The 57,671-nt window shown below is 42.8% G+C and carries 38 protein-coding genes (1 of these 38 running past the window's edge); 35 read left to right on the forward strand and 3 right to left on the reverse strand.

Features of this window, described 5'->3' with window-relative positions; all coding sequences use genetic code 11:
• From J2X69_RS08930 to J2X69_RS08940, 3 genes are all read left to right on the forward strand, one after another.
• Positions 1-3,360: gliding motility-associated C-terminal domain-containing protein (locus J2X69_RS08930; RefSeq protein WP_310101774.1), on the forward strand; the 3,360-nt coding region annotated here is incomplete at its 5' end.
• Positions 3,361-3,365: 5 nt separating this feature from the next.
• Positions 3,366-4,337 carry a type IX secretion system membrane protein PorP/SprF gene (locus J2X69_RS08935; protein WP_310101777.1) on the forward strand — a complete coding sequence of 324 codons (972 nt, stop codon included), beginning with the start codon at positions 3,366-3,368 and terminating at the stop codon, positions 4,335-4,337.
• A 14-nt stretch (positions 4,338-4,351) separates the two neighbouring features.
• Positions 4,352-6,307 (forward strand): OmpA family protein, encoded by a 1,956-nt coding sequence (locus J2X69_RS08940; RefSeq protein WP_310101780.1) that lies wholly within the window; start codon positions 4,352-4,354, stop codon positions 6,305-6,307.
• A 93-nt stretch (positions 6,308-6,400) separates the two neighbouring features.
• Here J2X69_RS08940 and J2X69_RS08945 read toward each other — a convergent pair whose 3' ends face one another.
• A complete protein-coding gene (locus tag J2X69_RS08945; protein ID WP_310101783.1) occupies positions 6,401-6,763 on the reverse strand; it encodes a hypothetical protein in 363 nt (120 codons plus the stop codon).
• A 701-nt stretch (positions 6,764-7,464) separates the two neighbouring features.
• Here J2X69_RS08945 and J2X69_RS08950 point away from each other — a divergent pair.
• Complete coding sequence (locus J2X69_RS08950) at positions 7,465-8,064, forward strand: Crp/Fnr family transcriptional regulator (RefSeq protein ID WP_310101787.1); 600 nt, start codon at positions 7,465-7,467, stop codon at positions 8,062-8,064.
• A 93-nt stretch (positions 8,065-8,157) separates the two neighbouring features.
• Positions 8,158-9,264 carry an NADH:flavin oxidoreductase gene (locus tag J2X69_RS08955; RefSeq protein WP_310101790.1) on the forward strand — a complete coding sequence of 369 codons (1,107 nt, stop codon included), beginning with the start codon at positions 8,158-8,160 and terminating at the stop codon, positions 9,262-9,264.
• 271 nt (positions 9,265-9,535) lie between these two features.
• On the opposite strand, the gene J2X69_RS08960 is transcribed toward J2X69_RS08955, so the two are convergent.
• A complete protein-coding gene (locus J2X69_RS08960; RefSeq protein WP_310101792.1) occupies positions 9,536-9,886 on the reverse strand; it encodes a helix-turn-helix domain-containing protein in 351 nt (116 codons plus the stop codon).
• Positions 9,887-9,983: 97 nt separating this feature from the next.
• Here J2X69_RS08960 and J2X69_RS08965 point away from each other — a divergent pair, with 97 nt between their 5' ends.
• The 19 genes from J2X69_RS08965 (at position 9,984) to J2X69_RS09055 (ending at position 44,004) form a co-directional block, all read left to right on the forward strand.
• The gene (locus J2X69_RS08965; RefSeq protein WP_310101795.1) at positions 9,984-10,382 is read left to right on the forward strand and encodes a DoxX family protein; all 399 of its coding nucleotides are present in this window, start codon (positions 9,984-9,986) and stop codon (positions 10,380-10,382) included.
• A 306-nt stretch (positions 10,383-10,688) separates the two neighbouring features.
• A complete protein-coding gene (locus J2X69_RS08970) occupies positions 10,689-11,021 on the forward strand; it encodes a helix-turn-helix transcriptional regulator (protein WP_310101797.1) in 333 nt (110 codons plus the stop codon).
• 1 nt (position 11,022) lies between these two features.
• Positions 11,023-13,689: an ABC transporter permease gene (locus J2X69_RS08975; RefSeq protein WP_310101800.1), complete on the forward strand. Its 2,667-nt coding sequence runs from the start codon at positions 11,023-11,025 to the stop codon at positions 13,687-13,689.
• Between the two features lie 487 nt (positions 13,690-14,176).
• Positions 14,177-14,728: an RNA polymerase sigma-70 factor gene (locus J2X69_RS08980; RefSeq protein ID WP_310101802.1), complete on the forward strand. Its 552-nt coding sequence runs from the start codon at positions 14,177-14,179 to the stop codon at positions 14,726-14,728.
• A gap of 277 nt (positions 14,729-15,005) precedes the next feature.
• Positions 15,006-15,938, forward strand: a complete 933-nt coding sequence (locus tag J2X69_RS08985; protein WP_310101805.1) for a FecR domain-containing protein — start codon at positions 15,006-15,008, stop codon at positions 15,936-15,938.
• A gap of 154 nt (positions 15,939-16,092) precedes the next feature.
• Positions 16,093-18,720, forward strand: a complete 2,628-nt coding sequence (locus J2X69_RS08990) for a TonB-dependent receptor (RefSeq protein WP_310101809.1) — start codon at positions 16,093-16,095, stop codon at positions 18,718-18,720.
• Positions 18,721-18,808: 88 nt separating this feature from the next.
• Positions 18,809-19,948 carry a PepSY-associated TM helix domain-containing protein gene (locus tag J2X69_RS08995; RefSeq protein WP_310101811.1) on the forward strand — a complete coding sequence of 380 codons (1,140 nt, stop codon included), beginning with the start codon at positions 18,809-18,811 and terminating at the stop codon, positions 19,946-19,948.
• A gap of 659 nt (positions 19,949-20,607) precedes the next feature.
• The gene (locus J2X69_RS09000; RefSeq protein ID WP_310101814.1) at positions 20,608-21,735 is read left to right on the forward strand and encodes a hypothetical protein; all 1,128 of its coding nucleotides are present in this window, start codon (positions 20,608-20,610) and stop codon (positions 21,733-21,735) included.
• Between the two features lie 156 nt (positions 21,736-21,891).
• Positions 21,892-24,612: a WG repeat-containing protein gene (locus J2X69_RS09005; RefSeq protein WP_310101817.1), complete on the forward strand. Its 2,721-nt coding sequence runs from the start codon at positions 21,892-21,894 to the stop codon at positions 24,610-24,612.
• Between the two features lie 13 nt (positions 24,613-24,625).
• Positions 24,626-25,324, forward strand: a complete 699-nt coding sequence (locus J2X69_RS09010) for a DUF3592 domain-containing protein (protein ID WP_310101820.1) — start codon at positions 24,626-24,628, stop codon at positions 25,322-25,324.
• A 346-nt stretch (positions 25,325-25,670) separates the two neighbouring features.
• Entirely contained in the window at positions 25,671-25,952 is a 282-nt protein-coding gene (locus tag J2X69_RS09015) for a nucleotidyltransferase domain-containing protein (RefSeq protein ID WP_310101823.1), read from the forward strand.
• Complete coding sequence (locus J2X69_RS09020; protein ID WP_310101826.1) at positions 25,949-26,323, forward strand: DUF86 domain-containing protein; 375 nt, start codon at positions 25,949-25,951, stop codon at positions 26,321-26,323. The genes J2X69_RS09015 and J2X69_RS09020 overlap by 4 nt, the downstream gene beginning before the upstream one ends.
• Before the next feature lie 1,614 nt (positions 26,324-27,937).
• Positions 27,938-31,945, forward strand: coding sequence for a two-component regulator propeller domain-containing protein (locus tag J2X69_RS09025; RefSeq protein ID WP_310101829.1), 4,008 nt, complete (start codon positions 27,938-27,940; stop codon positions 31,943-31,945).
• Between the two features lie 453 nt (positions 31,946-32,398).
• Positions 32,399-35,488, forward strand: coding sequence for a TonB-dependent receptor (locus J2X69_RS09030; protein WP_310101832.1), 3,090 nt, complete (start codon positions 32,399-32,401; stop codon positions 35,486-35,488).
• A gap of 19 nt (positions 35,489-35,507) precedes the next feature.
• The gene (locus J2X69_RS09035) at positions 35,508-37,238 is read left to right on the forward strand and encodes a RagB/SusD family nutrient uptake outer membrane protein (RefSeq protein ID WP_310101835.1); all 1,731 of its coding nucleotides are present in this window, start codon (positions 35,508-35,510) and stop codon (positions 37,236-37,238) included.
• A gap of 63 nt (positions 37,239-37,301) precedes the next feature.
• The gene (locus J2X69_RS09040) at positions 37,302-40,178 is read left to right on the forward strand and encodes a TonB-dependent receptor (protein ID WP_310101838.1); all 2,877 of its coding nucleotides are present in this window, start codon (positions 37,302-37,304) and stop codon (positions 40,176-40,178) included.
• An 11-nt stretch (positions 40,179-40,189) separates the two neighbouring features.
• Positions 40,190-41,863 (forward strand): RagB/SusD family nutrient uptake outer membrane protein, encoded by a 1,674-nt coding sequence (locus J2X69_RS09045; protein ID WP_310101841.1) that lies wholly within the window; start codon positions 40,190-40,192, stop codon positions 41,861-41,863.
• A 35-nt stretch (positions 41,864-41,898) separates the two neighbouring features.
• Complete coding sequence (locus J2X69_RS09050; RefSeq protein WP_310101844.1) at positions 41,899-43,059, forward strand: glycoside hydrolase family 43 protein; 1,161 nt, start codon at positions 41,899-41,901, stop codon at positions 43,057-43,059.
• A gap of 84 nt (positions 43,060-43,143) precedes the next feature.
• Positions 43,144-44,004, forward strand: a complete 861-nt coding sequence (locus tag J2X69_RS09055; protein WP_310101846.1) for a glycoside hydrolase family 16 protein — start codon at positions 43,144-43,146, stop codon at positions 44,002-44,004.
• Between the two features lie 50 nt (positions 44,005-44,054).
• Here J2X69_RS09055 and J2X69_RS09060 read toward each other — a convergent pair whose 3' ends face one another.
• Entirely contained in the window at positions 44,055-44,831 is a 777-nt protein-coding gene (locus J2X69_RS09060; protein ID WP_310101847.1) for a methyltransferase domain-containing protein, read from the reverse strand.
• 67 nt (positions 44,832-44,898) lie between these two features.
• On the opposite strand from J2X69_RS09060, the gene J2X69_RS09065 reads away from it, so the two are divergent.
• The 11 genes from J2X69_RS09065 to J2X69_RS09115 form a co-directional block, all read left to right on the forward strand.
• Entirely contained in the window at positions 44,899-45,687 is a 789-nt protein-coding gene (locus J2X69_RS09065; protein WP_310101850.1) for an AraC family transcriptional regulator, read from the forward strand.
• Positions 45,688-45,710: 23 nt separating this feature from the next.
• The gene (locus tag J2X69_RS09070) at positions 45,711-46,022 is read left to right on the forward strand and encodes a DoxX family protein (protein ID WP_310101853.1); all 312 of its coding nucleotides are present in this window, start codon (positions 45,711-45,713) and stop codon (positions 46,020-46,022) included.
• A 27-nt stretch (positions 46,023-46,049) separates the two neighbouring features.
• Positions 46,050-46,484 (forward strand): nuclear transport factor 2 family protein, encoded by a 435-nt coding sequence (locus J2X69_RS09075; protein WP_310101855.1) that lies wholly within the window; start codon positions 46,050-46,052, stop codon positions 46,482-46,484.
• Positions 46,485-46,658: 174 nt separating this feature from the next.
• Complete coding sequence (locus tag J2X69_RS09080) at positions 46,659-46,868, forward strand: hypothetical protein (RefSeq protein WP_310101857.1); 210 nt, start codon at positions 46,659-46,661, stop codon at positions 46,866-46,868.
• 403 nt (positions 46,869-47,271) lie between these two features.
• Positions 47,272-47,802 (forward strand): sigma-70 family RNA polymerase sigma factor, encoded by a 531-nt coding sequence (locus tag J2X69_RS09085; protein ID WP_310101859.1) that lies wholly within the window; start codon positions 47,272-47,274, stop codon positions 47,800-47,802.
• A 332-nt stretch (positions 47,803-48,134) separates the two neighbouring features.
• A complete protein-coding gene (locus J2X69_RS09090; protein ID WP_310101861.1) occupies positions 48,135-49,082 on the forward strand; it encodes a FecR domain-containing protein in 948 nt (315 codons plus the stop codon).
• A 215-nt stretch (positions 49,083-49,297) separates the two neighbouring features.
• The gene (locus J2X69_RS09095; RefSeq protein WP_310101864.1) at positions 49,298-51,913 is read left to right on the forward strand and encodes a TonB-dependent receptor; all 2,616 of its coding nucleotides are present in this window, start codon (positions 49,298-49,300) and stop codon (positions 51,911-51,913) included.
• A 132-nt stretch (positions 51,914-52,045) separates the two neighbouring features.
• Entirely contained in the window at positions 52,046-53,272 is a 1,227-nt protein-coding gene (locus J2X69_RS09100) for a DUF4374 domain-containing protein (protein ID WP_310101866.1), read from the forward strand.
• Positions 53,273-53,338: 66 nt separating this feature from the next.
• Positions 53,339-54,496: a PepSY-associated TM helix domain-containing protein gene (locus J2X69_RS09105; protein ID WP_310101869.1), complete on the forward strand. Its 1,158-nt coding sequence runs from the start codon at positions 53,339-53,341 to the stop codon at positions 54,494-54,496.
• 148 nt (positions 54,497-54,644) lie between these two features.
• A complete protein-coding gene (locus tag J2X69_RS09110) occupies positions 54,645-56,975 on the forward strand; it encodes an outer membrane beta-barrel protein (protein ID WP_310101872.1) in 2,331 nt (776 codons plus the stop codon).
• A gap of 241 nt (positions 56,976-57,216) precedes the next feature.
• On the forward strand, positions 57,217-57,671 hold the 5' end (the start) of the coding sequence (locus J2X69_RS09115; protein ID WP_409014406.1) for an aldo/keto reductase. Its footprint extends 550 nt past the window's final position; the window shows 455 of its 1,005 coding nt (coding positions 1-455); the start codon lies at positions 57,217-57,219; its stop codon lies off the right edge, out of view.

Raw genomic sequence — 57,671 nt, forward strand, 5'->3', positions numbered from 1 at the left:
GTGAGCCCTGCGGTTACCACTACTTACTACGTGACCGTAACAGGTGACAATGTATGTGAGAATGCATCCGGAGACGGGGCAGAACTGGTAGTGACCGTGGGTCCAAGAGCAACGGCATCCGATATAGACGCAATGGGTGGCACAATCTGCGAGGGCGAGAGCTTCACGCTGTCTGCCACAAGCGGAACTGTAACCAACCCTGTGTTCAGATTCTACAGCGATGCTGCACTGAACAACGAGATCACGGATCTAAACGTGAGCCCTGCGGTTACCACTACTTACTACGTGACCGTAACAGGTGAGGGAGTATGTGAGAACGCGGCAAATGACGGAGCTGAGCTGACTGTGACCGTGGCTCCGAGAGCAACGGCTGCTGATATAGACGCAATCGGCGGAACAATCTGTGAAGGCGACAGCTTTATGCTAAGCGCCACCGCCGCTGGCATCACGGACCCTGTGTTCAGATTCTACAGCGATGCTGCACTGAACAACGAGATCACCGATCTTAATGTGAGCCCGATGGTGACTACCACATATTACGTGACCGTAACAGGTGAGGGAGTATGTGAGAACGCGGCAAATGACGGAGCCGAGCTGACTGTGACCGTGGGTCCAAGAGCAACGGCTTCCGATATAGACGCAATCGGCGGAACAATCTGTGAAGGCGACAGCTTTATGCTAAGCGCCACCGCCGCGGGCATTACTGACCCTGTGTTCAGATTCTACAGCGATGCAGCATTGAGCAACGAGATCACCGATCTTAATGTGAGCCCGATGGTGACTACCACATATTATGTGACCGTAACAGGTGAGGGAGTATGTGAGAACGCGGCAAATGACGGAGCTGAGCTGACTGTGACTGTGGGTCCAAGAGCAACAGCTGCTGATATAGATGCAATCGGCGGAACAATCTGTGAAGGCGACAGCTTTATGCTAAGCGCCACCGCCGCGGGCATTACTGACCCTGTGTTCAGATTCTACAGCGATGCGGCATTGAGCAACGAGATCACCGATCTTAATGTGAGCCCGATGGTGACTACCACATATTATGTGACCGTAACAGGTGAGGGCGTATGTGAGAACGCAGCAAATGACGGAGCTGAGCTGACTGTGACTGTAGGAAGGGAAGCACTATCTTCTGATATCCAGGTAATGAATGTTGTGATTTGTGAAGGTGAAAGCACCGTACTCACAGCTACCAGCAACTCTGTTACCAACCCTGTATTCAGGTTCTACACTGATGAGGCTCTTACTGAGGAAGTAATTGACCTGAATGTGAGTCCGGCTGTTACCACTAGATACTATGTCACCGTAACGGGAGATGAAGTATGTGAAACTACGCCGGAAGAAGCAGCTCACTTGACCGTGACAGTTCGTTCCGCTCCAGCTCCGGTTGTGGCGAATCCTACTCAAACGTTCTGTAGTGATACTGATAATCCTACTGTAGGTTCACTGGAAGCTATGGGTGACAATATTCGCTGGTATGAGTCTGAAGTTGGTGGCTCGCCACTTGCTCCGGCTACATCCTTAGTGGACGGAATGACCTACTATGCATCGCAGGTTGATCCAATAACCTCATGTGAAAGCGTAGATAGAACTCAGGTTACTGTAGCCTTGATTACATGTGATTTGGGTGAAGGTCTTCAAATCACTAAGAATGCCGCGAGTCCGACAGTTCTGCCGGGTGGAGAAATAACTTACACCATCAGTGTGGTCAATACAAGTGCATTTGCAATGAGTAATGTGGTTGTTACCGATGTGTTGGCAAGTGAACTAACGTTCGTATCTGCTACCGGTAATGGTACGTTTGACAACGGCACTGTGACTTGGATGATTGGTAACATTGCAGCGAACGAGGTAATATCTCTGTCTCTCACTGTAAGTGTTCCTACGGATATAGCTGCAGGTACTCTCATTACAAACGTAGCAGTAGTGACCAGTCCTGATGATCCTGATTCTCCTAAGGAATCTGATCCTGAGGTCGTAGAAGTCACGGATCCTGAATCGTTCACTATAGAAAAAGTTTCGAATGTCTCAAAAGCCAAAATAGGAGATGTCATTACTTATACCATTAGAGTTAGCAATGTCTCCGGTATGGTGAAAGAGTCCATAGAAGTTACAGATGTCTTGCCTAGCGGATTGATGTATGTTGATTCAGATCAAGGAGGAATATTTGTAAATGGAGTGGTATCGTGGATTATTCCTTCTCTTGCTCCGGGTCAAAATATTGAACTGACTCTTCGGGCGCAAGTCACTGATGAAGTGGAAGTAGGTGATATTATCTATAACACTGCGGTAGTAGACGTCCCTGGAGATGGAGAGGATCCTAAAGAATCCGATCCGGGAGATGGAGTGGAAGTAATAGATAGCACTACGGATATCAATATTACCAAAACTCAAGATGTTACTTCTGTGACTCCTGGCGGAATGGTTACTTACACGATCCGACTTGATAATCTAGGGGAAAGCATAGCCCGAGGCATCGTAGTGACAGATACACTGCCACAGGGAACTATGTTGGTTGAGACTAACCCAGTGGCTACAGTGAACGGCGATGTTATTACTTGGAATATAGAAAGTCTGGGTATTGGTGAGTCGATTTCACTTGAACTTAAGGTGTTGGTAGTGGCTGAAGAAGGGGCCATCATCAATAAGGTAACTGTGGAAGGAGATAACTTCCCTGATGATAGCGATCAGACAGATCCGATTACCATTGATCCTGCCAACGAAGTCGATTTAATTCTGGATAAGGAAGTGTCTTCAAGTCTAGTTCAGGTAAACTCAATATTTGAGTACAAAATCACACTGACCAACAACTCGGAAAATACAAGCAATGAGGTAGTGGTAACTGACATACTTTCTACTGCAGTGGAATATATTGGTGCTGATGTGTCTTCCGGTTCAGTTTCCTACAGCTTGGAGACGAGAACATTGACCTGGAACATCGCCACCATAGATCCAATGGTAGTAGAGACGATGACTATAAGAGTGAGAGCTGTCTCTGAAGGAACTGTATCCAATACGGCAACCGCAGTTTCGGATGATGAAGAACTGGAACCTTCCGATAACACAGATACTGTCACCCATGAGCAGTTGGTATTTATGATACCGAATGTCTTTACACCAAACGGTGATGGAATCAATGATACGTGGGTGATCAGAGGTCTTCAGGAATTCTTCCCTCAAAATGAACTCTTGGTAGTGAACCGTTGGGGTGTAGAAGTCTATAGGTCAACAAACTATCAGAATGACTGGAATGGTGATAACCTGAATGGAGGTACCTATTTCTACCAATTCCAATTAATAGATAGTCAGGGTGTAAGTCATACTATGACAGGTTATGTAACTATAATTAAGTAAGCAAGATGAAACTATTTAAGATCATTACTTTGCTAACTGGATGCCTGCTTCTTTCCCTTAGCTACAGCTATGGGCAGCAGGTACCCCAGTACAGCCAATACATTTTTAATCCTGTTTTTATAAATCCTGCTTATGCAGGTTATAAACAGCAGCTTTATCTGCAATCTTATTATAGAAAGCAGTGGACTGGGGTGACAGGAAGTCCTGAAACCTTTGCTGTGGCAGGAGATACTTATCTGGAAGAATCTCAACTTGGTGTAGGAGGACAATTCCTTACCGATAAGTTGGGGGCCCAAAGGACAGTTGCTGCCTATGGAAATCTGGCCTACCATCTGAGACTCAGCGATACTAAATTCCTGAGTTTCGGGGTAGGTGCCGGAGTTGTCAATTCCCAGCTGGATGGGTCTATGTTGAACCCTGATATGGGAGATGACCCGTCTATTCCTTTAAGCAGGGAGAGAATCACTTACCCGGACTTGAAGTTGGGATTGTTTCTATACGATGACAATTATTACATTGGTGTAGCTGCTGATCAGGTGCTTTCTTCAATAGTTGACTTTGACAGAGGGGATGTGATGATACAGCCGGATCCGCACGTATACTTGACAGGTGGGTACCATTTTGACCTTAATTACAATCTCTCTCTGGTGCCGTCTATTATGTATATGGATGATTTCAAAGCACCGGCAAGAATGGATCTGAATGCCGCCTTGATCCTAAATGACATGATCTGGCTAGGGGCTGGATACAGATTCGGGATTGATATGCCCGGGAGAGATATACAACCTGGGTTAAAAAAATCTACAGGCCTACTGGGAATGGTACAGGTACAGTTACGTGAAAGTTTACGATTGGGATATGCCTATGACCATACTCTTTCCGGGTTTTCGGTGAATACATTTACCACGCATGATGTTTCGATAGCGTTCTTATTTCCGCCAAAGCGTGTACGATTGGTTTCTCCACGATTCTTTTAAGCAAAATATACCTGATGAAAAGAATAATATATTTATCCTGTTTCCTGATTGTTTGCCTTGTTGCGTGTAAACCTTTAGCTTATAAAAAGTACGTAGAAGGTAAAAAGCAGACCGAAAATCTGAATTACTCCGTTGGGATTGAGAAGTTTTTGGAAAGTTGGAATAAGTCACCCGAGCCTGAGACAGCCCGTGGGTTGGCTCAGGCATATTCAAAGATGAGAAATTTCGAACAGGCGGAAGAATGGTACACCAGACTGGAAAGGGATGGTGAACTGGAGGAAAGTGATCTCAGACCTTACGCTGAGTCTTTGATTGCCAACTCCAAATATTCGGAAGCAACTGCTGTCCTTGCTGAATTGGATTCCACCCATACTAATCCAGAATTGAATTTAATTTGGAAAACTGCACTAGGGGGGAAATCTTTCCTGAATAAATCCTCCGAATCAGCAATTTTACCTGTATCTGAAGCTAATTCACCCTTCTCCGAATTCGGACCGATGATTTCCGATGATACTGTTCTGCATTTTACATCAGATAGATTGCTTCCCAAAAATGTCCGGGTAGATCCCAATAATGCGCTCAAAAGCGATATATATGGTTGGACAGGGAATGGGTTTCTGAAAATGTACGAAGCCGGATGGAATACCAAAGAGAATACCGTCAAGGAAGCTCCTGTGCAAACAGAGATGCTAAATGGGAATTTACATGTTGGGCCTTTATATAAAAAAGGAGAGAATTTGTTTTTGACTTTCACTCAAGTGCAGAAACATAAAAAGTCCGATACCGGATCGAGTAGAGATTATACGCTATTTCCGGAATTGTTTTTTGCTTTGGATACAGGCAATGTCACCTTGGATTCATTTATGCCATTGCCTTTCAATGCTCCGTTTTCCTATTCTGTTTCTGATCCCTTCTATGATTCTTCCAGCTCTAGATTATATTTCTCTTCAGATATGCCGGGAGGCAGTGGACAGGCAGATTTATATTATTCTGAATGGCGTGAAGGAGCTTGGTCTGCCCCTGTTAATCTCGGAGAGGTGATCAATACCACTGGTGATGAAAGAACACCATACATTGATAAGAATGGAATTCTCTACTTCTCAAGCACAGGACATGCCGGCTTAGGAGGCTTGGATATCTTTAGGGTGCATTTTGAGAATGGAAAATACACAGAGCCTGAGAATTTAGGAAGCCCAATTAATTCTAACCGTGATGATTTCGGGCTTTCATTGTTGCCCGGAAGTGATTCTGAGGCCGTGTTTTCTTCCGATAGAAAAGGGGGAAAAGGTCTGGATGATATTTATTTCGCAGATCTTTTTGTACAGAGGGATTTAGTGATCAAAGGAGACGTAATTGATAAGGAAACGGGTGAAAAGCTCGAAGACGGCGTGGTAACGCTATACAATGCTCAAAACCAATTGGTAAATACCTACGTCTCTGAAGCCGATGGGTCTTTCAGATTTAAGGTGAAGTTCGATCAAATAGTCCATCTGGAAGGCAAGAAGACCGGATACCTGACAGGAAATAGTGGGGATATTTTGATCCCTACAGCAGCTCAAATTCAAGATTCAGTGCTGATCCATAATATATATTTGGATAAGATTGCCGTGGGAAAGACATATACCCTAGAGAATATTTACTATGATTTTGACAAATGGAACATCAGAGAGGATGCAAAACCGGAACTGAATAATCTGATTAAGATCCTAAAAGACAATCCTACTATCAAAATCGAATTGTATTCACATACTGATTCCAGAGGTACCAATGCTTATAATCTTAAGCTTTCCGATAGGCGTGCAAAATCTGTTGTAGCTTATCTGATAGAGTCCGGGATAGATCAAAGCAGACTTAAAGCAATAGGATATGGTGAAGAAAAGCTACTTAATTCCTGTTCAGATAATGTGTCATGTACAGAAGTGCAGCATCAGGAGAATAGAAGAACTGAATTTAAAATCACAGAATATTGATTAGGTAGTTCTTTAGTGTAGCGTTTCTTAGAAGCGCAGTCTTAGTTCGTATTGATTGATTAGTGACTCAGTAATAGAAAATGACCATCTAAATTAGACGGTCTTTTTTTTGATTATTAGTTTACGGCAGATAGCAAAATTAAAATCGTTAACAGTGTCAACTAAGTTACTTACACTCTTTTCTTCTTCAGGGAGGGAGGAATCCTGGATAAAAAACGCCAAGAAAGATGAATGCAAATCATCTCTATATGTAATGTGTAAAGTGCCTTCATTCTCTTTAAATTCATTAATGGCATTCATTAAGAACTCTTTAAAAATTTCCTCGAGGGATTCACAGTCTCCATCAATTAATGGGAGCGAGTTGTCCAGATGAATTTGTAAGTTGGGATTTTCTATTATACTGATTAGGTTTGACAGTAGAGCGTAACTATCAATGTGATTTACTCCTTGTCCCATTTTGGGACAGGTTATATGAAAATCATTCGGATATGTCATTTTAATTAATTTTTGAATAGGTACGTAATTAGGGAGATCTAGTACTTATTCCTTATTTTAAATCAGTGATTTTTAAATTGTTAGCTGTTTTGTGTTGAGTGGCTAAAGATTGGGTATTAATGCTATACGAGACGTAACAAAACATGGGTTGCTTTTGTTTTCAATAGCTTTACCTAGTGGTGGGTAAGCTAGGGAATGATCTGGTTTCTAGAGAAAGATTTTACTGACTTTACAAGTTCTGTTCCGAAAATTTATCCCTGTCACTTTATTATTTTTAAAATTGAAAATCAGGTACTTTCAAGCGTATTTATCGATTAGCAGAATCCAATAAATGGGGTATTGCTGCATATTAACTGATTTGAACTGTACAGCGCAATTGCTATCGTGCTGTGAGATAGAGTCTAAGGTGACAGCATGGTTTGACTAAAATGGGCTTATCTCTACACTATGGGTAATAATGTCCCTGTTAAAAATGGGCAGTTATAAAGGGATTTCCCTATTGAATCCATCATTTTTAGAATGGATTTTACCTCCCAGGCTTTATTTTACCTCCCCAAGCGGATCCCGTTTTTTCTACCAATTATACATTTATCCAGTCTTTAATGGGCTAATTTCCGTTTTTGTTCCGTTAGCCCCGATTATAAACCCCAAAATTATACATCATGGATTCTAAGAAAGAATCAGCTTTGTTTCAGCTTATACTTGACCATGTTTTGAAAAGAATTCATCTCACCAAAGATGAACAGGAGTATTTTTGCTCCATGCTTACTACCCGGTCCCTCTTGCCCCGCCAATATCTGGTTCAGCAGGGGGATGTTTGCCATTATGAAAGTTTTGTGTGCAAAGGGTTTTTGCGGTCTTTCTATATGGATGAAAAAGGTAACGATCATACGCTCCATTTTGCGATGGAAGATTGGTGGATTACTGACTCCGGCAGTTTTCAGTTGGGAGTGCCGGCTACCAGAAATATTGTCTCACTTGAACCTTCAGTTTTAATTCAGATAGATAAGTCAAGTCTCGACAGACTTTATCTGGAAATTCCTGCCTTTGAAAGATTTTGGAGAATTCTCCATCAGAATGCCTGTATTGCCCAGGATAACCGGATTCTTAATTCCATATCCATGACTGCTGCAGAACGCTATCATGCCTTAATTCAAAAGTACCCTAATCTTGAACAGCGGCTGCCCCAAAAACATATTGCTTCCTATTTGGGTATTACTCCCGTGTTTCTGAGTAAAATAAGAAAAGCGAATTTCAGCTAATCCGTTAAACTAGTTTAAGCAGTTAAATTAAACTAGTTATAGCAGGCACGGTGCAGATGTTTGGAAATTTGAACTCCAAAACAATTCAACACTATGTCAACAAACAGCTTATTCAATCCGATCAATTTAAGAAATCACCAATTAATTAACCGATTCGTACTAGCTCCTATGACCAGAAGAAGTGCGACTTCTGAAGGCATTGCAACTTCCGAAATGGCAGACTACTACCACTCTTTTGCAAAAGGGGGATTTGGTGTGATTATCACAGAAGGCACCTACACTGATGACCGTTTTAGTCAAGCTGACCTAAATCAACCGGGATTGGTAAATGAAACCCAGGTGGAGGCCTGGGCCACAATCGTAAACAGAGTTCATCAGTTCGATTCATTGATTATTTGCCAATTGATGCATGGCGGTGCTTTGTCCCAATGCAGGGAACAAACGATTGCTCCATCAGCTGTGCTGCCGAAAGGAGTAAGGAATACCGAGGATGGAGGGTTAATTGGACCATTTCCTTTGCCAAAAGAAATGTCTTCTGAAGATTTTTCGGAAGTCTTAAATGGATATGTTCAATCTGCCCGGCTGGCGTATGAAGCAGGATTTGACGGTGTTGAATTGCATGCGGCAAATGGATATTTGTTTGATCAGTTTATCACTCCGCATACGAATTTAAGAACCGATCGGTACGGGGGAAATATGTATAACCGCCTTAGATTTTTGATGGAAGTATTTCAGGGGATAAAAGAGGTTGTCCCCGAAGAGTTTATTGTGGGCATCAGGTTATCAGAAAGTAAGGTAAATGACCTCACCTACAGATGGCCGGGCGGATCTGCTACTGCTATTGAGCTCTTTGATATATTAAAAGAAATAAATGCCGACTATTTGCATATTGCTGCAGAGGGTGGCAATTGGGCTAGGGAATGTCTGTATGAAGATGGGCTTTCTTCCAGTGGTCTGGCAAAAAAAATAACGGGAGTTCCAATTATTTCCAATGGAGGGTTGCATGATATTTCTATTGCTGAAGCATTACTATCTAACCAAGAGGCCGACCTGATTTCCATTGGCCGGGCAGCGATAGCAAATCCGGACTTCCCTCAACGCGTTGCCGCAGGAAATTCAACTGTCCCATTCTTTAAGGAACTGATTAAGCCGAGTTTGACTTTGTCGCATACACGAACCGTGCTTGAAAAGTTCAAATAGAGAGTTTCTAACTGAGGAAAATCAGTGTACAGACTCTCATGATATTGGGATTTGTGATCATACTAACATAGGGCTTGCTGAAAAACCGTTCGCATCGAAAACGGGGTAATCATTCAAAATGACAGCTTTTGATCTATTACCGGCGTTTTTCAGCATGCCCTATTCATTGGATATCCGAGAGCTGCTAGTACAGCATTCTTCACTTCCCCCGTGGAAAATCTGAACCTGAGGTGGGATCAAGCATCAACGGTACCATGGATACTCGATAAAATTAATTATCCCTGTTTAACTCACCCCAGTCGGACATGGTTTCCAACATTGTTTTAAGCGAATTGCCTTTTTCTGTCATCTCGTATTCGACTCTGGGCGGAACCTCGGGAAATACAACACGGCTAATTAACCCATCTTTTTCCAATTCTTTTAATTTAGAGGCCAAGATGCGTTCTGAAATTCCTTTCAATTGGTTTTTTAGTTCCGCAAACCGCATTCTCTCGGTATTTAACAATTGATATAGTATACCCGGTTTCCATCTTCCTCCAATGAGGGCAAGGGTAAAGGCCATTCCGCAGCCTCCGATAATCCTCTCTTGATTCTCATAATTAGTGGAAGTCTTTTTGGGCATGATGTCCTGATTTAAAAGTTAACAACTAACAAATTTGTAAGTACTTGTCCTGCCCAGCCCCTCCCTCTAATTTTGCTTACTCAAACAAATTTAAGTTATGGACAAAAATAGTCAAAGTAAATTGGACCGGGCAAAGCAAATCATCCACTGGGTTTTCATGCCTTATTTTATCTGGCAGTTTGGCTATGCCTCACTTGCAAAAGTATTCCAATATCCCGAGATGATGGGCAGCATGGTGTCTCTCGGTTTTAATCAGGTCTGGACATTAACAATCGGGTATCTGGAATTGATAGGGTGGGTTATGGTGCTGATTGGCTTGTTTAAGCCAAAAATAAGGATCTTGGGAATATTGTTTCTGTTTCCTTTCTCCATAGGTGCATTTACCGCGCATATGGCTCATCAGGAGTATGTATATTTCTATGCTTCATTGATTATGTGTATTTCCTGTGTTGTCCTGCTATGGTCCTCTAAAAATTTCAGTTTAAAGATTGTATGATGTCAATTGGCCATGTTTAAGTGAACATGGCCAAAAGGATTTTTCTTGTAACGTCAGGAAGGGCTGAACATTCCCCAGACGTTCCAGTGGTTGGTTTATATCCAAAGCCATTGATCAATTGCAACATATTTTGTGTCAGCTGCCGGAGATATTCACAACAAGGCGCCTTCTAACGGCAGGCATCAGGCACAGTAGCTCGTTCTTTTTCGCACATTCATTCTCCGGATTTTGAATTTTTATCATTTAATCATGATTTGTATGTATAATGAAATTCATTTTACATACATTTAAGTAATTTAATAGAAAATGAAGGGTACAAACATAGGGGAATTCGAAGAATTGGTATTGCTCACCGTCGCTGCCTTGATGGATGAGGCTTATAGCGTGGCTATTTGCGACGAGCTTTCAGAGCATGCCGGCCGCACAGTGAAATTGGGAGTGGTGCATGCTGTGCTCAATCGACTGGAAGAAAAAGGACATCTGAAAAGCCAGCTCGGCGAAGCAACCAAAACACGCGGAGGAAAACGGAAGAGATTCTATCAACTCACCATTCCGGGAAAAAATGCTTTGGTAAGCGCAAAGGAAATGCGTGACCAGCTTTGGGATAGGATACCGTCGCTAAATTGGAATAAAATTTAGCATGAAAGAGCAAGAAAAGCCCCGGCCACCCTCCTGGGCAGCACGATTGGTAGAGTGGTACTGTAAGCCCGGATCTGTAGAGGATCTTCTCGGGGATCTCAACGAGTATTTTGAGCGGAATTTGGAATCCCTCGGGCCACGCCGGGCAAAACTGATCTACATTATCGATGCCTTTAAATTCTTTAGAAGTTATACAATACGAACACCGGAAATTCTCAATCCGCTTATCAATTGGATTATGATAGGAAGCTATGTCAAAACATCCGGACGCAACCTGCTCCGCAACAAACTTTTCTCATTTATCAATATTGTAGGTTTGGCCATCAGTATGTCAGTGGGTTTACTTTTAATTGCTTTTTTACTGGATCTATATTCCTACGACAAGTTTAATGAGAATGGGGATAGAATCTACCGCATCACCAATATTCAGACTATAGACGGAGAGCAGAGCAGCAAATTCCCCACTACATCCATAAAAACAGGACGGCTTCTGCGTGAGAATGTGGCAGGCATCGGGGAAGTGGCCATTCTTCGGGATGACTTTTCCGGAGATGCACAGGTTGATGGCACTATTCTTCCCATCAAAGGCTTTTGGGCGGAACCCTCCCTGCTTGAAATCTTTACATTTCCTTTGCTGGAAGGCAATTCCAAGACGGCATTGAATGAACCGTACTCAGTAGTACTGACAGAAACTGCTGCTTTCAAACTATTTGGAAAAGAATCGGCTCTTGGAAAAGCTGTCTGGTTCGACTCACTTGATTACCGGGTGACCGGCATCCTAGAGGATATTCCGTTCTTTTCCCATCTCAGTTTCGAAGCTTTGGTTTCCTTTTCTACTTTGAAGCAAAAAAATACTTTTGATCCCGATTTTGAAGAATGGACTAATATGTGGTCGAATTTTGTCTATGTTTTGTTGCCCGAAAATGCAGATAGAGCTTCTGTTCAGACCCAGTTGGACGCTATTGCAAAGAAGGAAAATTTCACAGGAGCTACCAACGGCTCTCAAATCCAATTGGAATTACTCCCTCTGGATGAAATTGTGGTAGGTGAGGATCTTATGGGGTCGGAGGGACTTCACTATGAGGTTCCGCATATTTCGCGCGTAGTTCTCTGGTTCCTGGCCGGACTTGCCCTAGTCGTAATCATCTCTGCCTGCTTCAATTACACCAACCTTTCCATCGCCAGAGCCATGCGGCGCTTTAAAGAAATAGGGCTCCGCAAGGCTATTGGAGCCAATAAGAGTCAGGTTTGGCAGCAGTTTCTGACTGAGGCAATCATGATTTCTTTGACGGCTCTGCTGCTTTCATTTGCGCTTTTCCTGATTTTACGTCCACAGCTGATCAGCTTGGCACCGGATCTCCAGCGTCTTGTGAAACTTGAACTTACTCCTGCAATGGTCATTGCGTTTATCTTCTTTTCGGTCAGCGTTGGAGTGATTGCGGGTTTTATGCCGGCTGTGTTTTTTGCCAAAGTCAATGCAATTGACGCACTTAGAAATGTGTCTTCGGTAAAAGTCTTCAACCGGGTTTCGCTCAGACGTGCTTTGGTAGTGGTACAATACACATTTACCCTGATCTTTATTACTACTACCGCCGTCGGCTATGTGCAGTATAAAAACATTCTTGCATTTGACCTTGGATTTAATACTGAAAACATCCTGAATATCAATATGCAGGGGAACAACCCGGAGGTGCTGCTCAAAGAGCTGAGAGAAATGCCGGAAATCACCGAATTATCCCGCTCAGTGATCGTGACAAGTATTGGGAATGCTTGGGGGGGATTTATGAAATACCAAGATTCCCGTGATTCTGCCTTGATCTTGTCAAACAACATCGATGAAAACTACCTAAAACTACATGGGTATGAGTTGATCGCAGGTGGGAACTTTCAGATGCTTCCTACCTCTCCGGAAGCTGTCAGAGAAGTGATTGTTAACGAGCAGGTTTTGAAAAGATTCAATATCGCGAACAACGATCCCCAGAAGGCTATCGGGGAGGAGATTGCCTTCAGTAATATGAGGTGGCAAGGAAGGAAAATGACTATTGTGGGGGTAATAAAAGACTTTCATTATGGCAAGGTCAACAATCTGGTCCAACCGGTAGCATTTGTGTACTGGACGCCGGGTGACCCGGTTACTGTCAATGCCAAAATCCAAAGCAATGACATGCAGGCGACCATGTCCAAAATCGAAACTGCATGGAATAAAATGGATCCTGTACACCCATTTCAGGCCAAATTCTACGATGAGGCGATAGAAGATGCTTACAGAGAATATTCCGTCATGATCAAGATCATTGGCTTTCTTTCCCTCCTTGCGATTTCCATTGCCTCGATGGGCTTGTTTGGCATGGTAGTATTTACCACAGAGACCAGAATCAAGGAAATCAGTATAAGGAAAGTGATGGGAGCAAGTTCTGAGAACTTAATCTATTTGTTGAGCCGGGATTTTATAGTGCTGTTGTCGGTTTCGGCACTGATTGCATTACCGTTTACTTATGCCTTCTTCGAGAAGTATATACTTATAAATTTCCCTTATCATGAGCCTGTGAAAATCGTTGAGCTATTCATTGGTTATCTGGCAGTATTTGCGATTGCATTCCTGATGATCGGATCGCAAACCACCAAGGCCGCCCGAAGCAATCCGGCTAGTGTACTAAAGAGCGAATAGGGGTAGAGTCGAAGAAACCCATCCGGGATATTCAGGGGTTTGTTCCAGAGATTTAGACAAAAAACCATTTGATAAAACAACCATGTTCAAATAGGATTTTTATTGTACCTGGCTTTTCTTTTAATGGCTTCGCATAAAATATATGACGATTTACAAAGGTTGTCACTTGTTAAAAACTCAATTGAACCTAAGAAGAAAAATATTATTTTAGTCAGTTGGAATACAATTTAATTCAAGTGGTTTTTTATCCAGAAAGGGTAAAGTTGCGAAAGAAATAGAAGAATGGACTACACGTACTGTGTATAAGTCATGGTTTGGTTGGTGCTAGAGTTTCTCTTTTGGATTTTTAGCATTTTCAGTTAAGAAAGGGCATCGGGGGGAGGGTCGTCGGCTGGTTTACCTCTGTACAATTATGCCTTTATTTTTTAACTCTATTTGTAATCAATCTAAATAATAATAACTTCGTGGAATCGTTTACTCCACCCCATTGTTTTACTCCAAGTTAAATATTGATTTTCAGCCCAAACTGGATATAAGGACTCAAAAAGGGTTTGAGCAAGCTTATAATCTATATGCTGAAAAGATGTACGGGATTTGCAGAAGTAAGATCAACAGCAGTGAGGTAGCAGAGGAGATAGTCCATGATATTTTCAGATCACTTTGGGAACGAAGGCATTTAGTTGAGGTAAGTGAAAATATAGAGCATTACCTAACAAAAGCAACCAAGCTGAAAATCATTGATCACTACCGTCAAAAGGCTAGAGATGAAAAGCATTTGGCCTGTGCACTGGAAGAATATTGTGAAGCAGAGAACCGAACCGAGCATGATGTTGAATTAGCAGACCTACAAAGTCAAGTTGATTTTTTAGTGGATAGACTTCCCTGTAAGTGCAGGGACGTATTCAGATTGAGCCGTGAAAAGGGATTGAGCAATCAGGAAATCGCTTCGGCTCTTCTAATCTCAGAAAAGACAGTGGAGTATCACATAGCCAAAGCACTGAAATATCTTAAAGAGCGATTGACAGAATATAAGCTCTGACTCCCGTTTTTGGCATTCTTGCAAGCCGGCGATTTAAAAAACATTATATGATTATCCGCTTTTCTACCAGTAACGGAAGAAAGGTGTCATACTATTCGGAAAAATCAGGTAAGGTCAAGGCTACTTCGGTCTCCCGTCTTCCTGCCAAATAAGCCAAGGCACTAAGGAGCCTGGCCTCATTGTGGATAATCACAAAACATTATTATTTTTCTCCACCTGCCTAGGGTTGTTCCCGACTTATACGATTTAGATAGTAGAACGGACAAACTATCAACCTATGCAAATCACGGAGGAACTACTAAAAAGATACAGTGAGGGACACTGTACCGATGAAGAAGTAGAGGCAGTGGAAGCCTGGCTGCTCAATTCTGACAGTGAGGAAGGAGTTCAATACAGGGAAGAATTTTCCGGAGCCAAATCAAAAATATGGTTGCGTCTTTCTTCACGCTTCCCCCAAAAAGACACCGCTGTCATTCCTCTTTATAAAACAATTGTTCGCTATGCTGCAGTTATCAGCATTCTGATGGCCGTCGGTTTTGTGATCTTGAACGGTCAAGGCATATCAAATCCTTTTGCTGTGCAGAAGTCTATCGCTTACGGGCAGGGTGAGCAAGGTCTTCTTACCCTGAAAGACCACAGTACCATACAGCTCAATTCAGGCTCCCATTTGCAATATTCCTCCGGTATTGGCAGCAAAAACAGGGAAGTCAGTTTATTGGAAGGGGAGGCGTTTTTTCAGATAACACGAGATCCCAAGCATCCCTTTATAGTTCACACAGATGAGGTAGATATCACTGTACTGGGCACGAAATTCAATATTGATAACAATCCCCAAACTCAGGAGATAGTGGTCACGCTCATTGAGGGGGCAATAAAATTTTCTGTGAAAGGGGAGGATCACATCCTGTCTCCGGGACAACAGGTTGTCTACCGTAGAAAAACAGGAGATGTTCAGTTGCTGCATGATGTAAATACAGAGAGGGTCAGTGCTTGGACTAAGGGTATTCTATGGTTTGTCGCTACACCTATGTCTGAGGTGTTTGAATCGCTAGAGCAACGGTATGGCGTTCGGTTCGAGATACAAAGAGACATTGATCTTCCGTTTTCGGCCAAGTTTGAAAAGGAGCCTCTTGATAAAATATTACGCCTGATCGAGGCCAGCACGGATTTGAAGTTCAGAAAAGATAAGGATCACGTTTTTGTCTATTGATCCACCAAAGAAGAAAAACATGCAAAAAGTAAGGGGGCCAACTCAGGGCAAAACCCATTGAATTGAAAAACCGGATGCGCTTCACCACACCCGGCATACACGTTTTAACTAAATCAATTGAGGAACAATTAATAAATCAAAACCTATTGTAAAAATGCAACTATTCTATTCAATTACGAATAAAACAAGATTATTTTATAGTGTTCTCCTCTTACTGTTTGGCCAAACCCTAGCGGTCTATGCCCAGTCTGATATTCAAAAAAAAGTCAGAATTTCGTCTGGCAGAGTGACAATAAAAACTATACTTGATCAGCTCGAAGAGCAAACAGACCTGAGCTTTGTTTACAGTGATACATATACTTCGCTCAATGAACGGATCACATTGGACGAAACCCACACTACAGTAGATCGCCTACTGGCAGATATCACTGCCAAGGCAGCACTGAAATTTACGGTAAGTGGCAGTCAGGTAGCTCTTAAGCAGTTAGGATTTGGTACGGTATCGGGGATAGTCAAAGATGAAAATGGCGTTCCAATAGAATTTGTCAGTGTAAGTCTGAAAGGCGCTACAGTTGGAAATGTAACCGATTCGAATGGAAAATTCGTAATCGACAGAATACCGGAAGGTTACCGGGTTTTTACATTTCAAATGGTAGGCTTCGAGAAAAAAGAGCTTGGGATAGTTGTTCAAAAAGATGAGATCGCCAATGTACCAGAAGTTAGATTAACCGAAGATGTGAAGCAGCTGATGGGTGTGGAAGTATCAGGTGATAGAGAGGCAAATAGTTATGTGATAGTTGAACCCTCCCCGTCTTTGCGTATCCAAACACCCATTATAGAAACGCCACAGAGTATCATTGCCATTGACGGCAAAATAATGGAAGATCAACAGATTTACGTGATTACCGATGTAGCAAGAAATGTAAGCGGGGTCACTACGCTCTTCCCCTATGTTGGTGTTTACACAGATTTCAGTATTCGGGGAAGTAGATCCGGAAACCGGCTTAGAAATGGGATGAGCCCCGGATCGACTACACTGCAAGAGGATATGAGCTATGTGGAGCGAGTAGAGTTTATAAAAGGCCCTGCGGGATTTATGCTGGCACAGGGAGAGCCGGGAGGGATGTATAATGTGGTGACCAAAAAGCCACTGGGTAAAACACATGGGGGAATTACATTTACCACGGGTAGTTATGGCCTTTTCAGAAACGCGATAGATGTAGGCAGTACTTTGGGAAAAGAGAAAAAACTAAGTTACAGACTGAATATAATGGGACAGAAATCCGGAAGCCATTGGGACTACGGTATCAATGACCGCTTTTCGATCGCGCCTGTGATCCGTTATGATTTTGATGAAAAAACATCCTTGACTTTAGAGTATAATTATGACCATGCGGTAGTCAATGGTTCATTTAACAGTTTACCTACCAAAAATGGGAAGTTTCTAAGAAGAAGTTTTATGCTCGAAGATCCTTTACAGGATCCGTACAAGTTTAATTCAAATTTCGGATTTGCAAATTTAAGGCATCAACTGTCTGATAATTGGATTATTACAGCTCAGATAGGTACATCATTTTACAATAGGGAGGGGACTGTGATGTTTTCGACCCATACACCTGGGATAGATGATAATGGAATGCTAAACAGAAATTACCGTTATCAGGCAGGGCTTGATAAATCAACTACAGGACAGCTTTTTTTTAACGGTGATGTAACTACGGGCACTGTTAAACACAAATTGCTTATTGGTTTTGACGGGGGAGATGTCTCAACCAAAATCAAATACGGTCAAGCAAGCAACGTACTGCCCATTGACGTGAACAATCCAAGCTATGGACTATCTATAGGCATTGATACTCTATTGAATGAAGAGGCTTTTCTATATTACAATCCATCCAGAACTTCCTGGCAAGGGTTTACTTTCCAAGACGATATCAAATTCACCGATTGGTTGCAACTCACACTAGGAGGGAGATATACCTACTTTCAGACCGGGAGAACCGCAGGAATATTAGAAGATAATGCCTTCACTCCAAGGGTAGGTTTATTGGTTCAGCCGGTTAAAAACACTTCGGTATATTTTCTATACGACCAGTCTTTCATAGCTCAGACGGGCACTGATTTCAACAATAACAGATTTGAACCTTTAAGAGGCAACAACCTGGAGTTTGGTGCCAAAAGGGAGTGGTTCGACAAGAAACTATTTACCCAGATAGCTGTATTTGATATTACCAAAAACAATGCGCTGACCGGTGATCCCGACAATCCCAATTTCCTAATCCAACGTGGTCAAATAAAAAGTAAGGGAGTGGAACTGGATGTATTGGGCTCCATAAGCGACCATCTGGATATAGTGGCCAACTATGCCTATATAGACGCCAGAATTACTAGAGATACTGACGAAAATATAGTCGGAACACGAGAGCAGGGGGCTTTGCATACTATAAATCTGTGGGCCAAATACAATGTCGCAAATGGCTTGTTAAATGGATTGGGATTTGGTGTAGGAGGATCATACCATAAGGATCGCTATGTGTTTACCCAAAAAGTAAATCCCACAGATCCACAAGGCAAACTGGATGATTTTAAAAGCCTGAATGCGGCTCTTTATTACAAAGTAAAGAAACTAAGTTTTGCACTTAATGCGGACAACATCACAGATGAATTCAACTATATAGGAACAGTCCGTCACAACTCAGGCATAAGCGGTAGGGATACAGAGTATACTTATATCAGCATGCCGGGAGCAAATTGGAGATTATCTGTCAATTATAAATTTTAACTGTCATCTCCAAAGGCACTTCCACTGACAGGCGGAAGTGCCTTTGATTTTAATTAGGAACGATTATACTCCTCATTAGTAAGAAATAATGTTTAAAAAATATTTGCGGATAGCACACCTTTGGCTGGGCTTGGCTTCAGGACTTGTTGTTTTTATATTGGGAGTTACTGGTTGTCTATATGTTTTTGAGGAAGAGCTAAGGCCGATTATATATGCTGATCATTATCGTGTACAGGAAACAAAGAAAGAGCCCCTTCTTGTAAGTGATTTGTTGAAAACCGCAGAAAGCGCCCTTGGAAACAAGGCTCCTGTTAGTAGTATCGTTGTTTATAACTCCAAAGACCGTTCTTATATGTTTCGGTCCTTTGCAGACAAGCCCGTGGAAAATAAACTATGGTACTGGGAAGGGATAGAGGATCGTCAGGATGCTTTTGTCGATCCATATACAGGAGAAGTGCTCAAAATAAAGAATAGTGAATTTGAGTTTTTTCGGGTAGTGATGTGGTTTCATTGGAGCTTGCTATTGAAGACCGAGATCGGACAGCCTATTGTAGGAATTGCTACAATTGTTTTTGTTATTTCCCTGATTACCGGTCTTGTGCTTTGGTGGCCTAAAAACAAGAGTGCCGCCAAACAACGTTTTTGGTTTCGATGGAAAGCCGGTACCAAATGGAAACGCAAAAACTATGATTTGCACAATATCCTTGGATATTATATGATGGTTTTTGCCTTGATTATTTCACTTACAGGCCTTGTATGGGCATTTGATTGGTTCGAAAATAGTGTTTCATGGATAGCAAATGGTGGAAGAACCATTGAATCCGTGGAAGAAATCATCAGCTCAGATACTGCCAATTTCACCTCCAACAGACCTGTTGATCTAGTGTTTGAACAAACCCAAAAGCTTTACCCAAATGCGGTTAGGTATTTGATTTCTCTTCCAAAGGATTCTCTTTCAGCACAAGCGGTACATATTAAGTTTAGCTCCCGCTTTGATGATACCACAATTTATTTTGACCGGTACACAGGGGAACAACTAAAAACCATTGGGTGGAATGATAAAAATAATGGTGAGAAAATGAATTTTCTGAATTACGATATTCATTTGGGTAGTATATTGGGTTTTCCCGGCAAAGTACTGGCATTTTTAGCCAGCTTGGTTTCTGCCAGTTTGCCGGTGACAGGTTTCCTTATTTGGTGGGGTAGAAAAAAGAAGGTGAAGAAATAACAGTGCTTAAACCCGAATTAGGCATTAGAAAATCTACTACCACTTCAAATTACGAAAAAATCAGTCACTTTGAGGTCCAATATAAAACCCCTGTTTTCGGGGATTACACGATGCCTGTAGTCTAACTATTTTTACATTCAAATTATAAACACATGAAATCGAGCATGTCGAAGACGACACACAACTTGTCCCGAACTTGCTTCGGGAGAGGGATGATTGTTCACCGAGCGAGATTCTCCCGAATCAAGTTCGGGACAGGCTATCTGACCTCTTAAAACAAATTATAAACAGATGAAATTCCCATGACCCGTACCTACGGGAACAAACAGGGGGATGATTATATCCAGTCATACACCGCATCAGCAGATTTGCTTGTTGTTATGGCGCGTTGGGGTGACGCAGCACGAGGGTGCGGCTGGTCTGAGGGTGCGGACAAGCTGTTAAAAATTCTTTCGGTGAAAGAATTTAGGCTTGGGCCAGCGTGCAGGGGAGGATGCGTCTTGGCCTTTTGCCTGCCCGACGCGGCGGGGTTCTTTTGGGCCAAGCCAAAAGAACAAAGAAATCTAGCCTACTTGTGGCCAGACAGGCTTGACTCAAGCGTCATCCATTTAAACTCACTCTACTATTTCTCTAAAAGAAAAAACTTAATTCATAAACACATGAAAATCACCTTGTTTTATTTGACAATGCTTTTCACAAGTCTTTCTGCCATTGCTCAGGAAACACATCAGTTAAAGCATAAATTGGAATATGAAATGGATAGTAGTGGAGAGACTCCATTCAAAATCCTTCATTACATTCCTGAAAAAAGCAGTCATACCGATTTTTCCCTGATTAGTACTCCTCCTTCCGGGGGCTTTACCATTATCAAAGGGAGTCAGGCCATCAATGTAGGCATGGCAGACTTAGAGTACAATTTTGTCATCAGTGATACATATTGGGGATCTGCCGCAAACAAGATATACGAGCAGGAGGTTACCCTAGAGCCCTCTATCAACAGCACTCAAGAAACCATTCTCGGTTATACAGGCCGTTACTTTACAGTGGTTATTGACAATAAAGAGAGCTTGGAGCTGTGCATTGCAGAAGATCATCCTGTGGATAATCTCAGCTTTGTGTTTTCCAATCAACAAGGCTCAAATGTCAGAGGGCTTATTCTGGCAGCAGCAGGCCCGGCAAGCGCTGAGACCGGTTTTACCGTTGAAAAAATCGTGTTGAAACAGATAACACCGGTGGATCACACTATTCGGATAGATCTGGAAAAGCAACTGGCTAGCTATCAGGCAAAACGGGACTCACTTGATGCTGTTTATGAAAGAGAACAAGCTGTATATGACAGCCTGTATGCCGCAGAGTATTCAGCAATAGAAGATGCTGCAGATGCTGCATATGCTGCCGCTGATGCCTGGGATGGCACATCGAAAAACGATGTTTACCCCTATGTGTCGGAGTACAAAGCACTTTCTGAGGGTAATGCGTTGGCCATCGAATCAGGGGAGTGCTACATGGATAAAGAATCCCCATTATGGAAAGGCATTCCGGCCTATTGTCAGCAACTGGACACTATTCTTCCGGATTTTAAGAATGCAGAACTCCGGGCACACGCAAGAAACTATGCAGGGCAGCTGTGTGATATGTACCTTTATGAACTATCAGAATATGATGTTTTATTTAAAGCTACTTTAGATGAAATACGAAAAGAAGTATTGTATTTCAACAACATAAAGGATGAACTAAGCAAAGGGGACAAAAAGTTGCTGGATGAATTTTTAAATGGTTTGGATTGATGTACGAAACCGCCTTAGTGTGTCTCATATCTCTAAAATGAGGGGTCACATCGCATTATCAAACGGACAGGTTTTTCTAAAAACCCCTGTTTTAAGGGGTTACTAGTATAGCCCAAACGCTGTACTTTTGAAGCGCATAGCATTAAAATATTTTTTATGGCTGATCCAAATCGTTTGAAAGTTTTTATCACATTACTTCTGCCTTTTCTCTTGTTGTCACTAGCTGCCTGTGCCCGGCAGCAGGAAGAGGTAAGTGGTATCTCAACCTTTGTACATGGTTTTGCCCGGGTAGAAAAGGATGGGCAAAGTTTTTATATCGATACCACAGGAAACTATGCCTTTGATTATATATATTCATTGAATGACCATACTTATGAATTTGGTAACAGGTATACTATTGAGCAATATGAATGGGAACTAAAATTTGGAGACGACAAAACTCCAAAGACACTCTTTAGTGTATTTAGGGAAAAAGATAATAAATGGGGGATACTGGCACCGGATGGTAGTTGGATACTCAAGCCTGAGTATAATTATGATGATCAGGCTTTTGAGGCCTATAGAGCCGTTCCCGTAAAAGGAGAAACTTCCCCTCCGCCAAAACCTCCCCAATTTTCCCAATTTGAAGACTACGGCATTTTAGACGGTGTACATCTTGATGTAAAAAAAGGCGATAAATGGGGCATTTATAACAGGGAAACCAAAGAGATAGTCATTCCGATGGAGTATGATGAGTTTGATTACTGTGGCGGTTGTGGCAGAAAATCAGACTATGTCTATGCCAAAAAAAACGGAAAATGGGGCATTGTTTCTTTTGACAACAAAGTGCTGGTGCCTTTTGAATACGACCATCACCACTGGGGGATGCGCAGTGATGAATGGGTGCAGTCTTTCCAAAAAAACGGCGGAAGGTTGATTGTAAATATTCCCACCAAAAAAGAATATGTTGAAGATGAATACGGGCATTTTGAACTACTCAATAATGGGGCGCTAAGTTTGAAGAAGAATGGCAAATACGGCTTGGTAAATGCCAATGGGGAGGAGATTTTACCGTTTGAATATGACGACATTGGAAACTCCGGTACCAGAAAGGGAAGTTTCGGAATGTATGGTTCTACCGAATATTACGGCTCTTGGATAACCGTCGTTAAAAACGGAAAAGGAGGTTTGCTGGATATTTCGGGGTATTGGGTGCTGCCTTTGCAGTTTGATGTGCGTCCTTATTACACCTTTCAAATACACGGCAATTATATTATTGCTTCCGAAAATCAAAAATTTAATGTCTATGACGAGGAAGGCAACAAGCTTTTTATAGAAAGTTATGATGCCATCGATCCCTCTTATGAATATGACCAAGAAGGCAATGAGTTGTTGTTTTTTGTGACCAAAAAAGGCGATTTGCACGGCTTTTACAATACCAAAAGCAAAGTGATGGTGCCACCTGCTTTTCACGATTTGTATTTTATAGATAAGTCCAATTATATCAAAGACAATAAGCTAATCCATAATGGCTTGATCGAAGCTCAATTGGACGATAAAAAAGGACTGTATGATTTTGATGGAAAGGAAGTGCTGCCTGTTCAATACACAGCCTGGAGATTTTTTGACAGTGAAAACTTCCCGAATCTAGTAGAAATAGAACAAGACGAAAAAGTGGGATTGTATGATTTTCATTTGGAAAAAGAAATACTACGGCCCACTTACGGAAATCTTTATCATTTTGACAAAGATAATCACCCTAATTTATTGAGAGTGAGTAATAACGGAAAGAATGGGCTGTTTGATTTGGCAGATGGAAAAGAAGTGATTGCACCGGAATACGAATATTTTCGGGAGTTTTCTGCCCAAAAATGGGTGCTTGTAGAAGAAGCTTCCTTAAAAGGAGTCATTGATTTTAGTGGAAAAATCGTTGTACCGGCACTATTCAGAAAGATCTCCTTTTTAAGTGATGAGATTTGGTTGCTTCAAGACAACGATGAAAAATATGCTGTTTATGAATCCAAGACCCAACGTATTAAAACCATTGACTACCCCTTCGTTTGGGAATCTGACGACCCGAGGGCTTTGTTGGTCAGCGAAGACAGCCTTACTGTACAGATTTACCAAACCGAAAAGCACCAAGTATTGCCACAAAAATATACAAAAGCCGATGTCTATGGATATGACCCCATAGATTTTGAGTATCCAATACTACATTCATTTTTCAATGGTTTGGCACGGGTAGACAAGAAAATAGGCGAAAAGGCGAAAATCGGTTTTATCAATTCTGACGGGGAAGCAATTATTCCCTTTGAATATGACATTGCTTCATTCGGAGTTAAGAACGGCTTTGTGGTAGTAGGCAAGGAAAACAAGGACTATGGTTTCTACAGCTCATACAATTATGGCTATGCGGACAGTACTGGCCACATCGCGGTGCCTCTTACGTATGACTACCACAACAGTATCACTGAATATATTAATGAGGAACATCTGCTGTTAATTAGCCTGGACCAAACCACAAACCAGTACAAAATTGGCCTGGCAAATCATCAAGGAAACATCCTCATCAAGCCCGAATACAATAATGTGTATCCTTTTGAAAACGGGAACGGAATTTTGCTGGCCAATGGTAAAGACTATTATTCTGGAGGAAGTTATTACGTGAGCAATGAAGACAAAGAAGTTGTCTATGGCTTGGCAGATCCTAATGGCAAGATAGTCGTCCCAATGGAGTTGGAAGAAATCAAAACCGATTGGCCACTGTATTTTGAAGATTTCAAAGTGGCTTTAACATTCCCATTGCTGGCAAAACACAAAGGTAAATGGAAATACTATAATCGCGACGGTAAGGTGTTTCCTTATAGGGCCGATGAGGTAATTGAATTTAGGAAATAATAAAAGACTACTTATGAAGATCATAAAAATCATATCCTATATTTTTGCTTTAATTGGCTTGGGTTTGCTCGTAGGGGCATTTGTGAGTTACCAAAACACCAGCCAATTTATCAAGGAAGCCTCAAAAACTGAGGGTACCGTCATTCGCTTGCTGACTGACCGCTCAGGAGAGTCTGTGATGTACAAACCCGCAGTAGAATTTACGGATGAAAAAGGGAATACCGTTGTTTTCAATTCCTCTACTTCCAGTAATCCTCCTTCCTACACAGAACAGGAAAAGGTGTCGGTTTTATACCCACCCGATGATCCACAAAAAGCGGAAATTGAAGCTTTTTTTCCGCTCTGGGGAGGGGTTTTGGTCTTGGGGATTTTAGGGAGTGTTTTTTTTCTTGTAGGGGGAGGCATTATCCTGGTCAAAAAACTTAAAGGCGACAAAGAAAGCCTCTTGAAAAGCAGAGGGAAACTTATTCAAACCGATTTTCAAAGTGTGGTACTCAATACTTCGCTTACGGTTAATGGAAGACATCCTTACCACATCCTTAGCCAGTGGAAAAATCCGGGCACTTCCAAAGTACACGTTTTTAAGAGTAATAATCTGTGGTTTGACCCTTCAGATTATATAGTCGATAAGTCCATCAGCGTATTTATCGAGCCAAGCAACCCAAAGAAATATCATGTTGACCTATCCTTTTTGCCAAAACTGGAAGGGTAAAAACCAAAACAGTTTTTCGACATAATTTATGAAGATTCATGAAATCGAGCCTGCCTGGGGCAGGCATGACCCCGCACCTACGGGAACAAACGGAGGGATGCTTATATCCAGACATACACCGCATCAGCAGATTTGCTTGTTGTTAGGGCGCGTTGGGGTGACGCAGCACAGCTTGGCCGCAGGTGGAAGGGTGCGGCTGGTCTGAGGGCTAATGAAGATTAAGGCGATGCGTCGTAGGGAGCATAAAAGCTTAGTATTAATTTCACTGAAATGGGCATTCTCCAGCCCCAAGCGTATGGTGGAAATGCTTTCATACCGATAAAAAGAAAAAGTTTATCTTTATATCATGATTACTCCACAGCAAGAAAAGATTATTAGGCAGATAACCCGAAGAATTCGTCCGACTTTAGTTGGCATTTTTGGTTCCTATGCACGTGGGGAAGAAAATGAAAGCAGCGACCTTGATATTCTCATTGACTTTGATCTGAAAGTGGATCTTTTGGAACTGATCGGTATGGAACAAGAGCTATCCGAACTTTTAGGGATTAAGGTGGATTTGATTTCATTAAGATCTGTTAATAAGTCCTTAAAGCCGTACATAGAATCAGATTTAATTAGAATTATATGATCAAAGATCCTGTAATCTACCTTGAACATATTAGTGCCTGTATTCAAAAGATTGAAGAATATGAAAAAGAACTCAATGAAGAAAGCTTTCTACAAAACAGTCTGATCCAAGACGCTGTAATCAGAAACTTTGAAATAATCGGAGAAGCTACCAAAAAACCGGACAATGATTTTCGGGTTAAATACCTGGAAATCGAATGGAAAAAAATCGCAGGAATGAGGGATAAGCTGATCCATGATTATATCGGAGTGGATTTGTGGGCAGTTTGGGCTGTTGTAGAAAACATAGTTCCGAACCTGAAGCGCCAAATAGGAAATATTTTGGAAAAGGAGACCAAGGACCGGTTTTCAAAAAGATCAGGAAAGAAGTGAAGGAGTTGGTTCCGCTGGACGGGGAGGAAAAGGGGAATGGGGAGATTGAATATTACCTGAAAGAGATCGAAAATTATTGACTAGCTTTGAGGTCTGGGAGATCTCGAAGGTTTTTTGATCTGTACCACATAGATGACACAATAGTCACGTAGTTTTTCCACACAGAGATTTTTACCGGTTCAAGTTCCATGACTGCCGTCCCGAATTAATATTCCGCCACCGTTCGTGTCGCCACAGACGGGTTGAAACAGTCCGTGATGATACGGCTGCGGCATAGTGCTTACTTGACCTTCTGTCTCTACTACCTATACTGGCGAGATCGTATTTAGGACCTTAGTTTAGTGTTTAAGGCGCGCTGGGCGGCTGTCCCGAATGCTTTCGGGACGGGGCAGGCGGCTGGTCTGCGGGGAGAAGCTTTGCTGCGACTTGGCTTTTTGGTCCTTTTGGGCCAAGCCAAAAGGACAGAAGAGAAAAGACTTAACTATATCGATTCGGTTCAACAGGGAAATTGAGGATGGATAAAATAGATACAATGCACCTTTTTCCACCTCCTGCACTGACTCTCATTTCCAGACGATGCTTCGGGGCAGGAGGAAAACGGTCATTGAACTTTTTCAACACCGGGTTGAAACCCGGTGCTCCGCCACGGCGGACAAGTTACTAATCTGCTATGCCTATGGCATTGCTTCGTATTTACAGAGTCTGGAGATACATCCCGAACGGTAGAATTTCCGGTTGTAGCCATCCGTGATGATACGGACGGTGGCATAGTGCCGACCTGACCTTCTGCCTTACTACCTACACTAGAGAGATCGTATATAGCACCTTGGCTTAGTGTGAAGGCGCGGAGGTGGTCGCAGCAGCGGGGCAGGCGGCTGGTCTGCGGGGAGAAGCTTTGCTTCGACTTGACCTTTTGCCTGCCCGACGTGGCGGGGTTCTTTTGCGTCAAGGCAAAAGAACGGAGAGAAAAGACTTAACTTTATCGATACGGGTCAATACGGAAATTGAGGATAGATAAGAAATAACCAACATACCTATCCACCTCCTGCACTGACTCTCATTTCCAGACGATGCTTCGGGGCAGGAGGAAAACGGTCATTGAACTTTTTCAACACCGGGTTGAAACCCGGTGCTCCGCCACGGCGGACAAGTTACTAATCTGCTATGCCTATGGCATTGCTTCGTATTTACAGAGTCTGGAGATACATCCCGAACGGTAGAATTTCCGGTTGTAGCCGTCCGTGATGACACGGACGGTGGCATAGTGCCGACCTGATGTTCCGTCTTACTACCCAAACTAGAAAGCTCATATTTAGTACCTTGGTTTAGTGTTTAGGGCACGTTGGCAGGCTGTCCCGAATGCTTTTGGGACAAATGTGTCCGGCGATGAATAAGGGATTCCTTGTACAGCACCTGATCCTTCAGAATCTGCGGCTGCTATGCCTATGGATGATTTATAGTCCGATAGGATAGGGTGGAATTCATCAGGACTGATTTGTTTTTTGGCAATATTATGCCAACTTGAAAATCTTAGTGTCTCTATACGTTCTTGTACCTATGATTTTGCGTCCTTTTCTTCTTTCTATCTGCTTGCTAATTTCTAATTTCACTGTTGTGGAGGCAAGAGTGAATCAAGACTTCAAGGTAAGGTATATAGGTATAGAAATGGGATTGTCAAACAACGCCGTTACCAGTATCTACCAAGATAAGAGGGGCTTTATATGGATAGGTACCTATGATGGATTAAACAGATATGACGGATATAATTTTTTTGTCTATCGAAACCAGCCCACTGATACTACAACACTAGTCAACAACCGGATTGTTAGTATTTATGAAAACGATGCGGGAATATGGGTAGGCACCAAGAAAGGACTGAGCGTTTATAACTTTCGATCAGGGGCCTTTGAAAGCAGGGATTTAGTTGATAATTCAAGTGGAGAACGGGTGAAAATCAACTTTAATATTAACCAGATAAAAGGTGATGCAGATCGTCTATTTCTCGCTACAGCGGGAAAAGGGCTCTTGATACAAAAGAATCAACATAAACTGTTTAAACAGCTACCTATCAAGGTAGGCAGTCAATTGATATGGGATTATCATACCCAGGGTATTGACTTTGACAGAGAAGGAAATCTCTGGGTTTTTGTCCAAGGGTATGGACTATATAAGCTTGCCGTGCAATCGGACGAATTGGAATTTGTATCTACTGTTTCCAACAACGCCAACAGCATAATTGCAGACAGAGATTCTAGGATTTGGCTGGGGATGGATAGTGGCCTGCTGATGTATTCACCTAAGAGTAATACGCATAATTTCTTCTCCAGAGAGTTGACAGGGCATAAAGTAACCGGACTGATGTACCTGAAAGAGGAAGATGAAATCTGGGCATCGACAGACGGAAGTGGAGTTTTTATCTATGACAATAAAACAGGGGATTTTTCTTCATTAAAAGAAGGTCCTGACGAGCTGAATATTACGAGCAATTCAGTGTATGCACTCTATCAGGACAATAAAGGAGAAAAATGGATCGGTACATTACGGGGAGGGGTCAATGTAGTAGAAAAGGAAAACGTTCAATTTAAAACTATCAGAAAAACCCGCGGAGAAAATAGTCTGGTAAGCAATTTTGTGCTTTCGTTCTGCGATTATATTGATGATAAAATCTGGATCGGTACGGATGGGGGAGGCTTGAGCCTTTGGGATAGAGCTGCCAATTCTTTTACTAATTATACCTATACAGGTGATCCACAATCCTTGCAAAGTGATTTTGTGACTTCCATTCTCAAGGCAGACGATGGGGTTTGGGTGGGGACATATGGAGGAGGACTCAGCAAGTTTGACGAAAAAACAAAAACATTTAAGAAATACCCACTTTATCATAAAGGCCTTCCCACTCTACAGCAAAATATCTGGGTATTGTTTCGTGATTCTTACCAGCGTGTTTGGGCAGCAACTTCAGATGGTGAAGGCTTGTACCGCTATCATCCTCAGAGGGACGGGTTTGAATTCATTGATGCCAAAGTCAACGGCATTCTGTCAATGGCTGAGGACCTTTTTGGAAATATTTGGGTAGGTACATTTGAGCGCTTGATTAAATTGGATTTGGAAACTTACCGGCATGAAGAATTTGAAATAGGCTATCCTGTCAGATCAATTGTATCAGCCTCCAACGATCACATGCTTATCGGCACTGAAAGTGGCGGTTTGTTGGAATTTAATCCTTCAAAGGGAACTTTCAGTTCTTTTTCAGAGCGGCAGGGATTACCGAACAATTCGGTGCTGAATATTCTGAGGGGGAAGGAGGAGGAGTATTGGCTTAGTACATACAACGGAATTTCCCGCTTTGATTACCGTACTAAAATTTTCACGAATTATTATGATTCGGATGGGTTGCAGAGCAACCAGTTTAATTATAATGCAGCGCTCAAGCTTCCCGGCGGAGAGTTGCTCTTTGGTGGAATCCGGGGATTTAATATTATCAATCCTGCCATTGTCCGGACTTCCACATCTTTTCCGGAATTGTTGATCACAGGAATCAAAATAAATAATGAAGCGATTGAAAAGACCGGAAAAACGGCATTTTCATTGGATGTACTTGAACTTCCATATGATAAATCCATGCTTACGTTTGATTTTGCTGCCTTAGAATATTCGTTGCCTGACAAGATTTCATATGCATATTTTCTGGAAGGATGGGATAGAGAGTGGCAATACGTAGGGAATTCTCGTGTGGCAAATTATTCCAAATTGCAGGATGGTACCTACACGCTCCATATCAAATCCACTAATTCAGACGGAGTGTGGAATACCGATGTCATTTCGCTCCCCATTATTATTTCACCACCCTGGTACAGAACAGCTCTTGCCTACTTTCTTTATTTGCTGGGACTGGGGATGATCATCTATGCTGTGATAAGACACCAAAGGAGACAGGCACGCTTGGATTATGAAATCTGGCTGTCCAAAGACATGGCCCAAAAGGAAAAAGAACTGAATGAGAAAAAACTTACCTTCTTTACAAATATCTCCCATGAATTCAGATCACCTCTCACATTGATCATCAATCCCTTGAAAGATGCTATTTATGGAAAGGCTTTGGGGAACGGTGAACTTGAAGTGGTCTATAGAAATTCAAGGAGATTACTCAGTTTGGTGGACCAGCTGCTGCTGTTCAGAAAGACAGAAAGCGAAATAGGAGAACTTAAAATCGTCAAGATAGACTTGGTTTCTGTCGTGAAAGAAGTCTTTGCCTGCTTTGTACACCATGCCGAAACTAAGAATATTTCTTATCGATTAGATGTCACAATGGAGGAGGCTTTCATCTATGCCGATCGTGAAAAAATAGAGATTTCCCTTTTCAACCTTATTTCAAATGCACTGAAATTCACCAATGAATTGGACGGTAAAGTGGTAGTGAGACTGTTTTCGGATAATGGAGACGAGGTCTGCTTCACCGTAGAAGACAATGGTAGAGGGATAGAGGGAAATGAGTTGGATAAGGTGTTCGATTTATTCTATCAATCCCAAAACAATAGAAACAACCAAAAAAACGGATTTGGGATAGGGTTGTATTTAGTAAAGCAATTTATACAATCGCATAGTGGTCTGGTCACGGCCTCTGCTGGGTCCTTAGGTGGGACGATTTTTGAGGTGAGGCTGCTGAAGGGAAGAGCCCATCTTCAACAATTTTTACTTCATGAGGATTTTAATGAGCGTTCCATGTTTCTGGAAGAACTGCTGGGCGAACAGGAACTTTCGGTATCCAAGAATAGCCCAAACAAAGAAATTGATATTCAGGCTACGCTGCTTGATGAGATGAAAAGTATATTAATAGTTGATGACAATTTGCAAATCAGGCAATACCTAAGCGGAATTTTAAAAGATCACTATAAAATAGCGGAAGCTGGCAGTGCTGAAGAGGCCCGCGTACATTTAAAGTCACACTTGCCTGACCTGATTATTTCGGATGTAGTCATGCAGGGTGAGTCCGGAGTGGATTTATGCAACTATTTAAAAGACAGCCCGAGCTATCAACATATTCCTGTGATTCTTCTTACAGGGACAAATTCCGAGGAGGTTAAACTGATGGGTATCGAGGTGGGGGCAGATGACTACATCACCAAGCCCTTCGATAAAGGGTATCTAATAGCAAGGGTAAAAGGTATTCTGAAGCAGCAAAAGAAACTACAGAATCATCTGATGGATGGGGTGACACAAAAGGTTTCTGATTTTAAATTCTCCGAGGAGGATAAGATTTTTCTTGAGCAGCTGGAGTTGTTGATCGAAGAGCATCTCAATGATGATTCATTTACAATTAAATCCTTGGCAGAGGAGATGGCGATGAGTCACTCCTTATTGTATAAGAAAATTAAGCACCTGACAGGCAAATCGGTAAATGAGATGATCCGTTTTATAAGACTGAGAAAAGTAGCCACCTTATTGATTACCTCAGATATGCAGGTGAATGAGGCTGCTTTTTTCACTGGCTTCAATGATCTGAAATATTTCAGAAAACAGTTTCAAATCATGTTCCGGATGAATCCCTCAGATTTTCAGAAGAAATACAAAGACGCTTTTCAGGAGAAAAATTACAACCTGAATGGATTGATGGACAAATAGCCGAACCTATTTACAATAGGTGAAAAATACTGTTTTCCAATCAATACACAGACAATAACAGTCCCTCTGTATATCCTCAACTCCCGCACCGGTCAACTATGATCCGATAGCTATCGGGTTAAGGTATTTCTGCAGCTTCAAAAGAAATGCCGCTGGACACTTTTCCAAATTAACGGGTAATGAAATTATCTTATTAGGTACACCTAAAATCTTTGGTTATATATATTGTTTCCCGCAGGAAGTTTTAAATACGATCTTTAAAGGAGGATTATATTTTTTATTGCCTCAAGGTTATTGTTTTATTACCCCAAAATGAATTTACCCCTCCCATTGTATGAGTTTGCCCCGCTCATATACCCGTTCTAGTGACTTATTTGGCTTCACCAATCTTCATTGATAAAAATGAGAAGAAGTGATTTAAATAAATTTTCAACAAGCCAAAATAGTCATTAAGTGAAAAAATCTTTACACAATTTAGGGAAGTGGTGGCTCACACTCACTCTTTGGATTTTTTTCTCCCAAGGATTTGCCCAGACTCAATCAAGCCAAGGCTTCATGATCAAGGGGACGGTTAAATCCGGAGAAGACGGTATGACTCTTCCGGGAGTCAATGTCATGGTCAAAGGAACAGGTAATGGAACTGTGACGGATCTGGAAGGGAACTATGCTATCAATGTCCCTTCGGATGATGCCACACTTGTGTTCTCATTTATAGGTTTTGTTTCTGTAGAAGTAGCTGCCAGCAACAGAAGTATCATAGATATAAACTTAGTAACGGATACACAATCGTTAGATGAATTTGTTGTAGTTGGCTTTGGAGAGCAGAAGAAAGCGACCATGACCGGCGCTGTTTCCAGTGTAGGAGGGAAAGACCTGATCCAGTCTCCTGTGGCCAATATCAGTAACTCATTGGTGGGTAGGTTGCCGGGGTTGATAGCTGTGCAATCGAGTGGAGAGCCTGGATTTGACCAGTCTAGTTTGAAAATCAGAGGTATTGCTACCCTGAATACGGGTTCAGAGTCGGATCCTTTGATCTTGGTAGACGGTGTGCAGCGCTCAAGCATCAATCTCATAGATCCCAATGAAATAGAGACACTAAGCATATTGAAGGATGCATCGGCCACAGCGGTCTTTGGTGTTCGTGGTGCCAATGGGGTAATCCTCATTACTACCAAAACGGGGGCTAAAGGAAAGCCGACAATTAGTTACACAGCAAATTATGGTGTCCAAAGTCCCAATAGGCTGCCGAAGATGCTGAATAGCTATGAGTATGCTTCTCTACACAATGAGGCCAGCATCAATTCCGGTCAAACTCCTTATTTTTCTGATGAATCACTGGAGTTGTACAGAAATGGCTTAGACCCATATTTCCATCCGGATGTGGACTGGTTTGATTTAGTGCTGAAAGACTATTCCAGTCAGCAGCAGCACAATTTCAATATCAGCGGAGGAGCGGAAAATACACGCTATTTTATTTCGTTGGGGTATTTTGGTCAGAATGGAGCATATGACGTAGAAGAATTTACAAATGATTACTCTGCCAATCCAAAATACGAGCGGTACAATCTACGCTCAAATTTTGACATTGACTTTAATAAGAACTTTTCAGCTTCAGTGAAGGTGGGGGCACAATTTGCCGATTCCAACTACCCTGGATTTGGTGCCGGCGAGATATTTTTCAGAATACTGAATTCCAATCCACTTATGAATCCGGGGGTGATCGATGGGAGGTTGATTTCAGGAGTAGAGGGATTGCCATCCAGCTCAGGCAACCCACTCAGTGCAATAGTGAACAATGGCTACCAGAGAAACTTCAACAGTACCCTTAATTCCAATGTCGCGCTGAAGCATAAACTGGATTTTGTGACTGAAGGATTGAGTGTGAGGGGTATGGTGGCCTATGATAATTATTACCAGCATGCGGTATCCAGAAACAAGCAGAATGAAACCTATCGTATAGTTAAAGACCCCAATGACCCTACGGCGCCTGTATTTATCAGAGAAGGTTTGGATGCACCATTTTCATTTGGAGAGAGCTTTGAAAGAAACCGTAAAGTTTATCTGGAAAGCGCAATCGATTACTCCAGATCTTTTGGGGTTCATAATGTGACCGGTATGGCGCTTTATATGCAGGAGAGATATACTGCTCCGGGTCAGGAGTATAATGTTCCCCGTGGTTATCAGGGGTTTGTAGGTAGGGTTACTTACAATTACAGGGAGAAGTATCTCACGGAGGTAAATATGGGATACAATGGATCTGAAAACTTTCCTGAAGGAAAACGGTACGGATTTTTTCCATCGTTTTCTCTTGGTTGGATTTTGACTGAAGAGCAATTTATGCCAAAGGGTGATGTTCTTTCTTTTATGAAAATCAGGGGATCATACGGTGAAGTGGGTAATGACAAAATCGGAGATGCCAGGTTCCTGTATTTGCCGTCAGTATTCTATCCTAACAGTGGTGGATATAATTTCGGGAACTACGGCACCAATTACCAATGGTACAACGGAGCTCAAGAAGGAAGGGTGGGAAACCCGGATGTGACATGGGAGCGTGCGAAGAAATTTAACATTGGTTTTGAAACCGGTTTTTTTGGTGATAAGCTGAGATTCAACGTGGATTATTTCAATGAGAATAGAGATAATATTCTTTGGTATTTGGGGACAATTCCGGCATTGGTGCAGGCTGACTTGCCTCCTGTTAATATTGGTAAAGTCCGTAATCACGGCTTCGAGCTAGAACTTAACTATAATGGTAATATCGGTGAGTTTAACTACTGGGCAAAAACCAATTACTCTTTTGCCAAAAACAACATCGATTACATGGATGAGCCCATTAGGGCTTACCCATGGCTGCAGCGCACCGGTCACCCGGTAGACCAGTTTTGGGGATTGGTCAGCGATGGGTTTTACAACACAGCTGCTGAGCTTGCCGAAGCCCCTTCTTCAGCATTTGCCTCACAGCTCCAGCCGGGAGATATACGGTATGTGGATCAGAATGGCGATGGAGTGATCGATCAAAATGATGAGGTGCCTATAGGCTATTCTAAATTTCCCCAGGTAGTGTACGGCCTTTCTTTCGGGGGCGACTACAAAGGCTTCGATTTTTCCATCCTGTTTCAGGGAGCTGACAAAGTATCCACCTACATCGGCGAGATGGGAGCATGGGCATTTGATACGGATTGGAGAAATGCAACTACAAGCCATCTGGAAAGATGGACTCCCGAGCGATACGAGGCGGGGCTGCCCATTACTTATCCGAGAGTAGAGCTTTCACCTACTTCCGGGAAGCATAATTACCGACCGTCAGACTTCTGGCTTCAGGATGTGAGCTATATCCGATTGAAGAATGTGGAAGTGGCTTATCGATTTCAGCCGGTAATTCTCAGTAGGATTGGGGTAAGCAGCCTTCGTGTATTTGTCAATGGAAACAACCTGCTTACGTGGAGTCAAATGGAGAATTTAGATCCTGAGTCTCCCACGGGAAGGGGAGCTTTTTACCCACAGATGCGGGTGTATAATGTAGGTGTAAACGTCCAGTTTTAAACCCAAAATCAAAAAAATCATGAGACTATCATATCAATCCCTGACAGGTGTAATGTTGGGTATAGCTATCCTCTTATCATCCTGTGACAATGAATTTCTGGGTAAACCGGAAAGTAATGACGTGACCATTGAGGATATTTTCTCCGAAAGAGCAACTGCCGAATCTTTTCTCTGGGAAAGTTACCGGACGAGTATGCCGCTGGGATTTCCCATAGACTGGGGGTCACATAATGGCATGTATGCTTCCATGGTGATGGCAGCCAGCGATGAAGGAGATGTATACGATACTTGGCCTTCATCCAATGACCATAATACAGGTGTTTGGGGACCTACGGGCAATAGAGAAGATGACTTCGGCTCGCATTATAAGGGAATTCGCAATGCGAATATCTTCCTGGAAAACATTGAAATGGTACCTGATATCCCACAGACTGAAAAGGAACAAATGAAAGCAGAAGCAATGGTTTTGAGAGGTTTGCAATACCATGAATTGATGAAGCGCTATGGGGCGATTCCGATTGTTGATGAGGTATTAACTGTCGCAGGAGAGCTCATGCTTCCAAGAAACACTTATCAGGAATGTGTGGACTTTATCGTCCAGTCCTGTGATGCAGCAGCGGCTGTGTTGCCGGATACTTATCCATCCAGTTTCAATGGTAGGATCACAAAGGGGGTTGCTTTGGCATTGAAAGCCAGAGTATTGCTTTATGCTGCAAGCCCACTGCACAATACGACTACTCCTTATTTGCCAAGTAATCCGGAATTGACAGGATATGGCAATTACGAAGAAGGAAGATGGATGGCTGCGGCCGATGCAAGTAAAGCAGTTCTTGACTGGGCAGCAACTTCAGGTGTCAGTCTGGTGAATTCCTCAGATGATCCGGCAGTAAACTATCAGACCGCTGTGGAAGCCCAAGGAAGTTCTGAGATGTTGCTGTATAACCAGTCAAATGGCTGGTGGGGTGCTTATAATCCTATGTTTCAGCAGTTTGTGATGCCTAGAGGTATTTATGGCGGATGGTATGGGCATGGTGTGACTTATCAGCATGCACAGATGTACCATACATCCGATGGGGCTGATCAAGAATGGCCGGAGGAAGGGCCAAGAAGTGAGTTTCTCGAAAAAATGCAGGCGATGGAGCCTAGATTTCAATACTCTATTTTCTATTCAGGATCAAAATGGAATGATGAAATAGGCGTCAGAAACTTTTACAAAAACAGCAATGGATCCTGGTCTGATGGGGCACCTGTCAATGGAGTGGGGTATATGAGAAAATTTCTTGGAAGAGCCAACTGGGGAGGCGGTCAGTTTAACTGGATAATATTCCGGTTGGCTGAGTTTTACCTCAACTATGCGGAGGCACTCAATGAAGCTTCCCCGCTGGATGCAGATGCCTTTGCCGCATTGAACAGTATTCGCGAGAGAGGAGGACTGGATCCCGTCTCAGTCAATGATTCCAGGTACAATACCCAAGAAAAACTCAGAGAAGCTATTCGTAGGGAAAGGGCTGTGGAATTGGCATTTGAGGAGCATAGGTTTTTTGATGTCAGAAGATGGATGATTGCAGGAGAAGAAGGGGTCATGAAAGGGGAAATGTGGGGACTGAATATCTATCAGCTCAGTGATGAGGAGTATGTCTATAGAAAGGAACCTTTTGAGACACGGGTATGGGAAGAAAAAATGTACCTGTACCCACTTCCCCAAGGGGAAATAGACAAGGGATACCTCATTCAAAATCCGGGCTGGTAAACTGCTTCTGAATCAGAAGACGACTACTGTAATACTCATGTACTGTACTTAAAATTGCTTCAAATGATACTATCTATAAAATACACGAATAAGATACCCCGTATACTGGCGCATCTGACTCTTTACACGCTTGGGATTTTCTGTACTGCCCAGATGGTGCAGGCTCAATCCCTCATTCCCGGAATCGCGGTGGACAAAGCTACCAAACAGGATAGTGCAACTACGGATCAGATCACCGAAAAGGAGCTGATGAATGTAGCCTATGGAAGACAGACTAAACAAGCTGTCACTGGAGCTATCTCGACCATCGGAGGGGATGCTATGGCAAAAACGTTAACACCTACGCTGAGTAATACTCTCTTCGGCAGATTACCCGGACTGACTGTGATGAGTGGCTCAGGAGAGCCGGGGTTTGATGAGCCAAGCATGCTTATCCGTGGGCTGGGTACATTTAACCATGCAGGCTTTCTGGTGATAGTGGATGGTTTCGAAGCTTCTTTTGACAACCTGTCTGTGGAGGAAATCGAAAGTGTATCCGTCTTGAAAGATGCTGCTGCCTTGGCACTTTACGGAACCAGAGGTGCAAACGGAGTTTTATTAGTGACTACTAAGCGGGGATTTGACGGTAAGACCCAGATTCGATTTACTGCCAGAACAGGATTTCAGAAGCCGACACGACTGCCTGATTTTGTGAATTCCTATGACTATGGTGTTCTCTACAACGAAGCGCTGGCAAATGATGGACTGCCTGTACGCTATTCCCCATCGGATTTAGAAAATTACCGTAGCGGAAATGATCCATTTCTCTTTCCTGATGTCAACTGGTACAACGAAGTATTGGGAGACAATGCACCCATTAGTGATATTAATCTGACTTTTTCAGGAGGAGGAGAGACCACACGTTATTTCATCTTACTGGGATACATGCAGAATCAGGGACTTTACGCAAACACTGATCCCAAAAGGAAAGAAAATTCCAATGCAGATTTCAGAAGGGTGAATTTTCGTTCTAATATCGATGTGGCCATTTCTTCGAAAGTTACCGCATCCCTTGATTTTGGAGGAAGAATAGAAAATAGGTTTTTTCCTAATGTCAATGGCTTTGGTCTTTGGGAAAATATGGCCAGATACCCTTCCAATGCTTTTCCTGTAACCAATCCGGACGGATCTTGGGGAGGGACATCCAGATATCCCAATAATCCTGTAGCTTCTGTATTGGGACGCGGCTATACATCCTCCCATGATCGGAATATCATGACGAATCTCAGGCTTTCGGAAGATCTGGGAGACTTGATCCCCGGGCTGCGTTTTTCTCAGGCTATAGGAATCAACAACTGGCACAGGGGCAATTACAACAGAACACGTTCACTGGCTTTTTACGAAATAGGTGCAGGAGATTCAGGTAGCGAGGAACCGTATCTTTATTACCCGCGAGGTCTCGACACGGGATTCAGCGTACAGGAGTGGGGAAATGATCAATGGAACCGGGTAAATATCCAGGCGGCATTGGACTATGAGAAGCAATTAGGTCACCATGGGTTGACAGGTATGCTAATGTATCATCAGGATGTGTTGAGTGTTTCCGGAAACAATGTTCCATATGCCAATCAAAGCCTGATGGGAAGATTTACCTATAATTATCAATCCCGCTTCTTTGCTGAGCTGGGATTTGCTTACAGTGGTTCGGAGAGATTTCCGGAAGGCCACCGCTTTGGTTTTTTTCCATCGCTATCGGGTGCTTGGATAGTCTCTAACGAAGAGTTTTTGAAAGGCAGCAGCGTAGTGAACTTCCTCAAAGCCCGTGCATCGGCAGGGATTTTGGGCAACGACAGATTTGGTGGAAGTAGATTTGCCTACACTCAGGATTTCTATTATTCCGGTGAGTATCGTTTGGGGTTGGACAATGTTTCCAACGGGATCATCAACTATGGGCAGCTTGGAAATTCGGAGATCTCGTGGGAAAAAGACCTGAAGTTTAACGTAGGTTTCGAAGCCACGCTCTATAATAAACTCGCTGTAGTAATGGATTTATTCTACAACAGACGCTCAAATATGCCGGTGAACACAGGCAATATTTTCCCGGGTTATATCGGAGTACTGCCTCCCTATGAGAATATCGGTAAAGTGAACAACAGAGGTTTTGAGTTGGACTTACGCTACACAGACCATATCGGTTCATTCAATTATTTCGTGGGAGCAAGCGGCTTTTTTGCCAAAAACAAAATCATAGAGATGGGAGAGATTGCCCATCCTGAATCCTACATGTACAGAACAGGACATGCGATTGGTCAGCATTTTGGCTGGGAAGCGGATGGATTTTATTCCCCAGATGATTTTGAGGCAAACGGTGAGTTGAAGCAGGGTGTTCTGGTGTCATCATTTGCTGCCGTAAAGCCGGGAGACATCAAATACATCGACCAAAATGGAGATGGACGGATCGATCAAAACGATGAGATAGCCATAGGAAAGACCTGGCTACCGGAGTTTATCTATACGTTCAATGTGGGAGCACAGTATAAAGGATTCGATTTGGAGCTGCTCTTCTATGGGCTTACCAATAGATCTATAAACTTAAACGGAACATATTTTTGGGGACTGCAAAACGATGCGAATCTAAGTAGCAATGCACTCAACAGATGGACTCCGGAAAATCAGGAGAACGCGACCTTTCCGAGATTGACGACCCTGGCCAATGAAAATAATTATAGACCATCCACTTTCTGGATGAAATCAGGGAATTTGCTTCGCTTGCGAAACATAGAATTGGGATATGCCATTCCTGAAGTATGGGCACATCAGATCAAGGTTGATAACCTACGGGTATTTGTAAACGCAGTTAATCTGCTCACTTGGGATAAAATGGATATGGTAGACCCGGAAGCCTATGGCGGGTACCCTCCATTGAAATCACTGAATTTGGGAATTAGCGTACAATTTTAATAAAGGGAAAAATGAAAAAACATATCATATTGTTTATCGGCGCGATAATCCTTTTTTCTTCCTGTGTGGATGAATTTTTGGACAGGAGGATGGATACCAATTATACAGAGGAACAAGTGTTTTCCTCCTATACTACCATGCGGAATTTCGGCATTGGGATTTACAGTAATCTACCTCAGGGCTTTGATAGATTCAGTGGAGGTATGTTGGCTGCTGCTACGGATGATGCTGCCCATTCGGGCAGGGACAATAGCATTCAGAAGCTGGGAAACGGCAATTGGGGTGCATTTTCTAATCCTGATGACCAATGGACAGCGCTTTATGCCGGAGTTAGAAAGGCAAATTTGTTTTTGGAAAACTCCACAGATTATCGTGCTATCATCGTACAGGATACCGTGACAGAGCAGGGAAAGCAGTCTTATCAGACGCAGAGCAACGACTTGATGTGGCTTAGGGCTGAAACCCGTTTTCTCCGGGCTTTTTTCTACTTTGAATTGCTGAAGAGATACGGAGGAGTACCTATTATCACAGAGGTTTTGGATGAAGGAAGTGCGTTTGACTATACCAGAAATTCATTTAATGAAGTTGTTGCCTACATAGAGGCTGAACTTGAGCTGGCGATGCCGGATCTGAGAAGTACTTGGTCGGGTTTTGACGGAGACCGGTTGATCGGTAGGGCTACCCAAGGTGCCGCTTTGGCATTGAAATCCAGGGTATTGCTGTATGCTGCGAGCCCCCTGCACAACCCTGCACATGACCTTTCCAAATGGACAAGGGCAGCGGAAGCGGCTTACGAAGTCATTGGGATGAATCAGTATAATTTGGTCGACGATTACCGAAATCTATTCCGGTTTATCACCAATAGTGAGATCATCTTCGGAAGAAGCTATGGCGCCACCAATGAATTGGAAAGAAGTAACTTTCCCATCGGCTTTACCGGAGCAGTGGGAGGTGCCAATCCTAGCCAGAATCTGGTGGATGCATATGAAACAGCGAATGGCTTGCCGATAGGGGAAGATGAGGAGTATGATCCCCAAAATCCTTATGCTAACCGGGACCCGAGATTGCAGATGAGCATTATTGTCAACGACTCGGATTACAAGGGAAGAAAAGTCGAGACCTTTGCAGGTGGATTGGATGGCAATGGCACTGCAGGGGCTACCAAAACAGGCTATTACCTAAAGAAATTCTCTGACGAGGGCTTGGATCTACTTCAAAATAGAACCAGCATCCATACATGGATTTACTTCCGTTATGCTGAAGTATTGCTAAACTATGCCGAAGCAATGAACGAGGCTTATGGTCCAGATGCTGTGGCAGAAGGAACCCCGATTTCCGCTAGGGAAGCGCTCAATAGGGTGCGGAACAGACCTGGCGTATCCATGCCGGATGTAGAAATAGCTTCCAGAGAAGAATTCAGGGCCAAAATCAAAAATGAACGGCGTGTGGAGCTTGCCTTTGAGGAGCATAGATTCTGGGATCTAAGACGGTGGAAGGATGCCATGGAAGTTTTATCAAAGCCGTTGAGGATAGCTGTAATCGAAAAAAATGCGGACGAAACCTTTACCTTTTCTTACCAAGATGCTGAAAAGCGTATATTCTTGGAGCAAATGTATCTCTATCCTATTCCTGCAGTAGAAATCAATAAGGCAGGCGGTAAACTACAACAAAATCCTAACTGGTAGAATACTGTCATTTTATAAACGTTTCAATACTCACAATGAAAACTCTTTTTAGTTTTATTTTACTATTCGGAAGTGTATGTCACTTTGCTCCGGCTCAATCAACTTCATATGAACAAGAGGTTATTCGACCTGGAGAACTCTGGCCGGATACGGATGGAATACATATCAATGCCCATGGTGGAGGCATTCTTTTTCATGAGGGAGTCTATTATTGGTTTGGTGAGCATAAGACAGAAGGCCGGATGGGAAACAGGGCCATGGTGGGGGTAGGCTGCTATTCTTCCACCGATCTGGTCAATTGGAAAAATGAAGGTGTGGCACTGGCGGTGGATGCAGAAGGGAGCAGCTCTGATATCGAAAAAGGCAGCGTGATAGAACGTCCCAAGGTGATCTACAATGAGAAGACAGGGAAGTTTGTCATGTGGTTTCACCTAGAGCTCAAGTCTCAGGGATATGATGCTGCACGGACGGCATTGGCGGTGAGTGATACGCCAACAGGGCCATACGTTTTCCAAAAGTCCCTTCGCCCAAATCCCAAAACTTGGCCGGTTAATTTCGAAAGCTCCTGGAAGGAAAAAACGATTACTGAAAACGAACTCAAGGGATGGTCAGAAGAGTGGAAAAAAGAGGTAGCGGAAGGGTTGTTTATCAGACGTGATTTTGAATCTGGCCAGATGGCAAGGGATATGACTTTATATGTAGACGATGATGGGAAAGCCTACCATATTTTTTCTTCTGAGGAAAACCTGACCTTACATATTGCAGAGCTGACGGACGACTATCTTGCTTTTACGGATAAATGGGCGGTGATCGAACCTGCAGGCCACAATGAAGCCCCGGCAGTGTTCAAGCAGGATGGGAAATATTACCTCATTACCTCCGGATGTACGGGATGGGATCCTAATGCCGCCCGGTCCTTTGTGGCAGACGACTTGTTTGGGCCATGGACAGCTTTGGGAAATCCGGCCGTGGGAGAGGGGGCTGAGCTCACATTTGATTCCCAAAGTACCTTTATTGTGCCTGTTCAGGGGAAAAAGGATGCGTTTATTTTTATGGCTGACCGCTGGAGACCCCAAAATGCAATAGATGGCCGCTATGTATGGCTTCCCATACAGATGAAAGATGGCCGCCCTGTTCTGGAATGGATGGACGAGTGGGATCTCAGTTATTTTGACCAGACTATCCTATTTGATTGAATGCACCCCCTACTTGGTGGCCTGCCAAACCAATAAAACGGATAATCATACTTACTTAATTAGTCTAAAAATATCTTTTTATCAATGAAAATTTCCTTTAGCTGCGTCCTATTCCTGTCTCTTGCAATGGGGAGTTGTGGTTCACTTAGAAAAGAGCAAGCTATAACCCCCGATTTGAAGGGATACACCCTGCTTTGGGCTGATGAGTTTGACACAGAGGGGATGCCCAATCCTGACTTTTGGTCTCCTGAAACCGGGTTTGTGCGAAACAATGAAATGCAGTGGTATCAACTTGAAAATGCTACTGTTTCGGAAGGTAACTTGGTGATCGAGGGGAGGAAGGAAAAGGTCAAAAATCCTTCCTATGATCCTGCCTCTAATGACTGGAGAAAAAACCGGGAATTTGCCGAATATACCTCGTCCAGTATCAATACACGGGGAAAAGTAGAGTTTCAGTACGCTGTGGTGGAAGTAAGGGCAAAAATAGATACAGCAAGCGGAATGTGGCCCGCCATCTGGACACTGGGTGTGTCAAAACCCTGGCCTGCCAATGGGGAAATTGATATTATGGAGTTTTATAAAGTTGACGGCAAACCCACAATTTTGGCAAATGCCGCTTGGGCACATGAGCAAAAGCGTGCTAGGTGGGATGAGGCAAAGATCCCATTCGCTGAGCTTCTGGCTAAAGATGCTGATTGGCCGTCAAAATTTCATATCTGGAAGATGGACTGGACGGCTGATTATACCAAGATTTACCTTGATGGGGAATTGCTGAATGAAGTAGATCTGACTCAGACCACCAATCCCGATGGATTCAACCCATTTCATCAGCCACACTACTTACTCTTAAACCTTGCCTTGGGATCAAATGGCGGAAGCCTAGAACAGACTCCTTTTCCAAAACAGTATCAGATAGATTATGTGAGAGTGTATCAGAAAAAGTGATTTACCCGATTTGCTATCTAACACCGTTTTTAATAGGAATAGCCTGTAATTCATACCATTTTTTCTGTCTGCCATTTTCGGGCTGAAAAGATATGGATTGGGTAGTTAAGTACTACTTCTTCACCAAACCTTGTTGCGTTTATTCCCAAATCATCAACTCCTATATCCTGAAGAATCATGTTTTTCAATTCATCGGGGTTTGTCGGAAACGAAGCTTGGAGTTGTTCATTTAGGGTAATCTGCATTACATATTCATCGGTTTCCGGATGTTTTAACCCCGTCTTTTCGAAAATATTGGCAAAACCGGTCTTTGAAATTGCTGATACATGGGAATAATCCCTAAGTTTTTCCATCTCGTTGTACTTGTTGATTTTATCGTCAGGTACCGAGACATCCACTACCATAATCAGTCCGTTGGGTTTACAGACTCTTGTCATTTCGCTCAAAACTTGAAGTGGGTCTAAAAAGTGGTGAAACCCAAATCTTGATATCACTAGTGAAAAATGATTGTCGGGATATGGTAAATCTGTAACGTCTCCAATCTCCCAGGAGATGTTCTGGATGTTCCCCTTTTGTTGTGATTTTCTCGCATGATCAAGCATTTCTTGGGTGATGTCAATACCGGTAACAAAACGGGCATGTTTGGCAAATTCGCAGGATACAATGCCTGAACCGCATGCAATATCCAATACCGTGTCTTCTTTGGTTATTCCCGACATCTGAACCAATTTATCCAAAGCATCACTGTGTGAAGTTATTGAGGAGTACCCAACTGCCTGTTTGGAAAATTGCTTTATAATGTTTTCGTTGTGCTTTTTGCTTTCCATAAATATTCTATTGTTTACGTGCAAAGTTCGGTATGTCGGGTAATGTCAGAGTTACTATATTAGGACAATGAATAATGATTATAAGACAAATATCAGGGTTGACTACGGTTTTGAGAAAAATGAGCTACGCCCGGTTACCACTTATTCTGAAACTATCCGGAATGCAAAATGTGCTGATTATCATTCTCATCCACGGGCCCAAATCATATCATGCGATAGAGGGATAATGGAAGTTGTAACCGGAAAAAATATTTGGATAGTGAATCCATCCCAATGTGTGTGGTTAGCCGGTAATGAGTGGCATCAGGTGTATTTCCCAAGGAATGTGAAAGTTGTTTCAGCATTTATTGATGAGTCTAAATTGTGCAATCTTCCCAAAGACAGCTTTGCTTTTGACACAACGGTTTTTATAAAAAGCCTCCTAGCCAAAATCACCTCCTTTTCGAACCCTGAGCGATTGACATCCCAACAAGCTAGAATTTTTGAAGTACTGTTGGATGAAATCTCCTGCTTAACCCCCAGCCCTACATTCCTTCCGACAAGCCATGATGAAAGAGTTAAAAGAGTAACAGATGCTCTGATGGAAGATGTTTCCGGCACGAAAACTATTGAGTATTATGCGGAGCTATCATGCATGAGTTCCAGAACGCTTTTACGGTTGTTTACTAAGGAATTGGGTATGGGTTTCGGTGAATGGAAGATGCGTTTAAAATTGCTTGAAGCAATAAAGTTACTTGGAGAAAGAAGAGCAGTAAAGGACATTGCTTTTGATTTAGGATATGAAAATGTGAGTTCGTTTATTGCCACATTCAAAAAGCATTTGGGCACCACGCCTACTAAATATGTGATGGAATAGGGGCTACTTTATCCTTTGGCAGTATGAGTATGTATTTGGGATTCAAGCAAGGTTATGCAATGTTTTCGACAAAACCGGAAATGCTGGAAATGTTTGGCAAATGGCATTTTTCTAAAACCGCAATAATGATAAATGGTGCCATTACGATATTGGCTGCACTATTGATTTTATCTCCAAAGACGTTTGTTTGGGGCAATTTCCTGATGGCAGCAGGAATTTTGATGATCACCTGTTTGCATCTATTGGATAAAGATTTGAAAGGTGCGGCGATTGAACTGCCATTCATTTTGCTCAACCTGGTAATCATCTATTTGCAACATCCACTTAAGAATTGATGACTGCTAACATTTAAATCCGAATAGGTGAAAACAAAATTTATGATATTTCTGCTGACTGGTTATTCATTTATAGCCTGTGCTCAAAAAACAAGTAAAACAATGACACCTAATTCAAAATCAACAACAATGGAAGACAAAACCTTATTGGAACCCGTAAAAACGTTAATTGAAGCAATGGAAGCTGAGGATGCAGAACTCATTAGAAAGCAATTTGCAAAGACTGCAACACAAGCTTATGGTGCTGATGGTACAATGAAAACACCGGAAGCTACAGCCAAATGGTTGGAAAGCGACATCATTAGTCGCCAAGGCAAGGTTGAAAACCCTGAATTTACAGTGGAAAATGGCAACCAAGTTATTGTACGGGGACAGTATTCTAGCCGTGGATACTCAAACAAAGCTGACTTTTTGTTTACAGTAGAAGATGGGGTTATTACCAGTTGGAGAATGCGCTATTAGCCATTTTTGACAAGTATTTTTTACACATATTTTCTTTCAAATAAATCTTAGGTGATTTGTGAGTAATCCAATTCTATTGATGAAACCCTACAACTTATAGAGCGTGAGTTTGAAATAGGGCCTGATGCTGAATATAATGTGAGAGAAGACGCCATCAATTCCTTTGGGTACTAATTGCTCAGCCAACAAAAGCTCCAAGAAGCCTTTCAGGTCTTTGAGCTGAATACCGGACTTTATACTGAGGGCACAAACACCTTTGACAGCATCGGAGAAGCACTTCGTCTGTACAGGAAAATAGAAGAAAGGATCAGGTCATACAGGAGGTCGATAGCGCTTGACTCGGAAAATGAGAATGCCAAAAATACAATACCCAAGGCGGGGTGAGTTTGGACGTGAAGTAAGCACTACCGCGCCGACTTTGGATGATGCGAAGGAAATCACCCAAAGGAGCCCCGTCCCCATTATATTTCAGATGCTTTTTTCAACAACACCAATACGTTTACATTACCCAGTTATACCGTGCTGGATATTGGACTCTATTATAACAGTAATAAATTTCGCCTCAGTCTTAAGGCAAATAACATTACAGACGAACATTATTGGGTAAGCGATGGATATTTTGTGAGGCCTCAGAAGCCCGTTAATTTTCTGACAAGCCTCGCATTTAAATTTTAATGGTTCAAGCAACGTAGTAAGCATGTGAATAGGAAGGGAAGAAGATGTTTCAGGGTTATTATTTTTAATCAATCTAAATAACTCTATATTTGGGGCATTAAAAGCGAATGAAGTGGAAACCCCGGGCACGCAAAATATACTGTTGATCAACGAGCAAACTTTTGCCCGGCTTTACCGTGATTATTGGAAAAAGGTGTTTGGAGTATGCTATCACGTACTTTCTGACGTGGAAGTCTCCAAGGAAATTGCGCAGGATATATTTGAGAATATATGGGTCAAGAGAGATACGCTTCGGATCAAGGGCAATCCTGATGCCTATTTGACCAAGGCTGCAAAATTTGAATCTTTTGATTATCTCCGAAAGAGGAATGTGCGCAAAAAACATCAAGCGCATGAATTGTCATTGGGGATTGATTCGGTTAATTCAACGGAGGAGACTGTTCTTCAAAATGAACTTTTAGCAAGATTTAAGTCGATTCTGGGATTGCTTCCTACTAAGAGTCGGCAGATTTTTGAAATGGATAACCAAGGTGTTTCACGGGCTGAAATAGCTGAGAAAATGAAACTCAGTGAAAAATCAGTAGAGTATCATTTGTATAAATCCATTGGGTTTTTGAAGGAGAAACTCAACTATTCGCTTTAATCCCGAATATTCCTTAGTGTTTCTATTGTGACCGGAAGGGGTGTAAAATCATCCGCTTCACCGCTGCTTTGAATTCACTGGCATGTTTTTATTGCCCTGCCCCAACTGACATTTAGGATTACGAACCATCTCTCTCGTCTTGTTTTTTTAAACGGCTAGTATCCTCCCAACTGAGATACTTGCCGGGTCTGATCTTTTCTAATGTTGTAATCCTGAATTTATTCTATTGAAATTCAGTTGTTTGGAAATTTATTCAAATCCGGTTTAGGAAAAAGTGAGTCATAAACGGATAGGTTGTTGGGGACTTTATTGTCCGGATTTAGAATCGACAAATGAAGCACAGGGAAATAAACAAAGAGCTGTTGGAGCGATACCACACCGGAGACTGCACCGAGGTGGAGTCGAGGTTGGTGGAGGAATGGCTGCAAAATGAAGAAGCTGAAGTTTCATTCCCGGAGTTTCAAGACTTGGATAAACTTGAACTCAAGAGTTGGCTTGAGATGCAAGATAGGGTGGCACCACCAAATCAAATGCCTGATTCCGGAGTAAAACAACTGAAAACCCGGAGAAGATTTTTCGTCGCTGCTTCTGTGTTTTTTGTGGTAGGAATCATTGCCTTTCTTGGCGTTGTCAATTTTAAATCGGCTCCCGAATTGATTACCGAAAAGACCGAATACGGTGAGACCAGAAGAGTAATACTCCCTGACGGAAGTTCCGTCTGGCTAAATGCCGGTTCGGAAATAAGTTACCCTGCCCAATTTGAGGATTCCATACGCTTGGTGAGTATGAAAGGGGAGATGTACTTCGAAGTGGCCAAAAATGCTGACCAATCTTTTGTGATCCGATCGGAAAAGACACTGACGCAAGTCATCGGCACTGCATTTAACCTCAGGGATTTTAGCGGGGAGCCGCAGGCTACACTAAATGTAACAGAAGGGAAAGTGAGTTTTTCTGATCGTACTACGGGTGAGAAGTTGCTGGCTACGAAAGGGGAAAGTGTCATACTTATGGAACGTCAATTACGATTGGTTGAAATCGACCCATACGCACTGGCTTGGAAATCAAATGTGTTGAGTTTTAACAACCTCACTATGGTCCAGATCGCCAAAGAGCTTGAAAAATGGTTTGGAATAGAAGTCAAAGTAGTCAATCATGACTTACTGAGGCAGACTTATACAGGTGAATTTGACGATCCTAAACTCAAGGAAGTAGCTTCAAGCCTAGGCTTTGCCCTGGGTTTCAGTTATAAATATCAAGACAACATCCTTACGCTCTACTGAAAAATGAAGACATAAGCTGTATAAAAGACCCGGTTTTCCGTCGCCAAACATTCAACCGGGCCAGTGCACAATTAACCTTTATCCACGATATGCAAAGTTGCTGATAGCGACTCTGTGTCTCGTTCTGCATTAATCTACACTACCGCAAATATATGTATAATACCTTATTCGCTTCAGTTAAGCTTCTTGCTATCTGCCGTAGAATATTTTTTTTGATGAGTGTTATTTGCATGCTCATTCACACCCCGCTGCTTGCTCAGGAAGAAACCCTCTCCCGTAAAATTTCGGTTTCGTTCTCAGAGAAATCCTTGCCGGAAGCTCTTGCAATTGTTGGCAAAGAGTCGGGTTTATCCATCAATTACAATAGTTCTTTGGTGAATAAAGAGACAAAGCTTACCAAAAACTACAGGGATATTACTGTACAAAATATCATCAGGGATTTAGTTGGGGACCAGTTAGATGACCTTCGTGTTTCAGGCAATATTCTCACCATACGGTTCATAGAAGGAAAGGGAAGCGTCAGTGGTAAGCTTAAGTTCTCTGACGGGGAGCCTTTGGCTTTTGGAGAGGTAAGTGCGGGAGCAAACTATAAAACCACTGCGGATGAAAATGGAAACTATCGGCTGACAGGGCTGCCTGTCGGGCAGTATGAGATAAGCATTAAGTTATTCGGTGAGCTATTGGGGCAACAGCAGCTTGAGGTCAAAAAGAATGCCTCATCCATACTCAACTTTGAACTGAACAAAAGTTCCCTTGATCTTCAGGAAATCACAGTGGTCGGCAAGACTGAGGCGCAAGAGCTCAATGAAACGGAATTTAATGTAAAAGCGATAGATACAAGAGCCTACGCCAATATGACTGCTGATGTAAATCAGATTCTCAGCCGTACGGGTGGAGTCCGGATAAGAGAAGAAGGAGGCTTGGGTTCAGGGTTTAATTTTGCAATCAACGGGCTTTCCGGGAGCCATATTAAATTTTTTATTGATGGGATCCCCATAGAATCATTTGGGAGCGGCATGACTTTCAATAACATCCCTGTGAATCTCATCGAGCGGATAGAAGTGTACAAAGGTGTAGTGCCTGCACATCTGGGAGCAGATGCCTTGGGAGGGGCAGTAAATATCATCACTAAGCGTAACGATGGAAAATCCCTTGATGTCAGCTATAGTTTTGGGTCATTCGGGACACATAGAGCTGCGATCAACAGTAGCTATACAGCGCCAAGATCCGGGATAACGTTAAACGTGAGCTCTTTTTACAACACCTCAAAAAACAACTATTTCATGCGAAACAATCCGGAGGCCAATGTGAACCTCCAGGTGATCGAAGACAATAAGTTTGTGACCAAGGACAAGTTGAGACGCTTTCATGATGGCTACACATCCTATATGGTGCAGGCAGAGGCAGGCGTGGCCAACAAGAACTGGGCAGATGTATTGGTTGTAGGTCTGCTCTATACAGATGTGTTCAGTGAGCGCCAGACGGGCGCTACCCAAACAAAAGTCTTGGGGGAGGTTACCAATGAGAGCCATAGCGTGGTTCCTTCCGTTCGGTATCGAAAAGACAAATTCCTCAATGATAAGCTCTCTCTGGGCGCTTTTGCCAACTACTCTATTGATAAAAGCATTGTCACGGATACGAGCTCCAGAACGTGGTATCAATGGAATGGGTTGCCTGATCGTACAAATCAATCCGGTGGGGAATATGGAGAGGATAAATACAGATTTCATTTCACGGGATACAACAGTTTGGTACAGACGAACCTGAATTACAAACTTGCTGACAATCATTCACTGGGCTTGAATTATAATTTCAACAGTTCCTATAGGGAGAGCTATGACGAGATTGATCCGTATGAAAACAGCTACTACAAGTCCAATAGGATAAATAAGACCATACTGGGACTATCCTATCAGCAAGCGTTAGTTGATAACCGATGGACCAATTCATTCTTCGTCAAGTACTTCGGAATGGGTGGAAATGTCGTCAATGCAGATGATACAGAAAGTAAAGAATACAAGGACTATCTCGGTTATGGTCTTGCTTCGAGGTTTAAAATTATCGGGAATTTTGGTGTAAAAGCATCCTATGAACATGCCTATAGACTGCCGGGGATAGTGGAACTCTATGGCAACAAGGAAGATGTGGTAGGCAATCCGAATCTTCTGCCGGAAGAAAGCGATAATTACAATTTTGGCATTTTCTACCTCACAGACTTTGGGGGGCATAGCCTGAGTTTGGAGGGGGGCGCATTCTATAGAAACGCCAGAAATTACATTCTCAATGCGCCTATTTCAGGAGCGGTAGAAGGTGCACAGTCTTGGTTTTTCAATGCCGGTGGGATCAAAGTTGACGGTTTTGAAGTAGAAGCAGACTATAAGTTCAAGCGGCTGGTCTCAATGACTGCCAATCTTAGTTACCAGAATGCTGTGGATCGCGAAAAATATGTACGGGGATCTAACAGACCAAAAATCACCTATGGGAGCCGTGTCCCAAATCAGCCTTGGCTTTATGGCAATTTCGAATTGAACGTAGGCAAGGATGATGTGTTGGGGACTGATTCAAGAGTTCAGCTCAACTGGTTTTCGCAGTACATCAATGAATACTCACTTAGCTGGTCGAAGCTGGGTGACAAGACTACCAAAGATTATATTCCCAATCAGTTGATCCACAATCTGGCCTTGACTTATTCCAGAGAAAGAGGCAGGTATAACATCACAGTTGAAAGCAGAAACATCACGGATGTGATCGCCTACGATAATTTTAAACTCCAAAAACCGGGAAGATCCTTCTCCCTGAAGTTAAGGTATTTCATCCATGATCTTCATTAATTCACTTTAAACAAAACCCATTATCAAATCATGACCTGAGCATCTCGTAGAGAGATGGTTATCCACGTTTTGATATTCTCCCTAATCGAGTTTGGGAGAGGTTATGACCGCTAAAAAACAAATTATAAACACATGAAAATTACGTTAAAAAGAAAATTCTTACTTGCACTTGGGACAGCGATTTTGTCCGGTCCGCTATTAGTATCATGTTCCGATGATGATCCTGTACCAACATCGCCTGTGGCTGAAGCCGGTGAATATGCCATAATCTTTTCCACCGCTCAGGGTAGGTATATGCTGCCTGCTGCTTCTTTGACGGAAGGATCAATTTCACCTATTGGAAGCGGAGTGGATATTAGCGATATATTCTCTTGGGGAGAAAATATCATCCAAAAGGGAAAAGACTTTTATCATTTACATCCGAATGACGGAAAGTTTGGCAAGTATGTTTTTGAAAATGGATCGCTCACCACAGTAGCAGAAATTCCTTTTACCGCATTCGCTTCTCCTTACCTTGGCTGGCACGTATGGATTGATGAGGAGCAACTGATGTTTGGGCCAAGAAGCAGCAACTTCTATGCGATCGTGAACACAACCAGTATGACGCTGGTGAAGTCAGGGGAATTTGAAAGCACGGGAGTTCCTGCAGATCATAGACGCATGGTTTTTTCCGCTATACCCAAGGGAAGCAAACTCCTGATTGGCTACGGCTTGTACAATGAAAAGGAGGAGGTACACTATGACTCCTCCTACATGGCAGTGATTGACTTTCCCAGTCTAACGAATCTGCAGGTCACCAGCAAGGATGGTCGTTCTGCACCCATCGGAGCGCTTAGAAACGGCTATTTTAGCCAATTCTCGGAGGCTGGCAACACCTATATCCTGACACACCCGATTGCTCTGGGCGCCAATAAGCCCAATATGCCGACGGGATTTTTCAGAGTGAAAGACGGGAGTTTTGAGATCGATCCCGGATACTTCTTCAATGTGTCTGCCATCACCGGTGGAGACAAACAGCTCGGCGTTACCTACATCGGTAACGGCAAGGCAATCCTTATCAATGCACATGATGCAGCAACCAATGTCAAGGAGTGGGACGATTGGTGGTATGCGGCTATGTGGGAGTATCTGATAGTGGATGTCAATACCCAGCAGGTAGTAAAGAAGCTTGACTTTCCGCCATTGATGAATTCCAGCTCTGCCGTGATTCATGATGGCAAAGCTTACATCGCTGTAAATGACCCCAATGCCGATGCAGTCTATATCTGGGAATATGATCCTGAAGCAGATACGTTGACTAAGGGACTTAAGATAGTGGGTGGTTCAGACGATACGCCTTCCCTTTTCAAATTAAACTAAGATATTATTAGCCCATATACCCGGCTCTTAAGCCGGGTATATGGGCCTTTTCTTAATTCACCTTATATGTTTAGTAAAATCAACGCATGGCTGCATCTTTGGCTAGGCTTAGTCTCAGGTATCGCTGTGTTTATTATCAGTATTACAGGCTGTGTGCTAGTCTTTGAAATAGAAATCAAGGCACTTACTTCCTCCTGGCTAAGCGTGGATCCACAGCCTACAGAAAACCAGCTGCCTCCCTCTGTTATATATGATGCCGTGAGTAAGGCTCTTCCGGAACATAAAATCTATAGCACCTGGTATTACGGATTGGACCAGCCGGTGAAAGTTTCCATTGATTCAGATTCGTTGATCTACGTCAATCCATATACTGCGGAGATTTTGGCAATGGTGGATCATGAGGATTTTTTTCACTTTATCGAAGAGGGACATCTTTACCTCTGGTTTCCTCCAAAAATCGGGAGACAGGTGGTGGGCTGGAGCACTTTCATCTTCTTTTTTCTGCTGATCAGTGGGCTGATTTTGTGGTTTCCTTCCAAATGGAACAAAACGAACAGAGATAAAAGCTTTAAGATCAAATGGAAAGCAAAGTTTAAGCGCCTCAATTATGACCTTCATAATGTGTTGGGATTCTATGCCCTGATTCTCGCTTTGGTTATGACGATCACGGGGTTGATCATGAGCTTTCCGTGGATGCGACAAAGTGTGTACTGGCTGGCTAATGGAGGAGAAGGGAGAAAGCCCCGCACAGAACGGATAGAAGAAGAAAAACCTGTGGTATCCGGAGTTTTTGATCCCATGCCTGCGGTAGATCAGATTTGGAAGATAGTACGTACTGAAGTAGCCCTGAAGAATAAGGAAGCGGTTATTTTGCATTTTCCGGAAGAGCCCGGAGAAGCTATATATGCCTGTACGGACATGGATGACGGATCATGGCGCGATCTTTATTTTGATCAGCAGACGTTGGAGCTGTTGCCAAGTTCGCAAAAAGCCATGGGTGAGGAGTCATTTGCCAACTGGCTTATGAGGGCTAATTTTGGTCTTCACACCGGCTATATAGGAGGCATGTATACTAAAATCCTATATTTTTTGGCAAGCCTAATCTCCGCTTCATTACCCATTACCGGGTTACTGGTATGGCTGGGCAAAAAGAAAAAGGCCAAAAGAGCTAAAAAACAGGTCATGCAAGCTCCTTTAGTTACTAGATCCATCGCTGCGGAATGATGAAGTCAATCTCCCCAAGTTAATAGCCTCATCCTATCCATTCAATTTTCTTCTGTCAGATTTATGGTAGAGGTAGTAATAAAAGTATCAATCTATGCGGATCATTACACTGTTTTTTATTTTTCTTATACTGTATTCACAGTCAATTTTGGCTCAGTCAACACTCAAAGGCTCAGTCATTGACGGGACTGGAGCTCCGGTTTCTTTTGCGGGAGTGTCAGTTCTGAATTCCTCAGATTCAACCTTGATACAAGGAACCGTCTCGGATGAAGAAGGCAATTTCTCGATTAGGTTGGATTATCAGGGAGAGGTGATGGTGAAGGCTTCTTTTCTAGGCTACGGTAGTAGTTTTGGAGAGAAAATTCTATTGTCCAAAAAAACAGCTACAATTGAGATCGGTCCGCTTATCCTGAAAGAAGAATCCCTTGCACTGGGTGAAGTACTAGTGAAGGGGCAAAGGGCAATGCTGGAGCAAAAACTGGACAGGCTGGAAGTGAATATCGAAAATAGCGTGCTGGCCCAGGGTAATAATGTCATGGAAATGCTGCAAAAATCCCCTGGAATAACCGTCCAGGGTGAAGGAGACTTTACACTGCAAGGTAGGAGTGGAGCAAGGGTGATGATCGACGGTAGGTCCACATACCTCTCCGGCGAGCAACTGGCGAATATGCTGAAGGGTATGCAGGCAGATCAGGTTTCCAAAATTGAACTAATGCCTAACCCGTCTTCCAAGCAGGATGCCGGGGGAAGTGGAGGAATTATCAATATAGTAATGAAAAAGAATACCGTATCAGGACTGAAAGCTGATCTGACTCTGAAAGCAGGCCACGGACGACTTCCTACGTTAGGGGCAAATGGCGGAGCATCTTATCGCTCAGGATTCATCAATTACTTTTTGAGCGGGAGTTACTACAACGAGCAGGAACAGGTTTTTGGTAAACACGAGAAAATATTTTACGGACTTAACGCACAAGGGGAGCGCATTCCGGTTATGCTTTTAGATCAACGATATACCGAAACGTACAATCCGGGGCGGGGATTCAATATCCGTACAGGTTTTGACTTTTACCTGAGTGAAATAAGCACGTTGGGTATAAGCGTCAATGCGCTTCGCGGACGCTGGTTTACAGACAATCCTTCCACGATTATGATGCGTGACCTCACTACCGGAGCGGTCACCCAGACCACACTTACCCGGCATGACGCGGATCAGGGATATAACAACCTGACGTTTAATATGTATTACACGCTGGAAATAGACCAACAAGATCAGTTGCTAAAGGCAAGTCTGGATTATGCGCCGCATACCAACGATGATTACAGTGAATTTTACTCGGATTTCTACAGTGGTAACAGTTCTGAAATTGTCTATCAGTCAGCCAGAAGAAACAAGATCGATCTCAGCAACACGTCTTATGTGGCGAGTATAGACTACGAAAACCCTTTTGAAAATGGAGGTAAATTTGAGGCCGGGCTCAAGTCAAGTTACTTTGTGGTGGAGGACAAAGCAATAAACGACACTATTGACAATGCCACTTGGGTGGTGGATCAGAGTACGACGAACCAATTTAAATACACGGAAGAGATTCATGCAGGATATTTTTTGTACGAATCGAAAGTTGGGAATCTGAGTTTTCAGGCGGGATTTAGAGGGGAATATACAAGGACGGAGTCTGACCAGGTTACAATGGATTCTGTGGTGCGGAGGGATTATTTTAATCTGTTTCCAAACCTTTACCTTGGCTATCCTATCGGTGAAAGCCAACATCTCAAGCTTTCTTACAGCCGTCGGGTGAACCGTCCCGGAGATCATGATGTGAATCCATTCCGGGTCTTCATCGATCCGTTCAACTATTACGCAGGAAATCCTTATCTAAAGCCTTCCTTTACAGATAGCTATGAAATAAGTCATAGTCTGGCCAGTACCTATTTCACTTCTATTTTCTACAGTCGTGGCACAGATGTAATCAACCGTGTTACAGCTGAGGGAGATATTTTGGGTAGCACGTTTAACAGACCGGAGAATTTTGGAAGCTTCACCAATTATGGGATAAGCTTGATGGTGAGCATGAACTTTGTGCCATGGTGGACAGCCAACCACTATGGTAGTCTTTTTATCAACATTTATGAGGGAGAATTCCAGGATGTAGTGTTAGACAACAGCAGCTTGAGCTATTCTTTCAATAGCCGCCATAGCTTCGAGTTTGACCATGGGATCCGTGGCGAGATGATCGGTATTTATAATTCCCCGATAGTCACCGGAATCAACAAAAAACTGGCAGATTATTCTCTATCTCTGGGAGTAGAGAAGAAAGTGATGGGCCAGAAAGGAACAGTGAAGCTGGCTGCAAACGGCATAGTCCGACGGGGAAAAGTCATCACCAGATCAGAGATCGGTGACCTGAGTACTTACAGCTATGAGCGGCCGGACAATCGAAATGTACAGCTTTCCTTTTCCTATAAATTTGGTGGAGAGTAGTGGGGTATGGTTTGCGTGGTTGTTTGACTACTTGCATAGGATATGGCAAAAGTGACAACCGGAAACTTAAAGGGATCAGTCGGGAATTACTTGATAGTGGTAGAAGAAAACGGATTCTTGAAATCTGAAGAAGTAGGAAAAGAAGGAGTTAAACCCTGATTTGCATACATCATGCAGGGTTTTGCATACAGGCCAATAGTCTCTTTACGCGAAATTTGACTGTCAATTAAAACATAGAATGATGGATATCAAGAAAGTAGCATTGGGAAGTCAGGGACTTATGGTTCCAAAAATCGGCCTGGGATGTATGGGCATGACGGGCTTTGAAGAAGGAAATATGTATGGTAAAGCAGATGAGCAAGAGGCTATCGCCACCATTCACCGCTCGCTTGAATTGGGAGGAAACTTCCTGGATACGGCGGATCTGTATGGACCGCTCAAAAATGAACAACTGATCGCTAAGGCTATCAAGGGGAATAGGGACAAATACGTCATAGCTACCAAGTTTGGCTGGGAGATAGACGATAGCGACAAGGTAACCTGGTCGATCAACGGAAAAAAAGAATATGTTAAAAAAGCGGTGGAGCGTTCCTTGAAAAATCTCAATACGGATTATATTGATCTGTATTACCTGCACCGTCTTGATAAAAATACGCCGATTGAAGAAACTGTGGAAGCGATGGGCATGCTGGTCAA

The organism is Algoriphagus sp. 4150 (assembly GCF_031457395.1).
Taxonomy (GTDB): domain Bacteria; phylum Bacteroidota; class Bacteroidia; order Cytophagales; family Cyclobacteriaceae; genus Algoriphagus.

Coding starts and splice junctions, on each gene's coding strand:
- J2X69_RS08935 (WP_310101777.1), top strand. CDS start 3,366: ATGAAACTATTTAAGATCATTACTTTGCTAACTGGATGCCTGCTTCTT.
- J2X69_RS08940 (WP_310101780.1), top strand. CDS start 4,352: ATGAAAAGAATAATATATTTATCCTGTTTCCTGATTGTTTGCCTTGTT.
- J2X69_RS08945 (WP_310101783.1), bottom strand. CDS start 6,763: ATGGGACAAGGAGTAAATCACATTGATAGTTACGCTCTACTGTCAAAC.
- J2X69_RS08950 (WP_310101787.1), top strand. CDS start 7,465: ATGGATTCTAAGAAAGAATCAGCTTTGTTTCAGCTTATACTTGACCAT.
- J2X69_RS08955 (WP_310101790.1), top strand. CDS start 8,158: ATGTCAACAAACAGCTTATTCAATCCGATCAATTTAAGAAATCACCAA.
- J2X69_RS08960 (WP_310101792.1), bottom strand. CDS start 9,886: ATGCCCAAAAAGACTTCCACTAATTATGAGAATCAAGAGAGGATTATC.
- J2X69_RS08965 (WP_310101795.1), top strand. CDS start 9,984: ATGGACAAAAATAGTCAAAGTAAATTGGACCGGGCAAAGCAAATCATC.
- J2X69_RS08970 (WP_310101797.1), top strand. CDS start 10,689: ATGAAGGGTACAAACATAGGGGAATTCGAAGAATTGGTATTGCTCACC.
- J2X69_RS08975 (WP_310101800.1), top strand. CDS start 11,023: ATGAAAGAGCAAGAAAAGCCCCGGCCACCCTCCTGGGCAGCACGATTG.
- J2X69_RS08985 (WP_310101805.1), top strand. CDS start 15,006: ATGCAAATCACGGAGGAACTACTAAAAAGATACAGTGAGGGACACTGT.
- J2X69_RS08990 (WP_310101809.1), top strand. CDS start 16,093: ATGCAACTATTCTATTCAATTACGAATAAAACAAGATTATTTTATAGT.
- J2X69_RS08995 (WP_310101811.1), top strand. CDS start 18,809: ATGTTTAAAAAATATTTGCGGATAGCACACCTTTGGCTGGGCTTGGCT.
- J2X69_RS09000 (WP_310101814.1), top strand. CDS start 20,608: ATGAAAATCACCTTGTTTTATTTGACAATGCTTTTCACAAGTCTTTCT.
- J2X69_RS09005 (WP_310101817.1), top strand. CDS start 21,892: ATGGCTGATCCAAATCGTTTGAAAGTTTTTATCACATTACTTCTGCCT.
- J2X69_RS09010 (WP_310101820.1), top strand. CDS start 24,626: ATGAAGATCATAAAAATCATATCCTATATTTTTGCTTTAATTGGCTTG.
- J2X69_RS09015 (WP_310101823.1), top strand. CDS start 25,671: ATGATTACTCCACAGCAAGAAAAGATTATTAGGCAGATAACCCGAAGA.
- J2X69_RS09020 (WP_310101826.1), top strand. CDS start 25,949: ATGATCAAAGATCCTGTAATCTACCTTGAACATATTAGTGCCTGTATT.
- J2X69_RS09035 (WP_310101835.1), top strand. CDS start 35,508: ATGAGACTATCATATCAATCCCTGACAGGTGTAATGTTGGGTATAGCT.
- J2X69_RS09040 (WP_310101838.1), top strand. CDS start 37,302: ATGATACTATCTATAAAATACACGAATAAGATACCCCGTATACTGGCG.
- J2X69_RS09045 (WP_310101841.1), top strand. CDS start 40,190: ATGAAAAAACATATCATATTGTTTATCGGCGCGATAATCCTTTTTTCT.
- J2X69_RS09050 (WP_310101844.1), top strand. CDS start 41,899: ATGAAAACTCTTTTTAGTTTTATTTTACTATTCGGAAGTGTATGTCAC.
- J2X69_RS09055 (WP_310101846.1), top strand. CDS start 43,144: ATGAAAATTTCCTTTAGCTGCGTCCTATTCCTGTCTCTTGCAATGGGG.
- J2X69_RS09060 (WP_310101847.1), bottom strand. CDS start 44,831: ATGGAAAGCAAAAAGCACAACGAAAACATTATAAAGCAATTTTCCAAA.
- J2X69_RS09065 (WP_310101850.1), top strand. CDS start 44,899: ATGAATAATGATTATAAGACAAATATCAGGGTTGACTACGGTTTTGAG.
- J2X69_RS09070 (WP_310101853.1), top strand. CDS start 45,711: ATGAGTATGTATTTGGGATTCAAGCAAGGTTATGCAATGTTTTCGACA.
- J2X69_RS09090 (WP_310101861.1), top strand. CDS start 48,135: ATGAAGCACAGGGAAATAAACAAAGAGCTGTTGGAGCGATACCACACC.
- J2X69_RS09095 (WP_310101864.1), top strand. CDS start 49,298: ATGAGTGTTATTTGCATGCTCATTCACACCCCGCTGCTTGCTCAGGAA.
- J2X69_RS09100 (WP_310101866.1), top strand. CDS start 52,046: ATGAAAATTACGTTAAAAAGAAAATTCTTACTTGCACTTGGGACAGCG.
- J2X69_RS09105 (WP_310101869.1), top strand. CDS start 53,339: ATGTTTAGTAAAATCAACGCATGGCTGCATCTTTGGCTAGGCTTAGTC.